The sequence below is a fragment of the Cupriavidus sp. BIS7 genome (genome assembly GCF_000292345.1).
Taxonomy (GTDB): domain Bacteria; phylum Pseudomonadota; class Gammaproteobacteria; order Burkholderiales; family Burkholderiaceae; genus Cupriavidus.
Genome location: NZ_ALOU01000075.1, coordinates 54855 through 98424 on the forward strand (window position 1 = coordinate 54855; position 43570 = coordinate 98424).

37 protein-coding genes and 2 tRNA genes (1 of these 39 running past the window's edge) are annotated in these 43570 nt (G+C 64.6%); 21 read left to right on the forward strand and 18 right to left on the reverse strand.

Annotated elements, in window-relative coordinates; translation table 11 throughout:
* The 3 genes from B552_RS0123315 to B552_RS0123325 form a co-directional block, all read left to right on the forward strand.
* A protein-coding gene (locus tag B552_RS0123315) for an aromatic/alkene monooxygenase hydroxylase subunit beta (RefSeq protein WP_019451474.1) crosses the window boundary here: on the forward strand, positions 1 to 603 show its 3' portion. It extends 396 nt beyond the left edge of the window; 603 of the gene's 999 nt are visible here — the last part of the coding sequence; the start codon falls outside the window, past its left edge; its stop codon occupies positions 601 to 603.
* A 48-nt stretch (positions 604 to 651) separates the two neighbouring features.
* Complete coding sequence (locus tag B552_RS0123320) at positions 652 to 1650, forward strand: 2Fe-2S iron-sulfur cluster-binding protein (RefSeq protein ID WP_019451475.1); 999 nt, start codon at positions 652 to 654, stop codon at positions 1648 to 1650.
* A gap of 242 nt (positions 1651 to 1892) precedes the next feature.
* A complete protein-coding gene (locus tag B552_RS0123325) occupies positions 1893 to 3671 on the forward strand; it encodes a sigma-54-dependent Fis family transcriptional regulator (protein ID WP_026035975.1) in 1779 nt (592 codons plus the stop codon).
* 61 nt (positions 3672 to 3732) lie between these two features.
* On the opposite strand, the gene B552_RS0123330 is transcribed toward B552_RS0123325, so the two are convergent.
* A complete protein-coding gene (locus B552_RS0123330; protein ID WP_026035976.1) occupies positions 3733 to 5103 on the reverse strand; it encodes an outer membrane protein transport protein in 1371 nt (456 codons plus the stop codon).
* 410 nt (positions 5104 to 5513) lie between these two features.
* Between B552_RS0123330 and B552_RS0123335 the strand changes: the two genes are divergently transcribed.
* Together B552_RS0123335 and B552_RS0123340 are read left to right on the forward strand one after the other, a co-directional pair.
* Entirely contained in the window at positions 5514 to 7208 is a 1695-nt protein-coding gene (locus B552_RS0123335) for a sigma-54-dependent Fis family transcriptional regulator (protein ID WP_019451479.1), read from the forward strand.
* A complete protein-coding gene (locus B552_RS0123340) occupies positions 7205 to 7930 on the forward strand; it encodes an FCD domain-containing protein (RefSeq protein ID WP_019451480.1) in 726 nt (241 codons plus the stop codon). Before B552_RS0123335 ends, B552_RS0123340 begins: the two co-directional genes overlap by 4 nt.
* A 17-nt stretch (positions 7931 to 7947) precedes the next feature.
* On the opposite strand, the gene B552_RS0123345 is transcribed toward B552_RS0123340, so the two are convergent.
* Both B552_RS0123345 and B552_RS0123350 read right to left on the reverse strand, forming a co-directional pair.
* On the reverse strand, positions 7948 to 8676 hold the full coding sequence (locus B552_RS0123345) for an SDR family NAD(P)-dependent oxidoreductase (RefSeq protein WP_019451481.1): 729 nt from the start codon (positions 8674 to 8676) through the stop codon (positions 7948 to 7950).
* Between the two features lie 40 nt (positions 8677 to 8716).
* Positions 8717 to 9565, reverse strand: coding sequence for a TauD/TfdA family dioxygenase (locus tag B552_RS0123350; RefSeq protein WP_019451482.1), 849 nt, complete (start codon positions 9563 to 9565; stop codon positions 8717 to 8719).
* 117 nt (positions 9566 to 9682) lie between these two features.
* On the opposite strand from B552_RS0123350, the gene B552_RS0123355 reads away from it, so the two are divergent.
* Positions 9683 to 10687 carry an AraC family transcriptional regulator gene (locus tag B552_RS0123355; RefSeq protein WP_019451483.1) on the forward strand — a complete coding sequence of 335 codons (1005 nt, stop codon included), beginning with the start codon at positions 9683 to 9685 and terminating at the stop codon, positions 10685 to 10687.
* On the opposite strand, the gene B552_RS0123360 is transcribed toward B552_RS0123355, so the two are convergent.
* Both B552_RS0123360 and B552_RS0123365 read right to left on the reverse strand, forming a co-directional pair.
* On the reverse strand, positions 10669 to 11883 hold the full coding sequence (locus B552_RS0123360; protein WP_019451484.1) for an alpha-hydroxy acid oxidase: 1215 nt from the start codon (positions 11881 to 11883) through the stop codon (positions 10669 to 10671). The genes B552_RS0123355 and B552_RS0123360 overlap by 19 nt on opposite strands.
* Before the next feature lie 142 nt (positions 11884 to 12025).
* Positions 12026 to 14725 (reverse strand): LuxR C-terminal-related transcriptional regulator, encoded by a 2700-nt coding sequence (locus B552_RS0123365; RefSeq protein WP_026035978.1) that lies wholly within the window; start codon positions 14723 to 14725, stop codon positions 12026 to 12028.
* A gap of 286 nt (positions 14726 to 15011) precedes the next feature.
* Here B552_RS0123365 and B552_RS0123370 point away from each other — a divergent pair, with 286 nt between their 5' ends.
* Positions 15012 to 16067, forward strand: coding sequence for a 3-keto-5-aminohexanoate cleavage protein (locus B552_RS0123370; protein WP_019451486.1), 1056 nt, complete (start codon positions 15012 to 15014; stop codon positions 16065 to 16067).
* Positions 16068 to 16245: 178 nt separating this feature from the next.
* Positions 16246 to 17004, forward strand: a complete 759-nt coding sequence (locus tag B552_RS0123375) for an SDR family oxidoreductase (RefSeq protein ID WP_019451487.1) — start codon at positions 16246 to 16248, stop codon at positions 17002 to 17004.
* A gap of 69 nt (positions 17005 to 17073) precedes the next feature.
* On the opposite strand, the gene B552_RS0123380 is transcribed toward B552_RS0123375, so the two are convergent.
* From B552_RS0123380 to B552_RS0123395, 3 genes are all read right to left on the reverse strand, one after another.
* Complete coding sequence (locus tag B552_RS0123380) at positions 17074 to 17886, reverse strand: SDR family oxidoreductase (protein ID WP_019451488.1); 813 nt, start codon at positions 17884 to 17886, stop codon at positions 17074 to 17076.
* A 191-nt stretch (positions 17887 to 18077) separates the two neighbouring features.
* Positions 18078 to 19415 carry an MFS transporter gene (locus B552_RS0123385; protein ID WP_019451489.1) on the reverse strand — a complete coding sequence of 446 codons (1338 nt, stop codon included), beginning with the start codon at positions 19413 to 19415 and terminating at the stop codon, positions 18078 to 18080.
* Between the two features lie 261 nt (positions 19416 to 19676).
* Positions 19677 to 20771, reverse strand: coding sequence for an AraC family transcriptional regulator (locus B552_RS0123395; RefSeq protein ID WP_019451490.1), 1095 nt, complete (start codon positions 20769 to 20771; stop codon positions 19677 to 19679).
* Between the two features lie 351 nt (positions 20772 to 21122).
* Between B552_RS0123395 and B552_RS27840 the strand changes: the two genes are divergently transcribed.
* The 5 genes from B552_RS27840 to B552_RS0123420 all read left to right on the forward strand — a co-directional run bounded on the left by B552_RS27840 (position 21123) and on the right by B552_RS0123420 (position 26846).
* Positions 21123 to 22130: an SDR family oxidoreductase gene (locus B552_RS27840; protein WP_083860343.1), complete on the forward strand. Its 1008-nt coding sequence runs from the start codon at positions 21123 to 21125 to the stop codon at positions 22128 to 22130.
* 4 nt (positions 22131 to 22134) lie between these two features.
* A complete protein-coding gene (locus B552_RS0123405; protein WP_019451492.1) occupies positions 22135 to 23385 on the forward strand; it encodes a serine hydrolase domain-containing protein in 1251 nt (416 codons plus the stop codon).
* Positions 23386 to 23458: 73 nt separating this feature from the next.
* Positions 23459 to 24478: an NADP-dependent oxidoreductase gene (locus B552_RS0123410; RefSeq protein ID WP_157160329.1), complete on the forward strand. Its 1020-nt coding sequence runs from the start codon at positions 23459 to 23461 to the stop codon at positions 24476 to 24478.
* Positions 24479 to 24540: 62 nt separating this feature from the next.
* Complete coding sequence (locus tag B552_RS0123415; protein WP_019451494.1) at positions 24541 to 25350, forward strand: SDR family NAD(P)-dependent oxidoreductase; 810 nt, start codon at positions 24541 to 24543, stop codon at positions 25348 to 25350.
* A gap of 143 nt (positions 25351 to 25493) precedes the next feature.
* On the forward strand, positions 25494 to 26846 hold the full coding sequence (locus tag B552_RS0123420; RefSeq protein WP_019451495.1) for an MFS transporter: 1353 nt from the start codon (positions 25494 to 25496) through the stop codon (positions 26844 to 26846).
* 103 nt (positions 26847 to 26949) lie between these two features.
* Here B552_RS0123420 and B552_RS0123425 read toward each other — a convergent pair.
* From B552_RS0123425 to B552_RS0123465, 9 genes are all read right to left on the reverse strand, one after another.
* Positions 26950 to 27026, reverse strand: a tRNA-Arg gene (locus tag B552_RS0123425).
* A gap of 80 nt (positions 27027 to 27106) precedes the next feature.
* Positions 27107 to 27883: a hypothetical protein gene (locus B552_RS0123430; protein ID WP_019451496.1), complete on the reverse strand. Its 777-nt coding sequence runs from the start codon at positions 27881 to 27883 to the stop codon at positions 27107 to 27109.
* A 488-nt stretch (positions 27884 to 28371) separates the two neighbouring features.
* Positions 28372 to 28458 (reverse strand) — tRNA-Leu (locus B552_RS0123435).
* Positions 28459 to 28567: 109 nt separating this feature from the next.
* A complete protein-coding gene (locus B552_RS0123440; protein WP_019451497.1) occupies positions 28568 to 29848 on the reverse strand; it encodes an amidohydrolase family protein in 1281 nt (426 codons plus the stop codon).
* Positions 29849 to 29907: 59 nt separating this feature from the next.
* Positions 29908 to 30573, reverse strand: coding sequence for a TetR/AcrR family transcriptional regulator (locus B552_RS0123445; RefSeq protein WP_026035980.1), 666 nt, complete (start codon positions 30571 to 30573; stop codon positions 29908 to 29910).
* Complete coding sequence (gene upp / locus B552_RS0123450) at positions 30570 to 31262, reverse strand: uracil phosphoribosyltransferase (protein ID WP_019451499.1); 693 nt, start codon at positions 31260 to 31262, stop codon at positions 30570 to 30572. The genes B552_RS0123445 and upp overlap by 4 nt, the downstream gene beginning before the upstream one ends.
* Before the next feature lie 48 nt (positions 31263 to 31310).
* Positions 31311 to 32618, reverse strand: coding sequence for a URC4/urg3 family protein (locus tag B552_RS0123455; RefSeq protein WP_026035981.1), 1308 nt, complete (start codon positions 32616 to 32618; stop codon positions 31311 to 31313).
* Entirely contained in the window at positions 32615 to 33853 is a 1239-nt protein-coding gene (locus tag B552_RS0123460; RefSeq protein ID WP_019451501.1) for a GTP cyclohydrolase II, read from the reverse strand. The genes B552_RS0123455 and B552_RS0123460 overlap by 4 nt, the downstream gene beginning before the upstream one ends.
* Positions 33854 to 34095: 242 nt before the next feature.
* Positions 34096 to 35196, reverse strand: a complete 1101-nt coding sequence (locus B552_RS0123465) for an acyltransferase (protein ID WP_026035982.1) — start codon at positions 35194 to 35196, stop codon at positions 34096 to 34098.
* Positions 35197 to 35410: 214 nt separating this feature from the next.
* On the opposite strand from B552_RS0123465, the gene B552_RS0123470 reads away from it, so the two are divergent.
* Both B552_RS0123470 and B552_RS0123475 read left to right on the forward strand, forming a co-directional pair.
* On the forward strand, positions 35411 to 36334 hold the full coding sequence (locus B552_RS0123470; RefSeq protein ID WP_019451503.1) for an amino acid ABC transporter substrate-binding protein: 924 nt from the start codon (positions 35411 to 35413) through the stop codon (positions 36332 to 36334).
* A 176-nt stretch (positions 36335 to 36510) separates the two neighbouring features.
* Positions 36511 to 36804: a hypothetical protein gene (locus tag B552_RS0123475; RefSeq protein ID WP_019451504.1), complete on the forward strand. Its 294-nt coding sequence runs from the start codon at positions 36511 to 36513 to the stop codon at positions 36802 to 36804.
* 105 nt (positions 36805 to 36909) lie between these two features.
* On the opposite strand, the gene B552_RS0123480 is transcribed toward B552_RS0123475, so the two are convergent.
* Positions 36910 to 37836 carry a hypothetical protein gene (locus B552_RS0123480; protein WP_026035983.1) on the reverse strand — a complete coding sequence of 309 codons (927 nt, stop codon included), beginning with the start codon at positions 37834 to 37836 and terminating at the stop codon, positions 36910 to 36912.
* Positions 37837 to 38242: 406 nt separating this feature from the next.
* Between B552_RS0123480 and B552_RS0123485 the strand changes: the two genes are divergently transcribed.
* From B552_RS0123485 to B552_RS28970, 6 genes are all read left to right on the forward strand, one after another.
* Positions 38243 to 39985, forward strand: coding sequence for a glycosyltransferase family 39 protein (locus B552_RS0123485; protein ID WP_019451506.1), 1743 nt, complete (start codon positions 38243 to 38245; stop codon positions 39983 to 39985).
* Positions 39982 to 40353, forward strand: a complete 372-nt coding sequence (locus B552_RS0123490; RefSeq protein ID WP_019451507.1) for a 4-amino-4-deoxy-L-arabinose transferase — start codon at positions 39982 to 39984, stop codon at positions 40351 to 40353. The genes B552_RS0123485 and B552_RS0123490 overlap by 4 nt, the downstream gene beginning before the upstream one ends.
* A gap of 5 nt (positions 40354 to 40358) precedes the next feature.
* Complete coding sequence (locus B552_RS0123495; RefSeq protein ID WP_019451508.1) at positions 40359 to 41534, forward strand: DegT/DnrJ/EryC1/StrS aminotransferase family protein; 1176 nt, start codon at positions 40359 to 40361, stop codon at positions 41532 to 41534.
* On the forward strand, positions 41513 to 42514 hold the full coding sequence (locus tag B552_RS0123500; RefSeq protein ID WP_019451509.1) for a glycosyltransferase: 1002 nt from the start codon (positions 41513 to 41515) through the stop codon (positions 42512 to 42514). The genes B552_RS0123495 and B552_RS0123500 overlap by 22 nt, the downstream gene beginning before the upstream one ends.
* Entirely contained in the window at positions 42502 to 43443 is a 942-nt protein-coding gene (locus B552_RS0123505) for a formyltransferase (protein ID WP_019451510.1), read from the forward strand. Before B552_RS0123500 ends, B552_RS0123505 begins: the two co-directional genes overlap by 13 nt.
* The coding region (locus B552_RS28970) for an NAD-dependent epimerase/dehydratase family protein (RefSeq protein ID WP_156149772.1) at positions 43440 to 43570 on the forward strand (131 nt) is incomplete at its 3' end. The genes B552_RS0123505 and B552_RS28970, both read left to right, overlap by 4 nt.

Sequence of the window (43570 nt, forward strand, 5' to 3'; positions counted from 1 at the left end):
GCACTGCAGATGGGATCGGCCTACCTGACGCAGATGGCGCCCGCGTCCACCATCTCGAACTGCGCCGCCTACCAGACCGCCGACTCGCTGCGGTGGCTCACCCACACCGCGTATCGCACGCGCGAGCTGTCCCAGACCTTCGGCGACGTGGGCTTTGGCACCGACGAACGCAGGTACTGGGAGCAGGACCCGGCGTGGCAGGGCTGGCGCAAGCTGGCCGAACACGCGCTCGTGGCATGGGACTGGGCAGAATGCTTCGTCGCGTTCAGCCTGGTATTGCGGCCGGCGATGGAGGAAGCCGTCCTGCGCGGGCTCGGCGAGGCGGCGCGCCACAACGGCGACACCCTGCTCGGCCTGCTGACTGACGCGCAGCTTGCCGACGCCCAGCGGCACCGCCGCTGGGCCGGCGCGCTCGTCCGCATGGCCCTGGAGACGCCGGGCAACCGTGACGTGCTGGCCGGCGCGATCGCCCGTTGGGCGCAGCTTGCGGACGATGCGATCGGTGCCTACTGCGCGGCGTTGCCCGACGCGCCGAACGCAAAGGCGCGCGCCTGCGCGGCCCTGCGCGACTACTGGGACGGCATCGGCCTGACGAGCCTGTAACGCAGGACGAGCCGGGCGATTCGACTCAACAGCCACCATCGGAACCCCATGAAATACCAGATATCGATCGAAGGCGGCGCGGCGTTCACCGTCGCCGCGGAAGAAGACTCGCTGCTGCGCGGCGCCCTGCGGGCTGGCATGGCCCTGCCGCACGAGTGCAGCGTGGGCGGCTGCGGCGCGTGCCGCTTCGACCTTGTGGACGGGCTCATGGAATCCGTCTGGCCTGAGGCGCCCGGCCTGTCCGAGCGTGACCGCAAGCGCGGCAAGCACCTTGCCTGCCAGTCGCGGCCGCTAAGCGACTGCACGATACGCGTGCGCTGCGATGAGTCGTATCGCCCGGCAGTCCGGGCGCATCGGCAGGCGGCGACACTGCTGGCACGCCATGCGCTGACGCCTGACATGAGCGAATTCACGTTCCAGATACCGGGCGCGGCAGACTTCCGGCCCGGCCAGTACGCGCTGCTCTACCCGCCCCATGCACCGGGCGCGCGTGCCTATTCGATGGCCAACCTGCCCAACGCGGAAGGCATCTGGAAGTTCGTAATCCGCCGCGTGCCGGGCGGGTCCGGCAGCAGTGCGCTGTTCGACCAGGTCGGAATCGGCGAAAGCATCGCATTCGACGGACCGTACGGCCACGCATACCTGCGCGATGACAGCCCCCGCGATATCGTCTGCATTGCCGGCGGCTCGGGCCTGGCGCCCATGCTGTCGGTTGCGCGCGGAGCGCTCGCCGGCGGCGGTTCGCGCCGTGTGCACTTCTTTTATGGTGCGCGCGGGCAGGCCGACCTCGGTGCCGTCGACGCGCTGGAGGCACTCGCCGAAGACCAGCGCCTGGCGCTGTCGGTGGTACTGTCGGCGCCCGAAAGCACCTGGACGGGACCGGCAGGATTCGTGCACGACGAAGTCGAGCGCACGCTGGCGGGTCCGCTCGACGGCTACGACTTCTATTTCGCGGGCCCGCCCCCGATGATCGAAGCCGTGCAGGCGCTGCTGATGCACAAGCACCAGGTGCCGTTCGGGCAGATCCGTTTCGACCGCTTTGTCTAGTCCGGCCACGTCTCCGTTGAGGCGCACACCGCACAGCCACGACGCCGGATCACCGCATCGCCGGAACAACCATGTCGCGTGCTATTACCAATCGCCATATCTGGAAGTTGGGGATAAGCTCCTTCTATCAGGCACTGGATGGCCTGCGCGGGCCGGTGGACGCCAGTCGCCGGACTGGTCCGCACGCTGCGGGGCAGCGCGCTCCCGCGACCGCAAGCGCGCCAGCCGCGACCGAGGAAATCATGGCGAAAAGGCATCCCGGAACACCGAAGCCCGATTCATCGGCGCAAGACCACCCCGCCCAGAGCCCGAAGCGCGCGTCCCCCGATGGAATCCGCGTGCCGGCGATTCACGACCTCGCCAAGCGGCTGCGATTTGCGCCGCAGCAGGGCCGCATCTGGCTCGACGACCAGCGCATGATGCTGATGCATATCAGTTCGCTTGGCGCCCTGCGGCAGGAACTGATCGAAAGCCTCGGCAAGGAAACGGCGCGCGGCTTGATCACCCGCATCGGCTACCAGGCTGGCACGCGGGACGCGGCAATGGCACGCAAGGTCCGCGCCGGCCTGAACACCTATGACGACTTCCTGGCCGGCCCGCAGCTTGTCTCGCTGGAGGGCATGGTGCATTGCGAGCCGGTGGCGCTGGATATCGATGTCCAGCGCGGCCACTACTTTGGCGACTTCTATCTCGTGGACAGCTCCGAGGCGGAGGCCCACATCGCCGGCTACGGCATCGGCAACGAATCGGTGTGCTGGATGCTGATCGGCTATGCGTGCGGCTATACCAGCGCCTTCATGGGCCGCCCCATCCTGTGGAGGGAAACGGAGTGCCGCGGGATGGGGCACGCCAAATGCCGCGTGGTAGGCAAGCCGGTGGAAGAATGGGAAGACGCCCAGGACGACCTGCGCTTCCTGCGGATCGGCGACTTCGTCAAATGGGCGCCACAGGCCGAGGCGCCCCTGCCCGCCACGAGCCGCATTGCGGCACGGCTGTCCAGCGCGCCGGAGAACAGCTTCGGTGTGGTCGGCATCTCCGCCGGCTTCAATACCGTCTGCCACATGGTCAACAAGGTGGCGCCCACCGACGCCACCGTGCTGTTCCTGGGGGAAAGCGGGGTTGGCAAGGAAGTCTTCGCGAACAACCTGCATCGCCTGAGCAAGCGCGCCGATGGCCCCTACGTTGCGGTGAACTGCGCATCCATTCCCGAACACCTGATGGAATCGGAACTGTTTGGCGTCGAACGCGGCGGCTTTACGGGTGCCACCACGTCCCGCGCCGGACGTTTCGAGCGCGCAGACGGCGGCACGCTCTTTCTCGACGAGGTCGGCACGCTGAGCTTCACGGCACAGGGCAAGCTGCTGCGCGCGCTGCAGCAGGGCGAGATCGAGCGCGTGGGCGATACACGCACCCGCAAGGTCGACGTCAGGGTGGTGGCCGCCACGAACGTGAACCTGCGCGAAGCCGTCAAGGCCGGACACTTCCGCGAGGACCTGTTCTTCCGCCTCAACGTCTTCCCGATCCAGGTGCCGCCGCTGCGAGAGCGGCGCGACGACATCCCGCTGATGATGAACTGGTTCCTCCAGCGCATGGCACGCAAGCATGACAAGCACATCACCGGCTTCCGCGAGCGTGCCGTGGACGCGATGTTCGCGTACGACTGGCCCGGCAACGTGCGGGAACTGGAGAACATGATCGAACGCGCGGTCATCCTGGCCGAGGACGGCGGCGCGCTCGACCTGTGCCACCTGTTCACCAGCGGCGAGGAAATCGATACCACCGCGTTCATGCTGAAGCGCAGCGGCAGCATTGGCAGTGTCAGCGAAATTAGCGAAGCGGAACCCCCGTCGAGCGGGGCCATCATCCGCCAGGGTCTTGCGGAAACGGAGGTGGCCATGTTGCGCGCCGCCGTGGCGGAGGCCAACGGCAATCTGTCACGCGCGGCCCGTGTGCTGGGCATCAGCCGCCCGACGCTGGCATACAGGTTGCAAAAGTACGGCATTACGCCGGAAGCGCGCTGACGGGACGCGGGACGCACCCCCGGAGAAGGCGGCGCGCTGCCTCCTCCGGGGGCTTGATCCGCTAGAAGCGCTTGCGGTATGCCACGACGACGTTGAACTGCGAATGCTGCACGGTAAGCGGTACCGCCGTGTTCGGCTGGCTGGCATTCCCCACGGTCTTTGGCAGCACCACCGACAGGGCAAAGTCGATGGCATCGTCCTTGCCGAATGCGTAGGTGGCGCCGCCGGTCAGGCTGGTCGTCGGAATCGCTGGCACAACGGCCAGAAGCATGCCGTTCGGGATGGCCTCTTGCGCGTAGTGGAACCCGCCGCGCGCCGTCCAGCCCGAATCGAAGCGGTAAGCCACGCCAAGGCCGAACACGTTGATATCGCGGTAGTTCTGCGGGATCGAAAGGTCCAGGTTCGCACCCGCATGCACGAAGCTGACGTTGATGTCACGCATCACGCTGGACCAGAACACCCGCTGGTAGTCCGCCGAGGCCGACAGGCGCTCGTTGAACTGGTGGCTGATACCCACCGTGAACTGCGCCGGCATCTGGAAGTCCCGCACCTTGACCTCGCCGCTTAGCGGAATGTTGCCCGCGACAGAGCTGACGGCCGCGAGCGTCGCCTGCCCGCGGAGATCCCCCACCCGCGTTTTCGCGTTGTAGGCCAGCCCTACCCGGGTATCGGGCGTGATGTCGTAGGTCAGCCCCAGTTTTCCGCCGATGCCCCAGGCGTCGGCCCCGCCACCGACGGGCGCGCTGTTCGAGAAGCCCAGGTACCCGCCGGAAAGGCCGGGCACGGAAAGCAGCGTGGGTACCAGCGAGCCGGACACGCGCCGCTGGCTGGCAAGCGTGCCGATCTGCGTGACGTCGAGCAGCGTGCCGAGATTGAGCGACGTCCAGACCGCATCCAGCGAGGCGCCGAGCGTCAGCTTGTCCGTCGCCCGATAGGCCACCGCAAACGGAATGCGCAGCACCAGCAAACGGGAAAACTGGTCCAGGCCCGTCTGCACGCCATTGGACGTGCGCGACAGGAAGCTGCTGCCCCCGTATTGCGTACCGAGCCCGCCCTCCGCAAAGATGCCGGCGCCTAGCGCGATGTTGTCATGACGGTAGACGAATGCGGCCTCCGGCGCAAAGTAAGGCCCGTTGTTGTTGCCGTGGTTGCCAGACCGGGCCGTCTCGTCCGTTGCCGTGTTGGTGGCCTTGATGTCGGTGGTCACCACGTCGAGCCCAAGATGCATGTGATTCCCCTCGGCCATCAGGCCGAGTGTTGCCGGATTCGCCATCATCGCCGCGGGCCCGATGTCGAAGGCCGCTCCGGTCCCGCCCATTGCGCGGGAAACGGGGCCAAAGCCTTCCAGGTTGAACACGTCCGTTGCTCCCGCTGGTGTTCCGCACGCCGCAGCGCATAGCGCCACGGCCACGCGGACGTAGTTGCCTCTCACGAGTGTCTCCTTGTCATTTTCGGGGGATAGCGAAGCGCGCGGCACCGCCGGAGAAGCGGCCGAGCCTGCGCATTCGCAGTGGTGATGCCTGCGGCCGGCCTGGCGTTGCGGCGCGGTCGCGTCAGGCGTGTTGCAGAAGCCGTACCAGCCCGGCGATCCACCGCACTAAATCTCGATATTTACAGGGAAAACCATGAGAGATTTCCGCCTTGAAGCGGCACTCTTGTGTGGAAGCCGGGCGACGAGCGACACCCCCTTGCCCGACTTTGACGATATGATCTACGCGTCGACGTACCCTGGCTTCATCAAATGATCGAATCCGGAGTGCGCGCGGACGGTCCTTGCCTCGTCCGGCACGATCCAGCAGAATATCGAGATTCCACCCACACCTAACCACAGGGGCGCACGCCGTGGAACCCAAGCTCAGTTACCCTCCGAATGCCGATCTGCGGCACCTCCTGCGCTTCGATCCCGAGAGCGGCACCATCTGGCTGGGCGAACGCCGCATGGTGCTTCTGCATACCGCCGCACTGAGCGGCTTGAGGCAGGACCTGATCCATTCGGTGGGGCCCGTGCACGCGCGCCGGCTGCTTACGCGCATGGGATACGCGTCTGGCCGGCGCGACGCCGAGTTTGCTCGCACGACGCGCGGCGCCCTCTCGCTCGACGCCGCGTTCCTTGTCGGTCCGCAACTGCACATGCTTGAAGGCGCTGCTTGCGTGACACCGGTCCAGCTCGATTTCGACGCCGCCACCGGCCGCTTCTCCGGAGAATTCCGTTGGGACAACTCGTGGGAAGCCCATGCCCACCGGCAAGCCTTCGGGCTTGCGGAAACGCCCGCCTGCTGGGTTCTGCTCGGATACGCCAGCGGCTACACGAGTGCCTTCATGGGCCGCCTCATCGTCTTCAAGGAAACATGCTGTGCTGCCTGCGGTGCCGACCACTGCCAGATCGTCGGCCGGCCTGTGGACGAATGGCCTGACGCCGCCGAACAGCGCCAGTACTTCGAGGACGATTCGCTTCTCGACACCATCGCCGCGCTCAACGAGCAGGTGCAGGCACTGGTGACCACCATCGAGTCGGCCCGCGAGCCGGGCATCTCCGCCGGCATGCTCGTCGGCGCCTCGCCCGCGTTCCAGGAAGCCCACGCCTTGCTCAACCGCGCCGCTGCCACGCAGGTGACCGTATTGCTGACCGGCGAGACGGGCGTGGGCAAGGAACGCTTCGCCCGTGCCTTGCACCAGGGATCGCCCCGCGCCGCCGGTCCCTTCATCGCCGTCAACTGTGCAGCGCTACCCGCCGACCTGATCGAGGCCGAACTGTTTGGCGTCGAGCGCGGCGCCTACACCGGCGCGCACGTCAGCCGCAGCGGCCGTTTCGAGCGGGCGGACGGCGGCACGCTCTTCCTTGACGAAGTCGGCGACCTGCCCTTGCCGTTGCAGGCCAAGCTGCTGCGCGTGCTGCAGGACGGCGAGATCGAACGCCTTGGCGCGGAGACCGCGCGCAAGGTCAACGTGCGGCTCGTCACGGCAACGAATGTGGACCTTGAAGCGGCGGTGTCGCAGGGACGGTTCCGGCGCGACCTGCTGTACCGGCTCAACGTCTATCCGATCTGCATTCCGCCGCTGCGCGAGCGGACGACCGATATCGAGCCACTGGCAAACCACCTGCTGGCGCGCTTCAGCGCGCTCCACCAGAAGCGCCTTTCCGGGATCAGCGAACGCGCGATGCAGGCGCTCGTGCACCACGATTGGCCCGGCAACGTGCGAGAACTCGAGAACCTGATCGAGCGCGGCGTCATCCTTGCGCCGCAAGGTGGAAGCATCGAACTGGAACATTTTTTTCCGCACCAGCCACCCGGAATACAGGCAACGGTAAGCGCGAGAGGCCGGCTGGCGCCGGTGCGGGCGGACAGCGAGCAGGCTCTCTGCGCGCGCATTCTCGATAGCGGGCTCAGCCTGGAATCGCTGGAGAGCCAGCTTCTCGACCTTGCCGTCGAACGCGCCGGCGGCAACCTGTCAGGCGCGGCACGGCAACTCGGCCTGACCCGTCCGCAGTTGGCCTATCGCCTCAAGCGCCACGAAGACAAAGGCAGCGAAGAATGACCCCCGCCAAAAGCCGCATCGCTCGCGACAGCGTGACAGACGACCCGCCTCCCGAGCCCGCCGAGCCGCGCACGCTGTGCGAGCGTGCCTATCTCCAGTTGCGGCAGGACATCGTGCAGGGACGCATCCGCCCCGGCGAGCGCCTGCGAGTCGAGCACCTCAAGGATCGCTATCAGGTGGGTGCCGGCACGTTGCGAGAGTCGCTGGCGCTGCTTGTATCCGATGCCCTGGTGACCGTTGAAGGCCAGCGGGGATACCGGGTCACGGCCATCTCGCTGGACGACCTGCAGGACCTCACTGACACGCGGGTGCGGTTGGAAACCGAGGCGCTTCGCCTGTCCATTCGCTACGGCGATACACAATGGGAAGCGCAGTTGCGCGCGGCGTTCGACAACCTCAGCGCCCTGGAAGCCCGCGGCCCTTCGGCGGACCCGGTCGGCTGGGAGCAGGCCAACCGGTGCTTTCACGAAGCCCTGATCGCGGCGCACCGCTCGCCATGGAGCCAGTATCTGCTGAAGCTGCTTTACCGACACGGGGAGCGCTATCGGCACGTCGCCATCCGTCTCGGGACGAACCAATCCGCCTCCCGGAACGTGCATGAGGAACATGCGTCGATCTTCGAGGCTGCCGTAGCGCGCCAGGAAGCGCGCGCCGCGCTCGCGCTGGAGGCACATATCCGCCTCACCTACGAATTGCTATCGAGCGCGCAGGTTGAAATGTAGGCGGCCGTCGTCCGGGTTCAGGCGCGGCGCATCAGGCTATAGCTCTGCGCGCTTGGGCCGAAGTCGGGCATGCTGGCCAGGAACAGTGCGAGCGGTACCACGTCTGCGGGTTCCTTGAACCACTCACCCGGAGGCACGGCAACGTCGCGCGTCATGTCCGTCCTGACCGGCCCCGGAATCAGTTCATTGACGCTGATGTTGTCTTCCTGCAGTTCCGTTGCCAGCGACTGGGTGAGCATCCACAGCCCGATCTTGGAGCACGAATACGCCGAGAACCCCGGGTTGGGACGCTTGCGTTGGCCGGAACCGATCATGATGATCTTGCCCGCGCCACGCCGGCGCAGGTGCGCAATGGCGGCATGCGCGGTGTGGTAGGCACCTGTCAGGTTGATATCGATGGTCTTGCGCCAGAGCTCGGGATCGCCATCCGCGATCCGTCGCTGCTCAAGCGCAACACCGGCACTTGCCACCACGATGTCGACGCCGCCGAACTCGTCACTGGCGCGCTGGAACAGCGCAGACATCTCCGCATAGTCAGCCACGTCGGCCGCGTGGGCGATTGCCTGGCCACCTGCTTCGCGGATCAGCGCGACGGTCTGCGCGATGTCTGCTTCGCCACGGGCGCTGCATACCACTGCCGCTCCGGCGCTGGCGTAGGCAAGCGCGATGGTGCGTCCGATGCCCCGGCCCGCACCGGTGATGACGGCTACCTTGCCCTTGAGCAGTTCTGGATCAATTTGGGTCATTGTCATTCTCGCTTTGCGTAGCAATGTGTTGTCCTGCCGCTCAGAATGGGCGGTCTCCCATCACCGTGGCGCGATCCATCCTGCGATGGCATGCCGGGTAGTCCATCACCGCGTAGTGCTGGCTGGAACGGTTGTCCCAGATCGCCACGCTGTCCTTGCTCCAGCGCCAGCGCACCTGATGTTCGGGAATGTAGGCCTGGGTGATCAGGTAGCGCAGCAGGTCAGACCCTCCCAGGTTGAAATCCTGACCGAAGCGAATGCGCGCCTGCGTGTGGAAATTCGTGAAGTGCGTGGTGAAACCGTTCACGAACAGCACCTTCTCCCCGGTCTCGGGATGGGTCCGGACGACCGGATGCTCGGCGTCCGGAAATTGTGCCTTCAGCGCAAGGCGCTTTTCGATCGGCATGGCCGCGCCGAAAGTTGCCTCGATGCTGTGGCGTGCGCGCAGGTCGGCAATCTCGTCTTTGATGTGCTGCGGAAGATTCTCGTACGCCAGCACCATGTTGGCCCACATCGTGTCGCCACCGACTGGCGGGCATTCGCGGCAACGCAAGATGCTGATGCGCGGTGGGGCCTCGCGCCAGGTGGCATCCGTATGCCAGGCATTTTCGTAGCGTGGCGTGGGTTGGTCGGGACTCTTGTAAATGCGGACCAGCCCCGGATGCTCGGGGTCGCTGCCCGCCACCGGATGATCCTCCAGCTCGCCAAAGCGGCGCGCAAAGGCCACGTGCTCGGCGGCCGTGATGTCCTGGCCGCGCAGGAACAGTACACGGTGCTTGAGCAGCGCCTCGGAGATCGCGGCGAATACGCCATCATCGTGGATGGCATCGGCAAGGCTGACGCCGACCAGTTCGGCGCCGATGGAACAGGTAATTTGCTCGACTTGCATGGCGACTCCGTCAAGGGATGGGATGAAGGTCGAAACAAAGTATTGAAGACGCGGCACCGGGCGCGTTGACAATGTGGGGCACGCACTTTACATTTTGGGGCACCCCGGGGAACTCCTATGTCGACGCCATTGCAGCAAGTGAACCTGACCGAGTTTGTCGAAGTGGCCCGCCAGGTGGGCCTGGACCCCCACTGGCTATTGCGTCATGTCGGTATCAGCCCGAGAGCCCTGGTGGACCCCGATATCCGGGTTCCCGCGAAGTCTGTCATGCAGCTGCTGGAGGATTCAGCGCAGCTTGGCGGCGTTGAGGATCTTGGGTTGCGCGTGGCGGAAGCCCGTCAGTTGACCAGTCTCGGGCCGCTGTGGACGGTGATGCGCGAGGGGGCCACGCTGCGCAAAGCGCTGGAAGCGCTGGCGCGTTATCAGCACTTGCTGACTGAAGCGCTGGACCTGCGCATCGAGGAGGTCGGGGACACTGCGGCCGTCAGGCTCGAGTTCCTCATGAGCGTCCCGGGGTCCACGCGGCAATCGACGGAATTCATCATTTGCCTCTGGTTCCGGCTCTGCAAGATGCTGTCCGGGACGACATGGAGGCCGCGCTGCATCTGCTTCCGCCATGGCCCGCCAGCGAGCATGACAACCCATCGGCGCCTGTTCGGCGTGCAGATCCGTTTCCACCAGGAGTTCGATGGCATCCTGATGGACGCTGCGGACCTTGACGTGGCAAGTCCCGGTCACGATGCTGCGCTGGCCCACCATGCGCGCCAGTTCCTGGATACCAAGCTGGCGCAGTCCGATTCCACCATGCCGGGGAAAGTAAGGAAGCAGGTCTTCGCGCTATTGCCAACAGGCAATTGCGGTGCCGAGCAGGTTGCCCGCCAGCTTGGCATCGACCGCAAGACCATGCATCGCCATCTGGTTTGCCATGGGCAGACCTACCTTTCCATTGTCGATGGCGTCAGGGTGGACCTCGTATCGCGATACGTCGGCAATGGCGAACGCCCGCTGTCGGACGTTGCGGTCCTGCTGGGTTTCTCTTCGCTCAGTGCCTTTTCACGCTGGTTCTCCACACGCTACGGCTGCAGCGTATCGGCATGGCGCCGTCAGCATTCCACGCCCTGAAGTGCCGGCGTGGCATGGTGCATACCGCCTTGCGAGCTGACCCAGTCCGATGACACGTCCGTCAGCACGGGGCAGCCAAGCAAACCGAGTGTGCGATCGATCTCTGCGCGCAGAATCGCCAGCGCGTGCGTGACACCATCCTTGCCGCCTGCCGCCAGGCCATATAGCGTGGCGCGCCCCGACATTGCCGCATCGGCCCCCATCGCACGGGCCTTGACGAAATCGCTGCCGCGCCGCAGGCCGCTATCGACGATCAGCGTCATCTCGGGCCCCACCGCCGAACGGATTGCGGGAAGCACCTCGATCGGCGCAACACAGCTGTCCAGCTGGCGGCCGCCGTGGTTGGTAATGATCAGGGCATCGACGCCCAGCGCCTTGGCCCGTAGCGCATCGTCGGGCCGCAGGATGCCCTTGATGATGAGCTTGCGTGGCCACAGGCCGCGCAGCCACTGAACATCCTCCCAATTCAGCGAAGGGTCCATCTGCTTCGACAGGAACGTTGCCGCATTGCGGGCGTCGTCCCGGCCCGGCGGAAGAACATCGCCGAGATTCCGGAAGCGCGGCATGCCATGCGGCACAAGCACATCCCACCACCAGTTCGGCCGCATGGCGAGGTCGATCAGGTTGGCCAGATCAAGCTTCATCGGTGCGCGATAGTTGCGCCTGTCCCACTCCCGGTTTCCCAGCACGGGAACATCCGTGGTCACCACGATGGCTTCGGACCCGGCAGCCTCGGCACGCCGGACGACACCGGCCAGGTTCTCCCGATCCTTGAACGGATAGATCTGCATCCAGTGCCGCACGCCGGTCTCGGCAATACGCTCCAGCGCGACTGTCGACACCATGCTCTGGCACATGGGAATCCCGGCTTCACGCGCGGCGTGTGCAAGCGCCAGGTCGCCCTCATGTGTAAGCAGTCCGTTGAAGCCCGTCGGCGCAATGACCGCAGGCATGGAGATCCGCTCGCCAAACAGCGTGCACCCGGAATCACGCGCCGAAACATCGACCAGCGTCCGCGGTGTGAAGGCAATCGCATCAAAGCTCGCGCGATTGCGGCGCAACGTCAGTTCGTCGTCCGCGCCACCCTCGAGGTATTCCAGACAGAAGTTGGGCAAGCGCGCTGCCGCCATGGCGCGCAACTCGGCAATGTTCTGGGCACGCCGCACGTCGCGCCCACGATAGAGTCTGCGTTTCATTGTCATGTGGATCCCACTCACGTCATTCACGGGCGAACCCCGTCATCGCGCCGGCAGCGCTGCGCCTTTGCACAGCTCCGATTATCGTGATAGCGCGACCAGCCGCGCCCCCTGCGCGGCGGAGGGGGCACGTGTAACGCCACTAATCGACACCTTCCAGCAGCCCCAGTAGTTGAGCGCGCCGCACAGCATGCTTGCGCGTGCCGGCACCAAGTTTCCCGAACAGGTTCTTGACATGCCACTTGGCCGTGACTTCGCCCACGCCAATAGCCTGAGCGATCTCCTTGTTGGAAAGACTGCGCGCGAGTAGTTCGAGAACTTCGCGCTCCTTGGGCGTCAGGACCATGCTCGCAACAGCATGCGGCTCCGCCACCGGGCGTGCCGGTCCGGGGCGTACGCGTGCAACCGGCACCGCATGGCCGGGTTCCGGCGCAGCGGCGCCCTGCTCCGCCAGACGCCTGGCCCAGTCCGCCAGTGCCGGATGCGCATCGACGATCGTGCGAACGAGGCCATAGGTCTGCGCCAGGTTCATCGCTTCCTGCAACAATCCGCCGCTGTCCTCGCCATTGCGATGACGCACGAACGCCTTCAGCGCCATGATCTCTATGTGCCGGCGTCCGAGCTTCATGGCTTCGGCCAACGGTGCAGCGCGTTGCAGGGCGCTGGCGGCGGCTTGCCAGTCCTGGGCCGCTATCGCGGCATTGGCGTGTGCCATGGCTTGCAGCAACGCCACATCGCGGCGCCAGAGCGGGCCGTGGTCCTTTTCGACCAGTGCGACGAGTTCGTCGAGGCGAGCGATCAACACGCGACACGTTTCCGCACGGAAATGCCCGGCATGCAAGCGCACCTGATCCGCGAGGCTTGCGATGCAAAGCCGCGGAGCCCGGCGTGCAATACCCAGGGCGTACAAGGCCTCGAGCAGATCGAGAGCGCGATGTTCGACGCCCTGTGCCGCTGCCACGCATGCAGCGGTCAGGTATGCCAGCAACGAGGTCTCGGAGGTGCCGGACCGTTCCAGCACGTCGAGCCGGTTGGCGAGCAGCGCAGCCGCTTCGTCGATCTGGTCGCGCTCGTACACTGCCACGGCCAGCAGCGACGCCAGCATGCAGACCAGTGGATGACGGCGGCCGAGATCCGCTTCCGCGCTCGTCAAGGCCGGCCGCAGCACCTCCTCGCCCAGCATCACCTGCCCTTCCCGCAGATAGCTCAATCCCGCAACGAACTCACCCCAGCGCGCGGCGTAACGATGGCCATTGCCAAGGTCGCCGCGCGGCGCGAGTTGAAGATGACGCCGTGCGTTGCCGGTTTGCCCCTGCAGGATTGCCGATATCGCCATGCGGTTGGCGTGCATCTGTGCCAGCCGCGGTTCGTGCAGCGCAGGCGGCTGGTGCCACGGTTCCAGCAGTGCAAGGCAGCGATCAGGCCGGTCCGCATAATAGGCCGCGATGCTCAGGATCAGCGCGCACTCATAGCGCAGGGCAGTATCGATATCCGCCCCTTCGAGCATATGCGCCACCAGAGATTCGGCCTCGTCATGCCGCTCACCAAGTGCCAGCACCCACGCAGCCGCCAGACGCAGGCCAGGATACCGATCCAGTTCCGCATCGGGGAGCCGGTCCAGCCATTCGAGAACGATACCGAGCCGCCCCTGCATCACGGCATCGTAAAGCGACCGCCCCGCCAGGTCGAAGGCAAGCTCGTGCTGGCCCGCCGCATGTGCGTGGCGCGCGGCCTCCTCGGTCATGCCGTGTGCGGCAAACCACTTCATCGCGCGAGCATGCAGTTCGTTCTGTACCTCACCGGGCAATTCGGTGAGGCGCGCCTGTAGCGCGCTGCGTGCCAGCGTGTGCAGCCGGCACCAGTCACTGCCATCGCTGGCCACGAAGATCGGCGTTTCGCGAATCAACCGCGCCAGTTGCCCGGGCGCTTGCTCCAGACCAGTCAGGGCACGGCACAGGTCCGGGTGAACGTGATCCACCAATGCGATACGCGTCAGGAAGGCCGCGTCCTCTTCCGCGAGATTGGCGAGCAGTCCACCGACAAGCGGCTCCCCCTCGTCAACCAGACGGGCAGACATGGCATCGACAACGCTGCGCGGGTCCGCACCGCGTTCCATGGCTGCCAGGACTAGCTGCAACCCCAGCGGCCAACCGTCGGTCATCTCGTGCAGGCGTGCACAGCTGTCGGTGCCCACGCGGTCGCCGAAGCGGCTTCGCACGAGGGCAATCGTTTCTTCCAGTTGAAACCGCAGCGATTCCGCGCCAACGCTGGCGCACTGGCCATATGCGGTCAGGTCGAGGACAGCCTCGCTGAACCCGCTGCGCGCGGCCACCACGATCTGGAGATTCGAAGGCGGGTTGTGCAGCAGATAGAGCAAGGCCGACACCCCTGCCGGTGATAGGCGTTCAGCTTCGTCGACGATCAGCACAAGATCCAGCGAGGACTGCGCGACTTCAGCGAGCCAGGCCGTCAAGCCTTCGGTACCTCCCGGTGCCGCAGCCGCGCTTTCCAGAAGCGTGCGCCCAAAGCCGGGTCTGCCGCACCCCATGCGCACTGCAAGCACAAGCCCATGCAGGAAACGCTGCGGATCGTCGTGGGCGTCCGCCGACACCCATGCAACGGCGGCGCCGCGCGCCAGGAGTTCACGGCGCCATTGCGCAAGCAGCAGTGTCTTGCCGAAACCCGGCGGCCCCTGCACCACGATCACTGGCCGGTCGCGCAGCGCATCGCTGTTGATATTGAGCCGCGGACGCGACAGCAGGTGCCGCGGCGCGCGCGGCGGCATGGTCTTGAGTGCAAGCTCGGAATACACGGCGACTGTGCCGCGGCTCGAGGAAGTCATCTGGCCGGTCCCGATTGGCTTGGAGGTGGTGCCAGCCCTGGCGTGCATGCGCAATCGCGTGCAATGCAATGCCAGGTTCGTGACTGCGCCTCGTCAGTCGGGCGACATGCCTGGCTAAAAAGTGGGTGCCGCATTATAGGCACATCGCCGCGCTGCCTGACAATCGGCCCCACCCCTCCCCCTCCGTGGTGGAGGGGGCGTGTCATCCGGCACAACCCTAATATGGGTCGAACGTGCGCAATCCGATGCGTGCGACTCACCATCGACTCACCATCAGGAGGAGAACATGCAATTTCTCGACGACTCGCTGCACCCCGAGAACATGGACAAGGTTGTCATCACGGCGGCGCCGTACGGCCCCGAGTGGATGCCGGAGGACTTCCCGGAAGACATCCCCGTGACGATGGAAGAGCAGATCCAGAAGGCCGTCGACTGCTACAACGCTGGCGCCACGGTGCTGCACCTGCATGTGCGTGAACTGGACGGCAAGGGCTCGAAGCGCCTGTCGAAGTTCAACGAGCTGATCGCCGGCGTGCGCGCCGCCGTGCCCGACATGATCATCCAGGTGGGCGGCTCGATCTCGTTCGCACCGGAAAACGAAGGCCAGGCCGCCAAGTGGCTGTCTGACGATACGCGCCACATGCTGGCCGATCTGGAGCCGACGCCTGACCAGGTGACCGTGGCGATCAACACCACGCAGATGAACATCATGGAGCTGCTGTACCCCGAATACACGGAAGGTACCTCGCTGTCCAATCCGGCGTTCATTGCAGCGTATCGCGAGATGACCGTGCCGGCAGGCCCGGGCTGGCTCGAAGAGCACCTGCGCCGCCTGACTGCTTCGGGCGTGCAGCCGCACTTCCAGCTCACCGGCATCCACGCGATGGAAACGCTGGATCGCCTGGTGCGTGCCGGCAAGTACAAGGGCCCGCTGAACCTGACGTGGATCGGCATTGGCGGCGGCTTCGACGGCCCCAACCCGTTCAACTTCTTCAACTTCATCCACCGCGCTCCGGACGGCTGCACGCTGACCGCCGAGTCGCTGCTGAAGAACGTGCTGCCGTTCAACATGATGGCGATGTCCATGGGTCTGCACCCGCGCTGCGGTATCGAGGACACCATCATCGACCAGCACGGTGATCGCATGACCTCGGTCCAGCAGATCGAGCAATGCGTGCGCGTGGCAAATGAACTGGGCCGCGAGATCGCCTCTGGCAAGGAAGCACGCCGGATCTACCGCATCGGCACGTGGTACGACAGCGTCGACGAAACGCTGGCCGCAAACGGCATGGCGCCTAACCGCCAGGCCGGTGTCCGGAACCTGCCGCTGCGCGTCGCATAAGCCGCCAGGCAGCACCGCGCGCCCAAATCCAGCCGCAGCAGCGGCGCCACGGTTCTGGTACCTTAACGCTGGCAACCGCGCGCGGTGATTCGCCGCGCGCGGGATCACAAATCGATCAATCACCTGGCCCGTGCTCGCGTCACGATGGCCAGGATGCCGGGCGGAAAGAGGAGAGACCATGGATCTGGGTTTAAAGGGAAAGCGCGCGATCGTGACGGGCGGCAGCCGGGGCATCGGCAAGGCGATTGCGCTGCAGCTTGCACAGGAAGGCGTCGACGTGGTGCTGGCCTCGCGCGGACAGGAAGCATTGGCGGCAACCGCTGCCGAACTCGCGACCCTGACCGGTCGTCGTATCGTGCCGCTAACGGTCGATACCGCCAGCAAGGCATCGGTTGACGCCATGGTGGAACAGGCAATTGCCGCGCTCGGCGGCATCGATATCCTTGTCAATGCCGCTGCGATGCCCGGCGGCATCTCGCCAGCCACGCAACTTGACCAGATCGTCGATGCAGAAGCGCTGGAAGACATTGACATCAAGGTTATCGGCTATCTCCGTACTGCGCGTGCACTTGCCCCGCATCTTGCCGCAAACGGCTGGGGCCGCATCATCAATATCGGCGGACTGGCGATCTACCACACGGGCAGGCCCGTTGCCACACTGCGCAACGTTGGCGTGGCGGCCATCACCAAGAACCTGGCGGACGAACTTGGCCCCAAGGGCATCAATGTCACGGCTGTCCATCCCGGGGCAACCCGCACCGAGAAGACCGATGCCGCAACCGAGGCCTGGGCGGCAGGCAAGACCAGCCTCGGCCGCATCGTCGATGCCCGCGAGGTGGCATGGGTAGTGACCTTCCTTGCGTCCCCGCTGAGCGTGGCGATCAATGGCGACGCCATCCCCGTCGGCGGCGGTACTCTCGGCATCATCCACTATTGAAGCAGCGGTGCCCCGCGTCGGATCGACCGGGGCCCTCTCATCTGCCCACCGCTGGCGGTGGCGCGACAACTACTGCCCCGGTGTCTCCTGAAGCCGTTGACGCAACACCGCACGCAGGTCCTCGCCGTATCCGGTGAGCGTACCGCCATCCACTGCCAGCATCTGGCCCGTGATCATGTCCGCCCGCTCGCTGGCGAGGAAGGATACTGCTTCACCGATTTCCGAAGGCTGGCAGAACCGGCCCAGCGGTACCGTCCGCCGGATCAATGCCTCACGCTTCTCCGGTGCCGCGTAGGCCTCGATCGCTGGCGTAAGGATGCCGCCCGGACACACGGCATTGACGTTGATGCGCAGGTCCGCCAGTTCCCACGCGAGATGCTGGGTCAGCCCCGTCACTGCGTGCTTTGACGCCGTGTAATCCACGCTGCTGAAGTACGCCATGCGTATGCCGGCGATCGAATCGATATTGACGATCTTCCCTTTGCCCTGCGCCTTCATTGCCGGGATGACGGCCTGGCAGCAGAAGAGGATGCCCTTGGCGTTCACCCCCATCACGCGGTCCCAGTTTTCCTCCGTCACGTCGCACACAAGCGCGGACGCCCCGCCTACGCCCGCGTTATTGACCAGGATGTCGATGGTGCCGAACGCCTCCAGCGTCTGGCTGGCCATGGCCACCGTATCGGCCTTCTTGCTGATGTCGGCACGGATCGCAATGGCTCGCTTGCCGTCCGGGTCGATGCTGGATGCAACCCGCTGCGCAGCATCCAGGTTCAGGTCCACCACGGCGATCTTCGCGCCCTCGCGAGCCAGCACGCGCGCAATGCCTTCGCCGCCGCCCTGCCCCGCACCAGTGATGATTGCTACCTTGTCCTTCAACTCCATGCACGTCTCCTTGCAAGACCAGAGCCGGCGACGATGCCGTACGCCCTGTGTTGAACCCACCCCGGCAAGTATCCGGCAACGCAAAGGACAGTCTTGACAATCCGTGGCACCGTATTGACATCCTGGGGCAGGCAGGGAAACTACGTAGCTGGGCGGCTCCCGGGCCTGGTCGACCCGGGTCGGATTGCCTGCTACCAGCCTTCGGCCTCCTGGAAACGACGCAGGTCGCGCACATAGTTCGCCTTGGCCAATGCATACGCCAGTGCCGCAGCCAGCGAGATCAGCGGGATGTATTGCAACGCGCCGAGCAGGCCGATCCTGTCAGCAAGCACCCCGGTCAGGTAGGGCCCCGGCGCGGCGCCAATCAGGTTATTGGCAAGCGTCAGCGTGGCCATCGCAGTGGAATGGATGGATCCATTGACAAGGTTGGCAACCATCGCGCCCGTCGGGCCCCAGGTGCCTGCGGCAAAAAAGACGCCGATTGCAATCACGGCCAATTGCGCCGTGCTGGGCGGCATGCGCATGCCGACCAGCAGCAATCCGCAAGATCCCAGGCAGTAGATGATGGCCAGCGTGGCTTTCCGCTCGGGCGACTTGTGCCCGAGCCAGTCAGTCAAGATCCCGCACAGTGACATGCCGACGGCACTGACAATGAGCAGCCCCGCTGCGGACAAGGCAGCCTTGTCGGGGGCGAGCCCGTGGTACCGGTTCAGGTAGCTCGGCATCCAGGCAATGATGGCGTAGGCGGTGAACAACTGCAGTCCACTTCCCACATAGGTGAAGATCAGTGTCGGCGTGCAGAACAGCGCCTTGAAGAGCCGGCCCGCCAGCCCGGGTCCAGTGCCACTGCCCGCAAGCCGGCTGTTGCCTCCTGCCATGTCAGCCGGACTGCGGTGCGCGTGCCGGGCCAGACGGGCTTCGGTAACGGTCACCGCATAAAACAGGACCAGCGCCAGGCCGAACAGCCCCATGCCGATGAATGCCATTCGCCAGCCAAAGCGCGTTGCCATCACACCGCCGGCCGCCATGCCCAGTACCGATCCGAACATGCCGGCCGACGTGAACGCCCCGGTCAGCGTGGCGCGCATGGATGCCGGAAAGACACTCAGGATGATGGCAAGGCCGACGCTGCCATAGCCGGCTTCGCCAACGCCGACCAGCAGCCGCGCGGTCAGCAGGTGGCCATAGCTTTCGGCCAGCCCGCAACCCACGGTGGCGAGGCTCCAGAACAGCGCCATCAGCACAACGCTTCTGGCCCGGCCCCAGCGATCTGCAACAAGCGCCACCGGGAATGCCAGCAGACCCACCATCAGACCAACAACGCCACTGAGCATGCCTAGCTGGGCATCACTCAGGTGCCATTCGAGTTTCAGTTGAGGAAAGACGGCGTTCAGGACCTGCCTCGACATATAGTCGGACAACATGAGCAGGAAGATCACGGCAAACACCATCCAGGCATAAGCACGCGAGCGTGAAGTGCGGCGCGGGACGTCCGCACCGCCAAGCGTGGCGACATTCTCTTCCAGCATTGGATCCCCTTACTCTTCTAATTGCTATGTGAGTCAAACAAAGAGTCGCCGCTTCCAACCCGCATATGAAACGCGCGTCAGGCGGCATGCAGTGCACAGGTTCCGGGCACCAAACTGCTTAACGCACTAACGGAGCCTCATGCACAGCTACAAGGTAGTGGCCGAAGAAGCGAAGGATTTTGCCGGCGGGGTCACCGAAATGACATCTCGGGACATCTAGGGAAAACGATACGACCATCAGGGGTGGGCAGCACAGCCCGTTCATGGGCGCCCGCTCAGGTGCTGGGTCGCGTTGATGGCGAGGTCCTGCCATGCCCGTTCCGGTGCCTGCCCTGTTTGCACCAGCCCTTGCGCGCGTTGTACATCGGCCGTCCGCCAGTCGCTTGGGCTGCAGCCGAAATGGCCGCGGAACCATCTGGCAAAAGCGCTGTGCACGGAAAATCCGAGCAACTCCGCGACATAGCTGATCGAGCGTTCGGGCATGCGGAGATAGTTGACGGCAAGGCCCGCGCGCACCTCGTCAAGGACGCGAGTGAAGGTCGTTCCTTCCTGAACCAACCTGCGGTGCACCGTGCGCCGGTCAACGCCAAGCTGGCCAGCGACCCGCTCAACGCTGCAGTGCCCGGTAGGCAGCAACGAATACACGAGGCGGCGGACTTTTTCCGCCATGGTGTGGCTGGTCTGTGCCAGCAGCGAGTCAAGAAATGCGCGAGTGTGCCGGGCCATCTCAGGATTGGCTGCCGGCAGTACCGCCTGAAGATCCTTTGACGCGCACACGATGCCGTTGAAGTCGCCGCCAAACTCGATGCGGTTGCCGAAGATCCGCATATGGTTGCTCGAGCCTTTCGGCGCGCCATGCGAGAAGCAGATCTGTCGTGCCTGCCAGTGCGGGCCGATCAACTCACGCAACATCTGGAACAGCGAGCCCAGCACCATTTCGTCCGCCTGCCGCGTGTGCGCCTGGTGGTCGACCACAAGGGACATACGGATCACCAGCGCATCAGCGCTCTCTTCCATGTTGACCAGTACCGCCTCGCTGTGCAGCGACATGTATCGCAGCATCGAATTCAGCGCGTCGCGCAGCGTCGGTTCTTCGCGGATCACCAGGCTGAGCGGGCCGAGGATCGACAACTGGCGCTTTTCGCTCATGCGCAGGCCGAAGTCCTCAACGCCTGACGCTGCCGCGGAGACTTCGAGCAGCCGGCAGGCAGCGCTTGCCGAGATCAGGGTGTCGGTCTGGTCGATGCAAGTACGAGGAAGCCCGACCGTGGCCAGCATTTGGTGCGGGTCAAGCCCGACGGAACGTGCGGTCTCGGCATAGCCTTGCAGCGTGGCGCTGCGAACCAATCGATACATGGGAAGCCTTTTGGAAATTGCCGATGAACGCTAAGGGGCCAGGGCTGCGGAAAATGCTAGCGGCGCGTACAGGCACTTGCAATCGTGGTCGATACGGAGGCGGACACCATGTCCGGCAGTCTCTCCAATCAGAGGTGCCTTACAGAGCATGCGGTGTGCCTACTGCGCCTCACGGACATGCGGACGCGCATAAGGGTTGACCAGAACTGTCACGAATAGATAAGGGTGTGTCCCGTCAAGCCACCCCCTCGTTCCGGCTGTCTTCACATAATGGCCGCCAGAAGGAACCAGCCAGAAGGGAACCGCGTGCCGGCACACTCAATGCCCCGCGCGCTTTTGAGGGGAACCACGATGCCTTATCAACACCAGCACAGTTCTGAACGCTTTCTGGTAACCGGCGCCTTGGGTTGCATCGGCGCCTGGATAGTGCGGCGCCTCGTGCGTGAAAACGTACCCGTGGTCGCCTTCGATGCCGCTACCGATACGCACCGGCTACGCCTGCTGATGGATGATGCGGAGTTGTCACGTGTGACGTTTGTCCGAGGCGACATCTCCGACCTTGCCACGTTGCAGGGCATCCTGGACGCGCATCGCATCACGCACGTGATCCATCTTGCCGCCCTGATCCATCCAAGGTTCAGAAGCAATCCGCCGCTGGGAGCGCGCGTCAACGTGCTCGGTGGCGTGAACCTGTTCGAAGCAGTGGCCCAGCGGCGCGCGCCGGTCCCGCGCATTGTGTATGCGTCGTCGATCGCGATCTACGGAAAGCCCGACGCGGAGGTCGTGGCACATGGCACCCCTGGGGATCCAGACACCCTGTACGGTGTATTCAAGCAGGCCGAGGAGGCGATGGCGCGCGTGTACTTCCAGGACCGCGGCGTCACCAGCATCGGACTGCGCCCCGCGACAGTGCTTGGCGTGGGGCGGGACTATGGCCTCACGGCGGCACCGACCCAGGCGATCCTGGCGGCGACACAGGGCCTGCCCTTCCATATTCCGTACGCTGGCCGCAGCCACATCCATTACGCCGATGATCTCGCACGCATCTTCATCGCCTGTGCACGGGCGGAGTACAGCGGCGCCGATGCTTTCAACATACGCGGCACGGTGGCCGACATGCGGGATCTGATCCGGACCATCGAGACCGTTGCGCCAGGTGCGCGCGGGATGATCACCTGTGACGGCCCTGCGCTGGGCCTGCCCGAGGACTACGACGCCAGTGCCCTGGAACGTGTGATTGGCACGCTGCCATGCACACCGCTTCCTGAGGCTGTGCAGGAGACCTTCGATCTGTTCCGCAGCAATGTCGCCAGCGGCGTGCTCGACGGCGCAGGCGAAGCCGTGGCAAGGGAGGCCTGAACCGATGGTTGCCGACTTCACGCTGACCATGGCCGATACCCCGGAGCAGGTCGGACTATCCGCAAAGCGGCTGCAACGCATCAGGGCCGTGTTCGATGCAGACGTTGAACGCGGCAGGATCCCGGGCGCCGTCGTCCTGATTGCACGCCGGGGCCGAGTCGCCTTGTTCGAGGCCATGGGGTTCGAGAAGGAGAACGACCCATCCCGCCCGATGCGGCGCGATTCGGTGTTTCGCCTTGCTGCCCTGTCACGCCCCATAGTCTGCGCGGGCGCACTGATGCTGATGGAGGAAGGCCGGCTGGCGCTGTCCGATCCAGTCGAGCGTTACCTGCCCGAATTCGGCAACATGCAAGTCGGCGTCGAGCAATTCGACGCAGCAACCGGGGAGCGTCGCCTTGTGCTCGAACCCGTGCGGCGCGCGATGACCGTGCACGACCTGTTCCGGCATACATCCGGACTGACGTATGGGCCGTTCGGCGATTCGCTGGTCCAGCGGATGTATCGAAGCCGCGAGTTGCTGGACAGCCAGCAAACCAATGCCGAAATGGCGCTCAAGCTGGCCTCCTTGCCGCTGCAATGCCACCCGGGTACGGCTTTCGAATACGGCATGTCTACCGACGTGCTTGGTCGCATCATCGAAGTGGTGTCCGGGACTGACCTCAACCGCTTCATTACCGAGCGCGTGGCACGCCCGTTGGGCATGCACGCGACCGGTTTCCACCTGGCCCGGTCGGGCGCCGCCGGCCTTGCATTGCCGCGCCAGGACCCCGCCGGCCCCAAGGGTGTTCTGTCCGATTACGACACCGCCAATCCGCCCAAATGGTTCTCCGGCGGTGCAGGCCTGCTGTCGACCGCCAACGACTACGCGCGCTTTTGCCAGATGCTGCTGAACGGCGGCGTGCTGGACGGCACGCGACAGCTTTCAAGCAAGAGCGTGAAATGGATGCTGACCGACCACCTGCCGACCGGGCTCGACTACGGCAGTTCGACGCGCGGCCTGGGTATCAATGCCCCCTTGCCGGAGTTCGGCCAGGGGTATGGGCTTGGCGTCGGCGTGCGCAAGGCGGAAGGCTTGTGCCCGGTGCCGGGCTCGGTGGGCGACTTTTACTGGGGGGGCGCACTCGGTACCTATTTCTGGGCCGACCCAGCCGAGCAACTGGTCGCGATCCTGATGCTGCAGGAGAACGACGTGGCCATCCGCACCGGGTACCGGAGCTTCCTGCGCAACGTCGTTTACGGGGCGCTGGAAGACTGATCGATCTGCAGGGAACGCATGTACCGGCGGCGCGCCACAGCCGCCATCAAGGACAACATCTGGAGGTATGAGCATGGCAACGAAGAACCGGCGCTGGATTCTCAGGCAGCGCCCGAGTGGCGATATCAGTGAAACCGATCTCGAACTCGTCGAGGCGCCAATGCCGGTGCCGGGCGACGGTGAGATCCTGGTGCGCAACGTCTACCTGATGGTGGCACCGACCAACCGCGTGTGGATGAGCGACATCGATCAGTACATGTCCCCTGTAGGCATCGGCGATGTCATGCGCGGCGGCACCATGGGCGTCGTGGTCGAGTCGAACCACCCCGAGTTCAAACCGGGCGACGTCGTCGAGGGCGGCATGGCCTGGGAAGAATATTCGGTCACCAGCCGCGCACGCCTGGTTCCGGTGGAGTACGGGCTGCCGCTACATGCGTTTGCCAGCGTACTGGGCAATTCCGGCATGACTGCCTACTTCGGCCTGCTCGACATCGCCAGGCCAAAGGCCGGCGAAACGCTGGTCGTCTCGGCTGCGGCAGGCGGTGTCGGTTCTATCGCCGCACAAATCGGGAAGCTGCTGGGCTGCCGCGTCGTTGGCATTGCCGGCGGCGAACGCAAGTGCCAGCTCGCGACGGAAGAGTTCGGCCTGGACGCCTGCGTCGACTACAAGCGCGGCAACGTGCTGGCGGATCTGCGTTCGGCCTGCCCGGACGGTATCGACGTGGATTTCGAGAACGTTGGCGGGGACGTGATGGACGCGGTGCTCACGCACCTGAACATTGGCGCACGCGTCGCGCTATGCGGCATGGTCTCGACCTACAACGCCAGCGGCGACTGGTGGAGCCCGAAGATGTTCCGCAACATCATCATGAAGCGGGTCCGGATCGAGGGCTTTCTGATCTCCGACTACTTCCCGAGATTCCCGCAGGCTCTGGATGACATGGTGCAGTGGGTCAAGGATGGCCAGATCAAGTATCGCGTCGATATTGTCGACGGCATCGAGAACGCACCCGCGGCACTGAACCGCCTCTTCAGTGGCGCAAACATCGGCAAGCAGCTTGTGCGGCTGTCGCCCGAGCCCGCGCTCGGCTGAAATCTCCAACAAACCGATCATCAAGGACTGTTGTGACTCTGCAATCTACAACTGACAGCGTAGTGGCCTCCCGCATCGGCGACCTCAACGGCAAGGCGGCAATCATCACCGGGGCGGCGTCCGGCATTGGCCTGGCGCTGGCGCATGCGCTCGCCGCAAAGGGTGTCGACCTTGCACTCGCCGACATCGACGCCAACGGGCTGGAAGCCGCACGCGCCGAACTCGCACCAAGCGGCCGGCGCATCTTTACGCGTGTGCTCGATGTCTCGCGCGACGCCGACGTGCGCGCCGCGGCGTTGGAGTTCGAAGCGCAACTGGGGGCAATCCATCTCGTCTTCAACAACGCCGGCATCGACATGAGCGGCACGCTGGAATCCCTGTCCGAGGAAGACTGGACGCGCGCTTTCGGTGTCAACGTGTTCGGCGTCATCCATGGCATTCGCCATTTCGTGCCATTGCTACGCCGCCATGGCGGTCCGGCCCATGTCGTGAATACCGCCTCGGGCGCAGGCCTGTGGGTGCACAGCGAGATCCCGATGGGCGCCTACGCCGCCACCAAGTCCAGCGTGGTGGCCCTGTCCGAGGCACTGGAACAGGAACTGCGTGGAACGCGCATCGGGGTTTCGGTGCTGTGTCCCGGACCGGTGGCGACACCGATCGCCGAGCGCTCGCCCCATTCATCCGAGCGCTTGCGGGCCAGTATCGCTGCAGGAGCGTCCCCGCAGAAAGTGGCCGGACAAGTGCTCGACGCCATCTGCGCAGGCGAGTTCTACATCTTCACGCCCACACGAATGAAAGCGGGCCTGGAACAACGATTCGGACGAATTCTGGATGCGCTGGAACGTCAGCAGGTTGCCGGAACACCTACCTGACACCGCGTTTGCAGCCTTGCAAGGGTTGCCATAGCCCCCGACCTCATCGAAAGAAATGAGGGCCGTTCCGCAAGTCCGTCAGCGTTGCGCCGGGACTCGAACGGTAGTCATTCAGCAGCCCGCTAGAGCAAAAGGAGACAAGCATGACCCTACATCCGGCCGATCCGCAAATCGGCGCTGGGGACGATTATCTGGTTAGCCGTGGGCGAGCCTGGTTTGCGTTCTGGCTGAGCTTTGCGCTGATGTTGTTCGACTATATCGACCGTCAGGTGGTCGTATCGCTGTTTCCCCAGCTGAAAGCCGCCTGGCACCTGTCGGACAAGGAACTCGGTGGACTTGTCTCGATCATCTCGATTGTCGTAGCGATAGGCGGCCTGCCGGTTGCGCTGATCGCCGACCGCGTAAGCCGGGTAAAGAGCATTGCCGCGATGGCCGGGATCTGGAGCCTGGCCACGATTTCCTGCATGTTCACGCGCAATTACTCGCAGCTTTTTGCTGCACGCGCGTTGGTGGGCCTTGGGGAGACCGGTTATGGCTCCGTGGGCGCGGCGCTGATCGCCAGCCTGTTTCCAAAGCGCTTGCGCTCCATGGTGCTGGGCGCCTTCTTTGCCGCCGCCTCTGGGGGCGCGGTGCTCGGTGTGCTGCTCGGCGGTCTGATTGCAGCCAGATGGGGATGGGAATCGGCGTTCGGTGTGGTCGGGGTGCCAGGGCTCGTGCTGGCCCTGCTGTACCTGCTGGTGCCCGATTACAAGACGGTGGCGCTAACACCGAGGCTTGAGGAAGCAAAGCGCTCCCCCGGCAACGCGTATCGCCACATCACGAAGGTGATGCTGAACTCGCCCTCCTTATGGTGGACGTGCCTGGGCCAGGCTTTCCAGGTCATCGTGGTATCCACGATCTGGGCCTGGACGCCGAGTTACCTGAATCGCTTCTATGGCATTGCCCCGGCCAGGGCGGGAGTACTCGCGTCAATGGTCGTGCTGAGTGGCGCGCTGGGAGTCTTCGTCTGGGGAATCATTTCGGACCGCATCAGCATGCGCAAACCGCGTAACAAGCTCATGCTGATGTCCGTCCTGTGCATCGTGACGCCGATCATCTTCGTGGCCGGCTTCAGCGGTGTTGCCGTCACCGGATTCCAACCCACGTTCGTGCTCATTATCATCGGCGGCTTCCTGATGACCTGCTCGGTCGCGCCGTCAGTCGATATCGTGCTCGATGTCATTCATCCGGGCGTGCGTTCCACGGGAGCCTCGGTACTGTCGCTATTCCAGAACCTGTTCGGCCTGGCCGTTGGTCCCTTTGTGGGCGGCGCGATATCCGATGCGTGGGGATTGCAAACGGCGCTGATGGTCATGCCGGCGTTTGGCCTGCTGGCTGCGGCGAGCTTCAGGCTGGCCGCCCGCAGTTACGAGACCGACACGCGCCAGATGGAGAATTTCGAACTCAGTATTGCCGGTGGGAATGGGGGCGCCATGCAACCGCTCGCAGGAAGCTGACGGCGTAGGTGCTGGCGGTGCCGCGCTGTCAGCAGCCCGGAGAAATGAAAAACGGCTTGGAGCGCGGTAACGCTCCAAGCCGTTTCTTTACTACAGGTATAGGTGGCGCGGCTGGCAGGATTCGAACCCACGACCCCTTGGTTCGTAGCCAAGTACTCTATCCAACTGAGCTACAGCCGCACGCGAGGCCCGAATTGTATCGCAATTCGTTCGCAGTGCAAGCGTTTCCTGCAAATTATTTCTCAAGGCATCGATTACCCCTACCAGCGGTACCTCGCACCCAGTGTTCCGCCAGCGTTGCGGCCGGCATGGGCCTTGACCCAAAGCTTCAGGCCAGTGATCGAATTGCTGTGGGCGCCGACGTTGAAGGTGAACAGTCCGCGCAGCATATCGGTATCGATGCGCGTGCCATTGATATTGATGACCTTGGCGCGATTTTCCTGCCACCAGTCCGCCTCGACGAATGGATAGACGCCGCTCAAGCGCGTTGGCTTGGAGCCGTAGAGCCGCACGGCCAGCCCGGTTGCGCTTGCCTCGCCGGGGGGCGCATCCCAGTTTCCGGCCACGGGGGCTGTGCCAGGGCGATAGGCCATCTCGACGCGAGACTGCAGCGTCGGACCCCCACCGCTTCGTGACAGCGGTGCATCCATCGCCAGTGCCATGCTGCGGACGTTTCCATCGACAAAGCCGGTTGCCGTCGTGGCATCGTCAAGATGCATCACGGTCGGGCGCGCACCGGCCCGGTAAGTTTCGATCCGGCGGTCGATCGGCCCGGCGCTGCCGACAGCTTCCGGCTCGTTGCTGACAATGGGCGCCTGCTCCGATGCCAATGCGTGAACAGGTACTGGCAAATCGGGATCATCGTCCGCCGTGACCATCCGGGGCGGCACAAGCGACGGCTCTTCCGCGGTGGCAGTTCCCGCGGGCGCGGACTCGGTGGCACGCTCGTCCTGGACGATGGGCGGAGGCGCATCGGTGCCCGGCGGCCCACTTGCACGCTCCTCGGCGCAAGCCGCGGCGCTTGCCAGCAAGACCAACAGGAAGCTCAGTTGGAGACAAGGATGGTGTCCTGAGTGCGCGGCCACACAGCGCCCCCAGCCGGGACAATCCCCGGCCCCCTCCTCTCTCCCGCACGTCGACAGTACGGACATGGCAGCCACCCTATCGGGCGTTATTGAAACGTGCCCGAGTGATTTGCAGCATAGGTCAAAGCCAACACAACAGTTAGCCGCGAATGTGTGGTGCTTCGCGCGACCCGGCGAGCCATGTTTCAGAATAGAAACGAAAAGCCCCGCGCGAGCGGGGCATGATGAACTTCGTTTTCTCTTCCGTGCCGGAAACGAAAAAGCCCCGCTTGCGCGGGGCTTTCTGAATTTGGTGCCCAGAAGAGGACTCGGTCACCCATGCGCGACCCCGGGTTGCGCTTGCAAGCGCAACCTTTTCTCGTCCTCGCGAAAGGTCCTCAAGGACCTTTCTTTCTGGGCCGGAAACGGAAAAGCCCCGCTTGCGCGGGGCTTTCTGAATTTGGTGCCCAGAAGAGGACTCGAACCTCCACAGTGTTGCCACCGCTAGGACCTGAACCTAGTGCGTCTACCAATTCCGCCATCTGGGCTTCGTTTCGCTGCATTGCTGCGGCGATGCGAAGAACGTGATTATGCTGAGCAGGCTGACATCTGTCAACACTTGATTCACCGTTTCTTCAAAAAATCCTCACCGGACCGTCATGTCCGATGTAGCTGGAAGTCGACTTGGCCGGGCCTGCCCTCCAGTGACAACGTGGCCGTGGCTGGCACGGTGCGGGCCACGGCCTTGCCGGCCCGCATTACCAGCAGCCGGGTTGCCCGCAACCGGATAGCCTCTGCCGGATCGCGCGCCTGCAGCAGGACCAGATCGGCCCTGCAGCCTGGCGTCAGGCCGTAGCCGTCGAGCCCCAGGATCTGCGCCGGGGTCTCGGTTACAGCGGTGAAACACGCGCGCATGGCGTCCTGGCCGGTCATATGCGCGACATGCAGGCCCATGTGCGCAACCTCCAGCATGTCGCCTGAGCCAAGGCTGTACCAGGGGTCCATCACACAGTCGTGGCCGAAAGCCACCGGAATTCCGGCTGCAAGCATCTCCGGAACGCGTGTCATGCCGCGACGCCTGGGATAGGTGTCATGCCGCCCCTGCAGCGTGATGTTGATCAGCGGGTTGGCGATGGCCGCCACGCCGGCCTCTCGCATCAGCGGCAGCAGCTTGGACACGTAGTAGTTGTCCATCGAATGCATCGATGTCAGGTGCGAACCCGTGACGCGCCCTTGCAAGCCAAGCCGCACGGACTCGCTGGCCAGCGTTTCAATATGCCGCGACATCGGGTCGTCGCTCTCGTCGCAATGCATATCGACACGCAACCCGCGCTCGGCGGCTTCCTCGCACAACATCTTTACCGAGGCCGCGCCGTCGGCCATCGTGCGTTCGAAATGCGGAATGCCGCCGACCACGTCGACCCCCAGGTCCAGCGCGCGACGGAGATTGTTGAACGCATCGGGCGATCGCAGCAGGCCGTCCTGAGGAAACGCCACAAGCTGGAGGTCGAGATACGGCTTCACGCGTTCGCGCACGTGCAGCAGAGCCTCGGTGGCCAAGAGGCGCGGATCGCACACATCGACATGGGACCGGATGGCGAGCAGCCCCTTGGCCACGGCCCAGTCGCAATAGGCCAGTGCACGTTCGACAATGGCCTCCTGCGTCAGCAGTGGCTTGAGTTCCCCCCACAACGCGATGCCTTCGAGCAGGGTGCCCGATTGATTTACCCTTGGCAGTCCGTAGGACAGCGTCGAATCCATGTGGAAATGCGCATCCACGAACGGCGGCGAGACCAGTTGCCCGGCTGCGTCGATCTCCTCGCCCGCGCTTGCGGCCAGCCGTGGCGCCACGGCGGCTATCCGGCCGTCGGCAATACCGATGTCGATATCGGCACGGCCATCAGGCAGGTTGCAATGACGCAGGATGGTGTCGAGCATGGGGAGTCCCTGTGGATGTGGAATCGAAATTGGAATCGGGGGCCGGCTGGCGCGCTCGATCAGGATAGCGATGCGTCTTCGTCCAGTCCGCAGCCACGCAGCAGCAGCGCCACCAGGTGCTCTGTGGCACGGTCGAAGTCCTGCGTGTCGAGCTGGTTGACGCCCAGCACCGCGCAAACCTGGGTCTCGAAGTCCGCGTAGGTCTGCGTGGCGGCCCAGATCGTGAAGAACAGGTGATAGGGGTCTACCGGCGCCATCCGGCCGGAATCGATCCACGAACGTATCACCATGGCCTTGCGCCCCACCAGCTCGTGTAACGCCTCACGCAGCACGCCGCCGATCTCGGGCGCGCCGTGCAGCAGCTCGTTGGCGAACACGCGCGACGCATCGGGATGACTGGCCGACAGGCGCATCTTGGCCCGGATGTAGTGTTCCAGCGCCACGCGTGGCGCGCGGTCGACGCTGATGATGTCCGTTTCGGAAAGCCAGAGTTGCAGCGTGTGTGCAAGCACCGCGCGATACAGCGCCTGCTTGGTGCGGAAGTAGTAATGGAGGTTCGACTTGGGCATGCCCGCGCGCAGCGCGATATCGGACATCGTGGCACCGGCAAAGCCCGCGCGCGCAAACACATGCTCCGCCGCGCGCAGGATATGCGCCTCGTTCTCCTGCCGGATCCGTCCGCCCGATTCACGCGCTGGCTGCGCGTGCGCCAGCACGTCCATCATTTCGTGCCGTAAAGCCGGTCACCGGCGTCGCCGAGACCGGGCACGATATAACCGTGCTCGTTGAGTTGTTCGTCGATGGCTGCCGTCACGATGCACACGTCGGGGTGCGCCGCATGCAACGCGCGCAAACCAGGACGTGACGCGATCAGGCAGACATACTTCATCGTGGTCACGCCAGCCTCCTTGAGCCGGTTCAGCGCGGCAATGGCCGAATTGCCGGTGGCCAGCATCGGATCGACGACAATCACCATGCGCTCCTGGATATCCTCCGGCATCTTGAAGTAGTACTCGATCGGCTCAAGCGTTTCCGGGTCGCGATACAGGCCGATATGCCCGACGCGGGCGGCCGGCAGCAGTTCCAGCATGCCATCCAGGAAGCCGTTGCCCGCCCGCAGGATCGACACCAGGCAGAGTTTCTTGCCGGACAGCACGGGCGACTGCATGGGCGCAATCGGCGTCTTGATCGAGATGGTTTCCATCGCCAGGTCGCGCGTTGCCTCGTAGGTCAGCAACTGGCTGATCTCGCGCACCAGGCGGCGAAAGTTGTCGGTGGTGGTTTCCTCGCTGCGCACCAGCGTGACCTTGTGCTGCACCAACGGATGGTTGACGACCATGACCGAAGGTGACGTGGCCGCTTCAGGGTTGGCGTAGGTCTCCGCAGTCGTCGGAACGGCGGACAGATCGTTCATGGTGCGCTCCTTGGGGTATCAACGTAGTGGCTCTTGGTTACGCATGTACTAGAACACCGTGCCGTCGCTCTGGATCGCAAATGGCGGCGGCCCACCCGGCGGGCGCCGTTGCGCCGCAATGCGCCGCCCGGCCGCCCACGTGCCGCCTTCCAGCACGCGCGCCAGCGGGAAATCGGCCTCGCTGACCCCAAGCGCCTGGCGCACCGCATCGGCAACGAGATCGAGCCCCGTCACTGTCAGCGCACGCCATTCAACGATCTCCGGTTCATCCACCGTATGCGTGCGGCTGGCGAAAGCGGCGTCGCGCGGCACCATCAGCTCGAAATCGTAGAGCAGGCCGCCATTGCGATACTCGGGCAGCCCGGTCAGCGCATCGAGACCCGTGACCGTCAGGCCGGCGTCTTCAAGCGGCTCCAGCAACGAATAGGTCAGCCATTGCGTGAGCTTGTGGAATGGCACCAGTCCACCGGGTGCCGCCGCATGGCGCCAGCAGTCCCCCAGCGAGATCCCTTCCATCTGCACGCGGCCGGGCCACACCGGCCCCAGCGCCACCAGCAGCGTATGCAGCACGAAGCCCGCTTCGATCCGGCCATCTCGGGCATGCCCGGCCAGATAGTCGTACAGGTTGCCAAGCCTTGCCGGACGGCCGAATACCGCTGGCGTCGCCTGCATCACCTCCCCAAGCCTGCGCAACAATCCCGCGCGGCCCTCCAGCCCGACCAGCGGGTTGTGCTGGGCAACCTGGAATGCGGTGGCGATGGTCGATGCATCGATGCGGCACAGGCGTTCGGCGTCCGAGCGCAGCGGGTCGCCTTGCGCGGCGGAGAATCCCCCGCGCGCAAAGAGGTCGAAGCTGGCAACGCCCAGGCCCTCCGAGCGGGTCAGCATCATCTCGCTGGCCGCATCGCGGTAGCGCCAGTCAGGGCCGGCGCCGGCATCCAGCAGCACGCTCGGGATCACAAGATCGATGCCGATGCGCGCGCGCTCCTCGCAATGATCGTGGCCTGACATCCCCGCACGTTCACACAGGATCTGCCAGCGGTTGATCGATTCCTGCCCCGGCCCACCGCTTTCGAAATGGCGCCAGCGGCTGTGATAAGGCACCTCCAGGTTCCTGTACCGGCGGCGTATCGTCGCAGCCACGTAATCGGCGACCACATGGATCCGCTCCGGGTGCCACGTGAACAGTTCGGATTCGCCCGAAGCGACGAACTCCGTCACCGTCGCGCAGTGGGAGCGCACGGCTTCACCAGTAAGGAGCGCGGCAGCGGGATGTCCGGGCGGAACCGGGCTATGCCAGCCGCTACCCGTGCCATCGTCGTGCCCCGACCTGCCTCCTGCGGGAATTTCGTTCATTCCTTCAACCCCCTGCCCTTTGCCTGGGCGAGTTCCTTGGCGTCAGGCGGCGTGTACTTCGAGAAGTACCCGGCCGCCACCTTCGCATCGATCTCCACGCGCGCGTCTGCCGGGATCAGCGCTTCGGGGATGGCCACCTGCTCGACCACCTCGATACCCTGCGCCGTCAGCGCGCCATGCTTCATGTTGCTCATCGAGGCCCAGCGATCGATCCGCCGGATCCCGAGCCAGTGGAATACATCGGGCATCAATTCCTGAAAGCGCATGTCCTGTACGCCGGCAACGCATTCGGTGCGCTCGAAGTACGTCTCTGCACGATCGCCGCCCACTTGCCGCTTGCGCGCGTTGTAGACAAGGAACTTCGTCACCTCGCCCAATGCGCGGCCCTCCTTCCGGTTATAGACCACCAGCCCCACGCCACCCTGCTGCGCCATCTCGATGCAGACTTCGATGCCGTGCGCCAGGTATGGGCGACATGTGCAGATGTCGGACCCGAACACGTCCGAGCCGTTGCATTCGTCGTGTACGCGGCAGGCCACGCGCGTTTCCGGCTGGCCCAGCTTTGCCACATCGCCGAAGAAATAAAGCGTCATGCCGCCAATCGGGGGCAGGAATACCTTCAGGTCGGGCCGCGTCACCAGTTCCGGGAACATGCCGCCGGTCTGCTCGAACAGGCTTCGGCGCAGCACGCTTTCCTTGATGTTGAACCGGCGCGCGATGCCGGGCAGATACCAGACCGGGTCCACGGCGGCCTTGGTCACGCGCACATCGCCATTGGCTTCGAGGATGTCGCCATCCGGCCTGAGCCGCCCCGCCGCGATCGCGGCCATAAGCTCGGGCATGTTGATATGGGCGCGCGTGATGGCGATGGTCGGGCGGATGTCCACCCCGGCAGCAATGCGATCGGCGAACGCCGTGGAAACCAGATGCCCCCACGGGTCCAGCGAAACGATCTTGTCCGGGTCGTTCCACTGTGGGTGCGGGCCAATTGCCTCGGCCGGGGAAGTGTCGGTCAGGTCGGGACGATGCGCACGCTGGAGACTGCCCGCGGCCACCGCGAGCGCGCGATAGATCGCATAGGCGCCGGCGTGCGTGCCGATGACGTTGCGCTGCGCGGGATCTGTCAGGCTGGCGATCACGGGGCCCCGCTCGGCCGCCGTCGGGGCGCCCCAGTGAATCGGCTCGGCCGGTTTGTCGCGGCGCGTGTGCGAGGTCAGGACGATATGGTCAGACATGGCAGCCTCGTCTCCCCCTGAGAGAGCGGATCGAAACCTGACCAAACGGTCAGGTTTATATATCCATACTAGGCAACTGCCATGCCAATCCCCAACTGGGGTTGTTACGGTAAGTGACAACCCGCACGCACCGGGTCTGTGCGGGAAGCCTGCCACCAGCGGTGCATGCTGGTGCGCGCGCACCAGCGCGTGCTACGCGCCGGGCAAGGCGGATGGGGCCGGACGGGCCGGAACTCAGAAACTCAGGCCTGGTGCTTGTGGCCCCGCGCCCATTTGCGGGAATGGATGCTTTCCTTCAGGGACTCGAAAACCGTGTGCAGCGGGTTGGCGGCTTCCACGTAGCGATGGAAGACGGCACCGGCCACGTTGCTGGCAAGCCACGCCACCAACATGCCAAGGGCATTGAGAACCGGCTCGCCAGGGGCAAAGTGGAACACCAGCGCGTTCACCACCAGGCAGACCGGGAAGTGCACAAGAAACACCGAGTAAGAGATCTTGCCGAAATAAGCCGCGATCCGGCCGCCCGGCCATTGCTCCAGCCAGCCGCCACGGCGCGAAATCGCCAGGATAAGGGCCGTGGCCAGCGCAACGGCAATGCGCAGGCGGAAATCGATCACGAGCGCCGCCATGCCGATCGCGCCGAGCGTGATCAGTGCCACCGGCGAACGATCGGGGTTCGAGGCCCAGTACGCCAGCGTACCCATGCCATACGCGCCGAAGAAGTAGATCGCCCAGATGTCCCAGCTGGCGTCGCGGTTGAACCAGAACAGCGATGCCGTCGCCAGCACTGCCACCAGCGGCATGCCAAGCGGCAGTACGTCACGCGAAACGGCGCGAGCCAGCCAGAGCGCGAACACCAGCAGCGCAAAGAGCTGCAGGTCGATTGCGATGTACCAGACGCCGGCCGACAGCGCGTCGACATCGAGAATGTTGTGCAGCAGCAGGATATGCGCAACGACCTGCGTCAGATGGGGGGCTGCGGGGATCGAATCGTGATGCATCCACGTCCGCGCAATGGCCGCCCCGATAATCGCCACGAGAATCGCGGCCGCATAGGGCACCACAAGCTTCTGGTAGCGGTGCCACACGGTGGTCAGCGGGCTCTGCACGGTCAGGCGCCCGGTAGGCGCCAGGCTGCGCGCAGCAAGAAAGCCGCTGATGACCAGGAAGACCTGAACGGCAATGCGGGCGTAGTCGGAAAGCCAGCCGATCAGGCCAGGTGCCAGCGACTGGGCAGCGTCGGACATTGGCCCATAGAAGGCCAGATGGTGCAGCACGATCAGCTGTGAGCTGACCGCCTTCAGCGCGTCTACACACGCCAGACGAGAAGGCCGGGGGCTCATTTGTTATACGGGAGATACAAAGTGGGCCGCATTGTACCTCCATTGTTGCGTTTATAAATGTGGAGGGTGCGTAACGTTTGTAAGATCGTGTACCGACGCCACTGATCAACCGCCCGTGCGCCCTCCCACTGCGAATTAGCTTATGAAAAAGAAGTACTTCTGACAGACGATCTTCGGGTATACCCTCCGAATCTTTCATCGCCTGCCCCCGAACATGTCGTCGCTAGTATCTGCCTCGTCTCTTCAGCGCCTGCTGGCCGGTATCGGCCTGGCCGCCGCGCTGGTGCCCGCCGCCCAGGCCCAGAACCTGCAAGACTCCCAAAGCCCGGTGCTTGACCGCATCCGCGAGACCGGCACGATCACGCTCGGCTATCGCGAGTCCGCACTGCCGTTCTCGTTCGGTGACGACAACGGCAAGCCCGCGGGCTATGCCGTGGACCTCTGCCTGCGTGTGGCGGATGCCGCCAGGCAAAAGCTCGGCCTCAAGGACATCAAGGTCCGCTGGCTGCCGCTGAGTCCGCAGAACCGTGTGCCGGCCGTGGTCAACGGACTGGTGGACCTGGACTGCGCGCCCAATACCAATACGCTGGAGCGCCAGAAGCAGGTGGCCTTCAGCGTCTCGCACTATGTATCCACCGTGCGGATGCTGGTGCGCGCCGATTCCGGCATCAAGTCGTTCGACGACCTGCGCGGCAAGACCGTGGTGACCAGCGCCGGCTCCACCGGCGACCGCCATGTGCGCCGCCTGAAGGCCGAGTATGGCTATCGCGACGTCTACACCAAGGATCACGGCGAATCGTTCCTGCTGCTGGAAACGGGCCGGGCACAGGCATTTGTCATGGACGATGTGCTGCTGGCCGGCCTGCGAGCGAAGTCGAAGAACCCATCGCTGTACGTGATCGTCGGCCCGGCGCTATCCGTCGAGCAGAACGCGCTGATGCTGTCGAAATCTGACCCCGAATGGAAGCGGCTGGTCGATCAGACGCTGGCCAGGACCTTCACCGGCCCTGACGCCGCGGCGCTGCAGAAGCACTGGTTCCAGCAGCCGATCGGCGCACGCGGCACCAACCTGGCCCTGGCGCCTTCGGCCGAGGTGCTGCAGGCATGGAAGCATCCGTCGGATGTTGTGACGGAATAAGCGCATTCCGGGGGTATCCCCCGGAAAACCCCTGAGTTGACGGCCCTCACGGCGTTGGCCACACTCGCCAAAGCGCGTCTTTACCGATCGGTAACCCGTGCATCAAGCGAAATACAAAGCGAAACACCAAGCGAAAACGCGAACCGCCAGAGGGCGGCATCACTCAGGAGAAGTCCATGAACAAGATCATCGCCACTGCTATTGCGCTGGGTCTCGCCACCGCTTCCGTGGCCGCCGTGGCCCAGGACAAGAACAAATTCGACCCGTACTCGCAAGGCGCGAAGTCCGGCCAGAAGTTCGACACCTATACCGAAGGCGCGAAGGCCGGCGACAAGTTCGACCCGTACTCGCAAGGCGCAAACAAGAGCACGCGTGCAGACCTGACCGACCAGCCGACCCAATCGACTGACACGAAGAAGTCGACGAAGAGCAAGAAGGCTACGAAGAAGCCGACCGCCTCGAACAACTAAGATTGTTGCAGCGCGGGGGCCCACCGGCCCCTTGGCGCATGAAAATGGCCTCGCGATGCGAGGCCATTCTTGCTATTAAAGTGCCCGATACAGCACCACCGCATTTCAATGCGAATCGTCGTCCGGCGTCAGTTCCAGCGCCGTCACGTCCACCTTCTGCACCGTGTTGCCCTGCCGGATCTCCGTGCGCAACACGAACGCCTCGGCCGGGCAGTACCAGTCCGTCACGTGCAGCACGCTTGGCTCCAGTTGCAGCACTTCGTCGCCAACCATCAACGGCCCCAGCGAGGTGCGCTTCTCATAGGTGATCGGCATGCATGACTTGCGGCCAAGCACCGTATCGATCATCTGCTTGCGGCCAACGTGGCGTGAACCGACGATGATCGATGCATGCAGCGCCTGCATCGTGCCTACCACCTCGTCCGACCTGAGCGGATAGATCTTGAGCGCGACGCTGGACTCGAAGGTCTCCCCTTCCAGCGTCGTATTCTCATGAATCGTCATGCCTGCGTAGTTGAATACGCCGCTGCCAGTGAACGACGCCGCACCGAACATCCGTGCATAGCGCGCCTGCGCGTTGATGGTTGCGTTACGGCTGTCGATGCGCGTGCGGGACGTGGTGACGCTCCTGTCGATATTGATCTCATGGACCTGGTCCATGACCACGGGCGGGCCCATCAACGTCGAGAGCGCTGATTTCGAGCGCACTTCCAGCTGGGCGCTGCACCCATGCGCTGTGTGCATGACGTCGCGCAGCGTCATCGTGATCGACATCGGCATCGTGCCCTCGCCTTCCATCTGGACGCGGGCGCCGGACTTGAACCAGGGCGCATCGCAGAGTTGGGCCGCGCCGGCTTCCGGGGCGGGGGTCGCTTCGGCTTCCGAAGCTGGGGCCGCGCCGGACACGGGCGCCGCGGTTGGCGCCCCGATTGGCGCCACTTCGGCGGGTGCAACGGGCTCGGGCGCTGCCGACTGCGCAAGTGCGCTATCCAACACTCCTAACAGCAGGATCGATATCAAGGCCGATTTCATCGCATCACCCGGGGGCTCGAGTGTCGGCGTAGACAGGACAAGCGGCCGACAGTGCATGAGTATTACGCGAAACGCGCACAAGGGAAATGGGCCGTCGGAATGGCATATCCCCATCTGGCACTTGGCCAAGCCGCTATCCAAGCCGCCCCTGAACCACTCTGAACAGCGGTGCAGGTGTGCGGTCGTGCTACCATTGCGCGCCCCGCAGCCGCATACCGTTGGGGCCAGACGATGCCGGGGGCGCGGAATCCCAAGGCGTTGCCCGGTGCTCACGGCCGCACTGGACCGCGTTGTCCACCAGATCCGGCCCAGCTGCGTTGTGTGGTGTCCGCCACACGCCGGCCGCTCCCATAGCGTCCAGACAGGGTCCAAATAGCGTCCGGCTTCCGGCCATTTCAGGAGATTTATGCGTAGTCCTTCGCCCTCGCGCCAAGCCGGGCTGCCTGCGGGCATGATCGCCCCGGTGGTGCTGGTCGTCATCGCGGTATTGCTGGTCTGGTTTGGCACGCTCGATGCCCGCCACCTGCTGCGCCCGGACGAGGGCCGCTACGCCGAAATCTCGCGCGAGATGTTTGCCAGCGGGGACTGGGTCACCATCCGCTACAACGCGCTGAAGTACTTCGAAAAACCGCCGTTCCACATGTGGGTGACGACGATCGGCTACGAGCTGTTCGGCGTCGGCGACTGGCAGGCGCGGCTCAGCGTGGCGCTGTCCGGCATTGTCGGACTCGTCGCCACGATGGCGGCAGTCTCGCGCTGGTATGGCGTGCGCGCCGCGCTGCTTGCCGGGCTGGCGCTGCTGGCCATGCCGATGTGGAGCGTCACCGGCCATTTCAACTCGCTCGACATGACGCTCTCCGGAGCGCTGGCCTGCGTGCTGGCCTTCATGTTGATCGCCCAGCATCCCGACACCTCGCCGGCCGCGCGCCGGGGCTGGATGACCGCCTGCTGGGTGGCCATGGGCGTGTCCATCCTGACCAAGGGGCTGGTTGGCATTGCCCTGCCGGGGCTGGTGCTGGTGGTGTACACGCTGGTCACGCGCGACCTGGCGCTGTGGGGCCGCCTGCACCTCGTCAGCGGCATTGCCGCGATGCTGGTGGTCACCGTGCCGTGGTTCTGGATGATCTCCACGCGCAACCCCGAATTTCCGCACTTCTTCTTTATCCACGAGCACTGGGACCGCTATACCTCGACGATCCATTCCCGCAAGGGGTCGATCTGGTACTTCGTGCCGTTGCTGCTGGCAGGAACACTGCCCTGGCTGGGCCTGACGCCGCGCATGTGGGCCGTGGTGCGCGAACGCGCCGGCGCGGTGCGCGGCGTGGGCGGCAAGCCGTTCCAGCCGGCCCTGATGGCCTTCCTGTGGTTCGCTGCGATCTTCGTGTTCTTCAGCCTGTCCGGTTCCAAGCTGCCCGGGTATATCGTGCCGGTGTTCCCGGCGCTGGCCATCCTGGCCGCGGTGGCACTGGAGCAGATCAACGAGCGTTCGTGGAAGCGCCAGATCAACGCTGTCACGGTGCTGGCCATTGTCGGCCTGATCGCCGTGCCGTTCGTGGCCACGCTTGGGGACGAGAACAATCCCAATGAGGTATTCCGCGCCTTCGCCGTCTATATTGGCGTGGCGTTTGCCGTACTGCTGGCCGGCATGCTGCTGGCACGCCGCCTGCTGCGTACGCACGGCCTGCTGCCTAGCATCACGGCGTTCTCGCTGGCCATGTTCCTGACCTGCACCATCGGGCTGATGGCTCACGAAGTGATGGGCCGCCGTGCGTCGGGCGTCGACATGGTTCCCGCGATCAAGGCGGTGCTCAAGGACGATATGCCGCTCTACGGCGTGGGTGTCCTGGATCACACGCTGCCGTTCTACCTGGCTCACACGCTGGTCATGGTGGCCGCGCCCGATGAACTCGAATTCGGCACCCAGCAGGAGCCGGACAAGTGGATTCCGACCATGGACGCCTTTGTGGCCAAGTGGCGTGACGGCCAGCCGGCACTCGGCATCATGTCGCCGGACACCTACGATAGTCTGGCGGCCGGCCACCTGCCGATGTACGTGGTAGCCCGCGACACGCGCCGTGTCGTGGTCAGCAATTTCCCGCTGCCGGCCACGCCGGCACAGCCGCCCAAGGAGTCTGGAACCAAGTCATGACGCTATCGACCTTCGCATTCATCTTTGCCGGCGTGCTGCTCAACGCCTGCGCGCAGCTTCTGCTCAAGGCCGGCGTCAATGCCGTGGGCGCGATCACGATCGATCGCGCCACGCTGTTCGATACAGCCTTCCGCGTGCTGACCCAGTGGCCGGTGATCGGCGGCCTGACGCTGTACGTCGTGAGCGTCGGCGTGTGGATCGTCGGCCTGTCGCGCGTGGATGTATCCATTGCCTACCCGATGCTTTCGCTCGGCTACGTGGTCAACGCGCTGGCCGCCTGGTGGCTGTTTGGTGAGATGATCGGTCCCTTGCGCGTAGCCGGCATCCTGCTGATACTGGCTGGCGTTTTCCTGATTGCCCGTTCCTGAGGATCATGACTGCTACCGCCCCGCAGGATTTCCTGCCGTTTGTGCGCCCCCTGATCGACGAGGCCACCATTGCCGAGGTTGGCAAGGTGCTGGCCTCTGGCTGGATCACGTCCGGCCCGAAGGTGCAGGCGTTCGAGGCCGCACTGTCCGAATTGTTCGGCGGCCGCCCTGTTCGCACGTTCTCCAATGGCTCGGCGACGATGGAAATCGCGCTGCGCATTGCCGACATCGGCCCCGGCGACGAGGTCATTACCACCCCGATCACCTGGGTGGCCACCGCCAACGTGGTGCTGACGGTTGGCGCCAGGCCGGTCTTCGTCGACATTGACCCGCGTACGCGCAACATCGATCTCGATGCCGTCGAAGCCGCGATCACGCCGCGCACGCGCGCCATCATCCCGGTCTACCTGTCGGGCCTGCCCGTCGACATGGATCGCCTCTACGCGATCGCGAAGCGTCATAACCTGCGCGTGATCGAAGACGCCGCGCAGGCGATCGATTCGCGTTGGCGCGGCCAGCGCATCGGCGCGCTTGGCGATCTGGTCAGCTTCAGCTTCCAGGCCAACAAGAACATCACGACGATCGAGGGCGGCTGCCTGGTCATGAACACCCCCGAGGAAGCGCAGCGCGCCGAGCGCCTGCGCCTGCAGGGTGTGATCCGTACCGGCATGGACGGCATGGACGTGGAAGAGCCGGGCGGCAAGTTCAACCTGACGGACGTCAACGCGGCCATCGGCCTGGCCCAGCTCCAGCGCCTGGATGCGATCACCGCGCGCCGCGCCGAACTGGCCGAGACCTATTTCCGCTGCGCCGCGGATGCCGGCCTGGCTGACCTCGGCATCGAACTGCCGCTGCCGCGCGATCCCGAAGTTGCCACCACCAACTGGCACATGTTCCAGGTGGTGCTGCCGACCGACCGCCTGCGCGGCGGCCCGGCCGAAGCACGCAAGCACGTCATGGAAGCGATGCGCGAGTGCGGCATCGGCACCGGCGTGCACTACCCGCCGATTCACCTGTTTACCTATTTCCGCTCCCTGGGCTGGCGCGAAGGCATGCTGCCGCATGCCGAGCGCATCGGCCGCGGCATCGTCACGCTGCCGCTGTTCCCCGCCATGCAGGCGGCCGACGTGGAGCGGGTTTGCGCAACTCTCAGCGAAACATGCAAACGCCTCTCTCACTAAGCTCCGTCGAGGTCTCGGTCGTCATCCCCGTCTACAACGAGGAGGCAGGCCTGCAGGCACTGTTCGATCGCGTCTATCCGGCGCTCGACAGCCTGGGCGAATCGTACGAGATCATCTTCGTCAATGACGGCAGCGCCGACCGCTCGCCGCAGATGCTGGCCGCGCAGTTCCACAAGCGCCCGGACGTGACCCGGGTCATCCTGTTCAACGGCAACTTCGGCCAGCACATGGCGATCCTGGCCGGCTTCGAGCACACGCGCGGACGCATCGTGATCACGCTGGACGCCGACCTGCAGAACCCGCCCGAGGAGATTCCGCGCCTGGTGGAAGAAATGCGCAAGGGTCACGACTACGTTGGCACGATCCGCCGCCAGCGTAACGACTCCGCCTTCCGCCGCTACGCGTCGCGCGCGATGAACCGCCTGCGCGAGAAGATCACCAAGATCAAGATGACGGACCAGGGCTGCATGCTGCGCGCCTACGACCGCAACATCATCGACACGATCAACGCGTGCCGCGAGGTCAACACGTTCATTCCCGCCCTGGCCTACACGTTCTCCTCGAACCCGGTGGAGATCGAGGTTGGCCACGAGCAACGCCACGCGGGCGAGTCGAAGTATTCGCTGTACCAGCTGATCCGCCTGAACTTCGACCTGGTGACCGGCTTCTCGATCGTACCGCTGCAATGGTTCTCTGCCATCGGCACGATACTGTCGATCTCGTCGGCAGGCCTGTTCCTGGTGCTGCTGATCCGCCGCTTCGTACTCGGCTCGGAAGTCCAGGGTGTGTTCACACTGTTCGCTCTCAACTTCTTCCTGGTCGGCATCATGCTGTTCGGTATTGGCCTGCTCGGCGAGTACGTCGGCCGCATCTACCAGGAAGTGCGCGACCGCCCGCGCTACCGCATCCAGGCAGTGCTGGAGCGTGATCCGCGCGACCCGCAGAAGGACAACACGACGGAGGTCTCGTGCGCGCAGTAGTCTTTGCCTATCACAACGTCGGAGATCGGTGCCTGCGCGTGCTGCATGCACGCGGCGTGGACGTGGCGCTGGTCGTCACGCACCGTGACCGCCCCGACGAGAACATCTGGTTCCGCCGCGTTGCCGATACGGCTGCCGAACTGAACCTGTCGTTCATCTATGGCGAGGACCCGACCGACCCGGCGCTGGCGGAAGCCGTGCGCGCTGCACAGCCCGATGTCATCTTCTCGTTCTACTACCGGTCGATGATCCCGGCGGACCTGCTGGCCGTGGCTCCGCAGGGTGCGTTCAACATGCACGGCTCGCTGCTGCCGAAGTATCGCGGCCGCGTGCCCGTGAACTGGGCCGTGCTGCATGGCGAAGACGAAACCGGCGCCACGCTGCACGCGATGGAAGCCAAGCCCGACGCCGGCTATATCGTCGACCAGACATCGGTACCGATCCTGCCGGACGATACGGCAGGCGAAGTCTTCGAAAAGGTCACCGTCGCCGCCGAGCAGACGCTGTGGCGCGTGCTGCCTGCCATGATGGCCGGCCAGACACCCAAGCGCCCCAACCGGCTGGCCGACGGCAGCTACTTTTCCGGGCGCAAGCCCGAGGACGGCCGCATTGATTTCAGGCAGCCGGCAGCGGCGGTCTACAATCTGATCCGCGCCGTCGCGCCGCCGTACCCTGGTGCCTTCACGGACCTCGGCGGCCGTCGCTTCATCGTTGCGCAGGCTCGCCGCATTGACACGCCGGCCACGCCGGCAGGCCTGCAGCCGGGCCTGCACGTCGTGGATGGCCGTATCGTGGCGATCTGCGGGGACGGTGGTGCAATCCGCGTGACGCAACTGCTGGAAGGCGCCAACGCCGACCATGCGAGCCCCGTCTCCATACAAGAATTCCAAAACATTATTTCTGCGAAGTCCAAAGAGGAAAACCGATGAAAAAGGTCCTGATTCTTGGCGTCAACGGCTTCATCGGCCACCACCTGACGCGCCGCATCCTGGAAACCACGCAATGGGAGGTCTACGGCATGGATATGTCGTCGGACCGCCTGGGCGATCTGGTGAA

Excerpts from the sequence above, each read along its gene's own strand:
- B552_RS0123475 (WP_019451504.1), top strand. The coding sequence starts at position 36,511 with ATGAACAAGATCATCGCCACTGCTATTGCGCTGGGTCTCGCCACCGCT.
- B552_RS0123420 (WP_019451495.1), top strand. The coding sequence starts at position 25,494 with ATGACCCTACATCCGGCCGATCCGCAAATCGGCGCTGGGGACGATTAT.
- B552_RS0123325 (WP_026035975.1), top strand. The coding sequence starts at position 1,893 with ATGGCGAAAAGGCATCCCGGAACACCGAAGCCCGATTCATCGGCGCAA.
- B552_RS0123455 (WP_026035981.1), bottom strand. The coding sequence starts at position 32,618 with ATGAACGAAATTCCCGCAGGAGGCAGGTCGGGGCACGACGATGGCACG.
- B552_RS0123345 (WP_019451481.1), bottom strand. The coding sequence starts at position 8,676 with ATGACCCAAATTGATCCAGAACTGCTCAAGGGCAAGGTAGCCGTCATC.
- B552_RS0123500 (WP_019451509.1), top strand. The coding sequence starts at position 41,513 with ATGCAAACGCCTCTCTCACTAAGCTCCGTCGAGGTCTCGGTCGTCATC.
- B552_RS0123320 (WP_019451475.1), top strand. The coding sequence starts at position 652 with ATGAAATACCAGATATCGATCGAAGGCGGCGCGGCGTTCACCGTCGCC.
- B552_RS0123350 (WP_019451482.1), bottom strand. The coding sequence starts at position 9,565 with ATGCAAGTCGAGCAAATTACCTGTTCCATCGGCGCCGAACTGGTCGGC.
- B552_RS0123395 (WP_019451490.1), bottom strand. The coding sequence starts at position 20,771 with ATGTATCGATTGGTTCGCAGCGCCACGCTGCAAGGCTATGCCGAGACC.
- B552_RS0123485 (WP_019451506.1), top strand. The coding sequence starts at position 38,243 with ATGCGTAGTCCTTCGCCCTCGCGCCAAGCCGGGCTGCCTGCGGGCATG.
- B552_RS0123440 (WP_019451497.1), bottom strand. The coding sequence starts at position 29,848 with ATGCTCGACACCATCCTGCGTCATTGCAACCTGCCTGATGGCCGTGCC.
- B552_RS0123380 (WP_019451488.1), bottom strand. The coding sequence starts at position 17,886 with ATGGAGTTGAAGGACAAGGTAGCAATCATCACTGGTGCGGGGCAGGGC.
- B552_RS0123470 (WP_019451503.1), top strand. The coding sequence starts at position 35,411 with ATGTCGTCGCTAGTATCTGCCTCGTCTCTTCAGCGCCTGCTGGCCGGT.
- upp (WP_019451499.1), bottom strand. The coding sequence starts at position 31,262 with ATGAACGATCTGTCCGCCGTTCCGACGACTGCGGAGACCTACGCCAAC.
- B552_RS0123465 (WP_026035982.1), bottom strand. The coding sequence starts at position 35,196 with ATGAGCCCCCGGCCTTCTCGTCTGGCGTGTGTAGACGCGCTGAAGGCG.
- B552_RS0123370 (WP_019451486.1), top strand. The coding sequence starts at position 15,012 with ATGCAATTTCTCGACGACTCGCTGCACCCCGAGAACATGGACAAGGTT.
- B552_RS0123410 (WP_157160329.1), top strand. The coding sequence starts at position 23,459 with ATGGCAACGAAGAACCGGCGCTGGATTCTCAGGCAGCGCCCGAGTGGC.
- B552_RS0123360 (WP_019451484.1), bottom strand. The coding sequence starts at position 11,883 with ATGAAACGCAGACTCTATCGTGGGCGCGACGTGCGGCGTGCCCAGAAC.
- B552_RS0123405 (WP_019451492.1), top strand. The coding sequence starts at position 22,135 with ATGGTTGCCGACTTCACGCTGACCATGGCCGATACCCCGGAGCAGGTC.
- B552_RS0123340 (WP_019451480.1), top strand. The coding sequence starts at position 7,205 with ATGACCCCCGCCAAAAGCCGCATCGCTCGCGACAGCGTGACAGACGAC.
- B552_RS0123375 (WP_019451487.1), top strand. The coding sequence starts at position 16,246 with ATGGATCTGGGTTTAAAGGGAAAGCGCGCGATCGTGACGGGCGGCAGC.
- B552_RS0123355 (WP_019451483.1), top strand. The coding sequence starts at position 9,683 with ATGTCGACGCCATTGCAGCAAGTGAACCTGACCGAGTTTGTCGAAGTG.
- B552_RS0123490 (WP_019451507.1), top strand. The coding sequence starts at position 39,982 with ATGACGCTATCGACCTTCGCATTCATCTTTGCCGGCGTGCTGCTCAAC.
- B552_RS0123460 (WP_019451501.1), bottom strand. The coding sequence starts at position 33,853 with ATGTCTGACCATATCGTCCTGACCTCGCACACGCGCCGCGACAAACCG.
- B552_RS27840 (WP_083860343.1), top strand. The coding sequence starts at position 21,123 with ATGCCTTATCAACACCAGCACAGTTCTGAACGCTTTCTGGTAACCGGC.
- B552_RS0123495 (WP_019451508.1), top strand. The coding sequence starts at position 40,359 with ATGACTGCTACCGCCCCGCAGGATTTCCTGCCGTTTGTGCGCCCCCTG.
- B552_RS0123480 (WP_026035983.1), bottom strand. The coding sequence starts at position 37,836 with ATGAAATCGGCCTTGATATCGATCCTGCTGTTAGGAGTGTTGGATAGC.
- B552_RS0123365 (WP_026035978.1), bottom strand. The coding sequence starts at position 14,725 with ATGACTTCCTCGAGCCGCGGCACAGTCGCCGTGTATTCCGAGCTTGCA.
- B552_RS0123445 (WP_026035980.1), bottom strand. The coding sequence starts at position 30,573 with ATGATGGACGTGCTGGCGCACGCGCAGCCAGCGCGTGAATCGGGCGGA.
- B552_RS0123385 (WP_019451489.1), bottom strand. The coding sequence starts at position 19,415 with ATGCTGGAAGAGAATGTCGCCACGCTTGGCGGTGCGGACGTCCCGCGC.